The organism is Micromonospora globosa (assembly GCF_000717585.1).
Lineage (GTDB): Bacteria > Actinomycetota > Actinomycetes > Mycobacteriales > Micromonosporaceae > Micromonospora > Micromonospora aurantiaca.
This window is the reverse complement of the sequence record NZ_JNZR01000021.1, coordinates 1-57,420: the sequence shown is the minus strand read 5'-3', so window position 1 is coordinate 57,420 and position 57,420 is coordinate 1. Positions and strand designations below refer to the sequence as shown.

Below are 57,420 nucleotides of genomic sequence, written 5' to 3'. Positions count from 1 at the left end.
GCGCTTCACGCCGGACCGGGTCGGGTACTCGACCTGGAGGTCGTCGCCGAAGAACGCGGCGTAGTCGCGCAGCGCGCTGATCAGCAGGAAGTTCGTCGGCATCCAGATCGGGCCGCGCCAGTTGGAGTTGCCGCCGAACAGGCCGCTGGTCGACTCGGCCGGCTCGTAGCCGACGCTGAACTCCTGCCCGCCGAGCGTGACGGTGAACGGCTTGTCCAGGTGGGCCCGGGACAGCGTGCGCAGCCCGTACTCGGAGAGGAACTCGTCGGTGTCGAGCATCCGGGCCAGCAGCCGTACCACCTGGTCCGGGGCGACCATCGACAGCAGCCGCTGCTGACGGCCGTCGGGCCCGATCCGGCGGGCGCCGATCACCTCGGCGTACTCGGGGCGGTTGGTGAGGAACCAGCGCAGCCGGGCGCCCAGCTCGGGCAGCCGCCGCATGGTCCGGGCGGTGAGCCGGGTGACGGCTGCGAGCGGCAGCAGCCCGACCACCGAGCGCACCTTCAGCGGCACCTTCGTCCCGTCGGCCAGGCGCAGCACGTCGTAGAAGAACGCGTCCTCGGCGTCCCACAGCCCCTGGTGGTACGCCGCCGCGGCGATGTACGCGAAGTGCTCGAAGAACTTGGTGGCGGTGTCCACGTACGCACGGTCGTGCTCGGCCAGCACGATCGCCATGTCGAGCAGGTTGAGCGCGTACATGGCCATCCAGCCGGTGCCGTCGGACTGCTCCAGCACCCCGGCGACCGGCAGCGCGGCCGAGCGGTCGAACGGGCCGACGTTGTCCAGCCCGAGGAAGCCGCCCTCGAAGACGTTGTTGCCGCCGGTGTCCTTGCGGTTGACCCACCAGGTGAAGTTGAGCAGCAGCTTGTGCATCACCCGGGCGAGGAACTCGTGATCCCGGGAGCCGTCGATCTCGAAGACCTTCAGCGCGGCCCAGGCGTGCACCGGCGGGTTCACGTCCCCGAACGCCCACTCGTACGCCGGGATCTGCCCGTTGGGGTGCAGGTACCACTCGCGCAGCAGCAGGAGGATCTGCTCCTTGGCGAAGCCCGGGTCGACCCGGGCGATGGTGACGCAGTGGAAAGCCAGGTCCCAGGCCGCGTACCAGGGGTACTCCCACGGGTCCGGCATGGAGATCACGTCGAAGCTGTTCATGTGCCACCAGGCGCTGTTGCGCCCGTGCCGGCGGCCGGACGGCGGGGGCGCGGAGCCGGGGTCGCCGGCGAGCCAGCGTTCGACGTCGAAGTGGTAGAACTGCTTGCCCCACATGAGCCCGGCGATGGCCTGGCGCGCGACCAGGGCCTCGTCGGCGGTGGCGGCGGCCGGGATGACGCTGTCGAAGAACCGGTTCGCCTCGGCCCGGCGCGCCCAGAGCACGGTGTCGAACCCGTCGCCCAGGTCGGCCGGGGCGGGTGGCGCGGCGGCCGGCGGCGGCGCGGTACGGGTCAGCCGCAGCCGGATCTGCCGCTGCTCGCCCGCCGGTACGTCCAGCACGTAGTGCAGCGCGCCCTTGGTGCCGGTGCGGTCCGGGTTGACGGTGGCCGCGCCGGCCACGACGTGGTCGTTGATGCCGTCCTTCGGGTACGCCGACCGCCCGGGCAGCCCCCACAGCCGCTCGGCGTTGGTCTCGTTGTCGCACAGCAGCGGCACCGGGTCACCGTCGCCCTCCAGCAGGATCTGGCCGAGCACCCAGTGGTCACCGACGAGCCGGGCGCCGCCCCGCGCCCCGGCCTCCTCGCCGGTCAGCTTCGGCATCCGGTCGGTGCCCGGCAGGCCCCACGCCCAGGTGTTGCGGAACCACAGCGTCGGCAGCACGTGCAGCGTCGCGTCCTCGTCGCCCCGGTTCGCCACTGTGACCAGCACGCACATGTCCGTCGGCGACGCCTTGGCGTAGTCGACAGTCACCGCCCAGTACCTGTCGTCGTCGAAGATGCCGGTGTCCACCAGCTCGTACTCGGTGTCGTCCCGGCCGCGCAGCGCGTTCACCGCGACCAGCTCGTCGTACGGGAAGGCGGCCTGCGGGTAGTGGTAGCGCCAGCGCATGAAGGAGTGCGTCGGCGTGCTGTCGAGGTACCACCAGTACTCCTTGACGTCCTCCCCGTGGTTGCCGCCGTCGCCGCCGAGGCCGAACATCCGCTCCTTGAGGATCGGGTCGCGCCCGTTCCACAGCGCGAGCGCGAAGCAGAACGTCTGCCGGTCGTCGCAGACGCCCGCCATGCCGTCCTCGTTCCACCGGTACGCTCGGGACCGCGCGTGGTCGTGGGGGAAGTAGTCCCACGCCGTGCCGTGTTCGCTGTAGTCCTCCCGGACCGTCCCCCACGCCCGCTCGGACAGATAGGGGCCCCATGCGCGCCAGTCCTGCTCCCCGGCGTCGGCCTGGGCGAGCCGGTGCCGCTCGGGGTCGGGGGACGCGGAGGTCGACCGGTCGGTGATCACTGGCACATCTTCGACGCCGCCGGGGTACATCTCCACAGCGGCCATTGTCGCCGTGGCATGTCACACCTCGCTGCCGGTGGAGGAAAGTTGATCGACATCCGTTTCGGGCCGCGGGTCTGCGGCGAGCTGTCCGCCGCCGCCGCGCGGGAATGGCTGGTCACGGACGGGCGCGGCGGGTACGCCATGGGCACCGTCGCCGGACTGCGTACCCGCCGGTATCACGGGCTGCTCGTGGTGGCCGGTGACACGCCGGCGTCCCGCAAGGTGGGACTCGTGAGCCTCGACCCGGCGGTGACACTGCCGTCGGGGCGGCAGGTCCGCCTCGGCGCGCACGAGTGGTCCTCCGGCGTGGTCGACCCGCGCGGCTTCGAGCTGCTGGAGCGCTTCGACCTGGCCGACGGGGTGCCCCGCTGGCGCTGGCGCATCGGCGACGTGGTGATCGAGCGGGAGATCGCCATGACGTACGGCCGTTCCTGCGTGGCGGTGGTGCACCGGCTGATCTCCGGCGGCCCGGTGCGGCTGGACCTGGCCGCGGCCTGCACCTGGCGCGACGCGCACGGCGAGCGGCGCGCCGACGGCCCGGCGCCCCGGCTGGAACCGGCGGCCGGCGGCGCGGTGATCGACGGCGCGTACCGCCTGGCCGGGCCGGACTGGACCCCGGAGGGGCAGTGGTGGCACGGGGTGCGCCACCGGACCGAGGCCGAGCGCGGCCTGCACCCGGACGAGGACCTCTGGTACGCGGGCCGGTTCACCGGCGCGCTCGACGAGCCGGGCGCGACCGTGTCGGTGCTGGCCTGGGCGGACGAGCTGGCCGAGGAGCCGCCACCGGCGACCGCCGTGGTCGAGGCGGCCCGGCGGCGCAGCCGTGCGGTGGTCGCGGCGGCGGAACCCGGCGACGCGGTCGAGGCGACGCTCGCGCTGGCCGCCGACGCGTTCGTGGTACGCACCGCCACCGGCCCCGACGTGGTCGCCGGCTACCCCTGGTTCGGGGCCTGGTCGCGGGACACGATGATCTCCTACGAGGGCCTGTTCCTGTGCACGAACCGGGCCGACGAGGGCCGGGACCTGCTGCGGGCGTACGCGGCCACGCTGAACGAGGGCATGCTGGCGAACACGGCCGACACCGGCCGGGTCGAGTACAACACCGTCGACGCGACGCTGTGGTTCCTGCACGCGGTCCACCGCCACGTCACAGTCACCGGCGACACCGACCTGGGCGACGAGCTGCTGCCCGCGCTGCACGGCGTGGTCGAGGCGCACGTGGCGGGCACCCGGTACGGCATCGGCGTCGACCCGGCCGACGGGCTGCTGGCCCAGGGCGGCCCGCCGGACGTGGCGCTCACCTGGATGGACGCCCGGGTGTACGGGGTGCCGGTGACCCCGCGTACCGGCAAGCCGGTCGAGGTCAACGCGCTGTGGATCAACGGGCTGGCCGGGCTCGCCGAGCTGACCGAGCTGGCCGGACGCGACGCCGCCGGGCTGCACGCCCTGCACCACCGGGCCACCACCGCATTCCGGGAGCGGTTCCCCGCCCCGGCCGGCTGGCTGCACGACGTGGTCGACGCCCCGGCGCCCGCGTACCCGCTCGGCGGGGCCGCGCACCACGACGACGACCTGCTGCGTCCCAACCAGCTGCTCGCCTGGTCCCTTCCGCACGCCCCGCTGGAGCCGGACGAGGCCACGCTACGACGGATCACCGAGGCGCTGTTCACCCCGCTCGGACCGCGCAGCCTCGCCCCGGACTCCCCCGGCTACACCGGACGGCACCGGGGCGGGCCCGCCGAGCGGGACTCCGCGTACCACCAGGGCACCGTCTGGCCGTGGCTGACCGGGCCGCTGCTGGACGCGTACCGCCGGGCCGGGCTGCCCACCGACGACCTGCTGGTGGGGCTCGTGGGCCACCTCGCCGAGGACGGCCTGGGCTCGGTGAGCGAGACAGCCGACGGCGCGGCGCCGCACGCGGCCACCGGATGCCCGTTCCAGGCGTGGTCGGTGGCCGAGCTGCTACGCGCCCGGCGGATGCGCCGGTAACGCGTTACAGACCGGCAACCGGCGCGTCGCCGCCGGTTATCGACCCCTCGGCAGGATGGGCGGCGACCCCACCCGGCACCGCGGCGACGCCGCCGGGGTGGGGACGCCACAACTCAAAGGGGGCCGCGTGTCAGCTGACGCCGAAGTGATCGACATCCAGCCCGCCCGGCGCCTGCGGTTGCTGCTGCTCTCCTGGGAGTATCCGCCGGTGCTCGTCGGTGGCCTCGGCCGCCACGTCCACGCGCTGTCAGTGGCGCTTGCCGCCGCCGGGCACGAGGTCACAGTCGTCACCCGCCACGCCGAGGGCGCTCCCCTGGAGGAGTACGCCGACGGCGTCCGCGTCGTCCGCGCCGCCGAAGATCCGGTCCGGTTCCCGCTCGCCACCGATTCGCTGCTGGCCTGGACGATGGCGTTCAACCACACCCTCACCCGGGCCGCGCTGCGCGCCGCCTCCTCCGGCACCTACGACGTGATCCACGCCCACGACTGGCTGGTCGCGCACACCGCCGTCACGCTGGCCGAGCACCTGGACGTGCCGCTGGTGACCACCATCCACGCCACCGAGGCGGGCCGGCACCAGGGCTGGCTGCCGGAGGAGATGAACCGCACCATCCACGGCGTCGAGCACTGGCTGAGCAACGCCTCCGGCCGGGTGATCGCCTGCTCCGGGTACATGCGTGACCAGGTGGCCCGGCTGTTCGGCGTACCGGCCGGACGCATCGACGTGGTCGCCAACGGCGTCGACGACCGGGCCTGGCGGGCGCGGCCGCACGCGGTCGCCTCCGCCCGGGCACGCTTCGCCGCGGGCGGGCCGCTCGTCGGGTACGCCGGTCGGCTGGTCTACGAGAAGGGCGTGCAGCACCTCGTGCACGCCGTGCCGCACCTGGCGAAGCGGCACCCCGGCCTGCGGGTGGTGATCGCCGGGGACGGGCCGTACCGCGACGAGCTGGTCGACCAGGCGCGGCGGCTGCACGTGGGAGACACGGTCCGGTTCGCCGGTTTCATGGACGCCACCCAGCTTCCCGCGGTGCTCGCCGCCACCGACGCCACGGTGATCCCCAGCCTCTACGAGCCGTTCGGCATGATCGCGCTGGAGGCGGCTGCGGCCGGAGCGCCGCTCGCTGTGGCGCGTACCGGCGGGCTGGCCGAGATCGTCGAGCCCGGCGTCACCGGGGTGACGTTCCCGCACGGCGACCCGGACGCGCTGGCCGGCGCCGTCGACCGGCTGCTCGGCGACGAGGTCTTCGCCCGGCGGGTGGCGCGCAAGGCGCGCAGCATGGTCAGCCGGCGCTACACCTGGTCGGCGATCGCCGCCCGGACCGCCGCCGCCTACGCCACCGCCCGCCGCGACCACGACGCGTTCCAGACCCGCCGGGCCACCGCCCTGCTGGCCGGTGACCGGTCCCCGATCGCCGTCCCCGAGGGGAACCTGCTCGCCGGCGCGGCGAGTTAGGAACAGGACGCGCTGACATGCGATAGGTACCGTCCGATCCGTTGGCTATTGTGGACCACTGACCAGCGGTGAGGAGTGCGGTGCAGGAGGTAGTGATCGCCGGGCGGTACCGCCTGCTCGAACTGGTCGGCCGCGGCGGGATGGGCCAGGTCTGGCGGGCGCGCGACGAGGAGCTGCAACGCGAGGTCGCGGTGAAGCAGGTCGTGCCGCCGAACTGGCTCGCCGAGAACGAGCAGGACGAGCTGCGCGCCCGTACGCTGCGCGAGGCGCGGACGTCCGCGCGGCTCAACCACCCCAACGTGGTGCGGGTCTACGACGTGGTCCGGGTCCAGGGCGAACCCTGGCTGATCATGGAGTACGTCCCGTCGCGCTCGCTCCAGGAGATCATCGAGACCGACGGGCCGCTGCCGCCCGGCCGGGCCGCCGAGATCGGCCTGTCGGTGCTCGCCGCGCTGCGCGCCGCGCACGACGCCGGGGTGCTGCACCGGGACGTGAAGCCCGCGAACGTGCTGCTGGCCCGGGACGGGCGGGTGCTGCTCACCGACTTCGGGCTGGCCGTGTTCCAGGGCGGCGACGGCGCGATGACCCGGCCCGGCCTGGTCCTCGGCTCCCCCCAGTACGTCGCACCGGAGCGGGCCGCCGAGGGTGTGTCGAGCGTCGAGGCGGACATGTGGTCGCTCGGTGCCACGCTGCACGCCGCGGTGGAGGGCCGCTCCCCGTACGCCCGCAGCACCGCGATGGCCACGCTCGCCGCGCTCGCCACCCGGCCGCCCGACCCGGCCCCGCACGCCGGCCCGCTGGCGCCGGTGCTGGCCGGGCTGCTGCGGCGCGATCCGCGTACCCGCCTGGGGCACCGCGAGACGGCCCGCCTGCTCGGCGTCGCCGCGGTGTCGGAGGCCGACGCGGAGGCCGCCGGCTCTGCGGGCCGTACCACCGCTGCGTCGTCCGACCGGCCGGCCGGCGGCCGCGATGCCGACGTCCCGGCGGGTGACGAGCCGGGGTCACCGGGGAACCCGGCGGCTCCGGGCGGCATCTACCCGGACCTGATGCCGCCGGCCGCCGCCGCCCGCGCGTGGAGCCGGGCGGCGAAGCGCAGCGAGTGGGCCCCGCCCGCCGAGGGCGACCGCGCGCCACCATCCGGGGACGCGGCCGGCGCGGCTGGTCCGGCCGGTCCCTCCGGTACAGCCGGGCGCTCCGTCCCGGCCGCCCGCGCGGAGGCAGGGAGGACGTCGTCCCCGGCCGGCGGCTCGGGGGCGGTCGGGCGCGTGGACGCAGGCGGTCCCCCGTCCCCGGGCAGCCGGTCGGATGCGATCAGCCGTCCGGACGCGAACGGCGGCTCGGGTGCGGTCGGCGGCTCGGGTGTCATCGGCGGCCCGGCCGCGGCCGATGGCTCGGGTGCGGCCGATGGCTCGGGTGCGGTCGGCGGCTCGGGTGCGGTCGGCGGCTCGGGTGCGGTCGGTCGCTCGGCGGCGGTGGGCCGGGCGGCGCCACCGGGCCGCGCCCGGACCGGTGACCCGGAGCGGAGCCGGACCGGTGACCCGGAGCGAGGCCGCACGGGTGAGCCGGAGCAGGGCGCCCCGGACGCGACCCCGGACCCGCGCCGGAGCGGGCCGGCCCGCCCGGGTCCGATCAGCCTCGGCCCCACCGTCCTCACCAGCTTCGTCGACCCGGGCAGCCCGGCCGGCCCCGAGTCGGCGCCCCGCGCCGACGCCCTCAGCCCGGTGCACATCGTCGGCCACGGCGCCGCGCCGGTCGCCAAGCCTCCGCCGGTCGCCCACAGCGGACCGGTCGACAGCGGCGCGGTACATCCCGCCCCGCCCCGGCCCGCCGGGGTACCCCGCCCCGCCGATCCCCCGCTCACCTCCGGGGACGGGAACCCGCTGCACCGCTGGGGACTGGTGCTGGGAGCCGTGCTGCTGGCCGTGGTGACGGGTGTGGGCACCGCGCTGGCGATCACCAGTGGTCGCGACGAGACGCCGCAGGCGGGCAGTTCCACCGAGGCCGTCGCCCGCCCCTGGGACCGCCCGCCCGGGCCGGGCGTGCCGCCTCCGCCGTTCCCCTGCGTCCGGCCCGACGTGGCTGGCACGCCGGTCCGCAAGGGGCCGCCACCGGACGACCCGCCGGTGACCGTTCCGACCGGCTGGGTCTGGCCCGCCGACACCGGCGGCTTCCGCATCGCCCTGCCCGCCGGCTGGCTGCAACTGCGCTCCGGCGACACCACCTGCTTCCAGGACCCGGAGACGCGGCGCATCCTGGGCGTCGAGCCGTACCCGGGCGGTGATCCGGTGGGCCGGCTGAAGTCGTCCGAGCGGGATCTGACCTCGGCCGGCCGGCTGCCGCATTACCAGAAGGTCCGGCTGGAGTCCGACGGTCCCGGCGCGGCGTGGGAGTGCCGCTGGACCGCGCCCTACGGGGAACGGATGCGCGCGTTGCGTGTCCTGCCCGGCGAACGGGCCGGCTGGACGCTCGGCTGGACCACCTCCGACGCCGACTGGCCCGCCGCCTCGAAACAGTTCGCCGTCATCCGCGCGAGCCTCGGCACGGTCCGGCCCACCCGTACCGCGGGCTGATGCGGCGGCCGCGGCGCGCCTTCCCCAGTGGACCGTCCGGCTGATGCCCCGCTGTCACACGGGCTGACTACAGTGGCGTAGTTTTCTGGATCAAGATCTTCGGGAAGGGCGAGCCGAGATGATGGGACCGTCCCACGCGCTCTCGGGCGCGGCGGCGTGGCTGACCGGCTCCTGGGCGATGGCCCAGTTCGCGGACTACCACCAGACACCGCTGGCCCTGGCGGTGGGCACCGCGGTCTGCGCCGGTGGGGCGCTCTTCCCCGACCTCGACCTGTCCGGGAAGGTCACCCGCAACCAGGGCGGCGCCACCGTGGCCCGCACGTTCGGTGTGGTCAGCCTCTTCGTCGCCGAGGTGATGGAGAAGATCTCGCTCGGCGTCTACTACGCCACCAAGCTCAGCAAGGATCCCCGCCGCAACAACGGGCACCGCACGCTGACCCACACCATCCCGTTCACCGTGCTCGTCGGCTGGGGCACCACCGCGCTCTGCGCCCACTACGGCAAGTGGGCGGTGGTCGGCATCCTCTTCTTCATGATCGGCCTGGCGCTGCGCGGGCTGTTCGACCAGTGGGCCGAGCGCGCCGGCTGGGTGGTGGTCACGCTGGTGTCCGCCGCCGCGGCCTGGTTCACGTTCGCCAACCTGCCCGGCGACCGGGGCTATCCGATGATCGGGCTCGCCGTCGGCGTGGGCTGTTTCGTGCACATCCTCGGCGACATGATCACCCGGGCCGGGGTGCCGATCCTGTGGCCCATCCCGATCAAACGCCGGATGTGGACGATGATCGGCCTGCCCAACAAGATCGCCCTGCGTACCGGCAGCAAGGCCGAGACGGTGGTGCTGCGCACCGCGATGACGATCCTGGCCGTGCTGGCCGCGGTGGGGCTGGTCGCCCCGTCGGTGCTGCAGCGCTTCGACATCCAGGTGTAGGTCAGCCCGCCTCGGCGCGTACCGGGCGGGCGGTGGCCGTCCGGCGCCGGATCAGGCAGGCGGTCCAGCCCACGCCGCGGGCGGTGAGCGCGTACGCCGCCGTCGGCGGGAGGACCAGCAGCGCGGCGATCCCGGCCACCAGCGGCACCCGGGCGCCGGGCACGTCCGTGGCGACCGCCACCGCGGCTGCGTACCCAGCGGCCAGCACGACCGCGACGAGCCCGGCGAACGCGAGCGCCGGACCGGTCCGCCGCCTGCCCGCCGCCTCACCGAGCGCGACGGCCGGCGCGAACAGCAGCGGCAGCGCGGCCACGCCGAGCAGCGCCGCGATCAGCACCAGCAGCGGCCCGGCCAGCGGGCCACCCGGGTCGGCGCCGGTGACCAGCGCGTACGCCAGCAGACCGAGGTAACCGGCGACCGCCTCCGCGACGACGACGAGCCAGGCCGCCGTGGCTCCGGCGAGATGACGAGCGACAGTGGTGCCCACGTTGTCCCCTCCCCCGTGCGGACGGCGCCCGTCCCATGGGAACGGTAGCGCCCGGGGTGGCAGCAGGAAGGGGCCACCCAGCATCACTCTGGGTAGGGAAGCAGGCATCGTCGATCACCCGGGCGGACGATCGACGACACGCTAATGCGCATTAGTGCCGAGGTTCGCCTACTGTCGCTCGCCCGGTCGGCCCTTGTCAAGATCCCCGCCCGAACAGCTGCCAGAGAGAGTCGAGCGCGGCTACTAATGCGCATTACTCCAGGGAGTTCATCGAACGGAAATCTTCCGGCCACCCCTTGACAGGACGCCGGGACAGCAGAGAGGCTCCATCCCGACCCGATCGCTAATACGCATTAGCGGAAGTGGAAGGACCGACGTGACCCCTCCCCCCAGGCGTGTCACCCAGCGTGACATCGCGCGAATGGCCGGCGTCAGCCAGGCGACCGTGTCGCTGGTGCTCAACAACCGCACCGACGCCGACGTCCGGATCGCGCCGGAGACACGGGACCGGGTGTTGCAGGTCATCGCCGAGACGGGGTACGCCGCCGACCCGGCCGCCCGCCGCCTCGCCTCCGGGTTCAACCGGATCATCGGCGTCTTCACCTACGAGCCGGCCTTCCCCAGCGGCAGCCGGGACTTCTTCCACCCGTTCCTGCTCGGCATCGAGGAGTACGCCGAACGGGTCGGCTGCGACCTGCTGCTGTTCACCAGCGCCCCGGTGGTGGACGGCCGGCGGCGCATCTTCCACCAGGACAACCGGCTGCGGCTGGCCGACGGATGCATCCTGCTCGGCCGGGAGATCGACGGCGCGGAGCTGCTCCGGCTCAACCGCGACGGGTTCCCCTACGTCGCCGTCGGGCGCCGCGACGACGCCGGCGGGCCGGTGCCCTACGTCGGCGCCGACTACGCCAGCGCGGTCCACCGGCTGGCGGAGCGGGCGCTGGACCTGGGGCACCGGCGCCTGACGTACGTGGGCATGGGCACCGCGGCCGAGTCCTCGCACGACCGGCGCAGCGGTTTCCACGCCGGCGCGGCCGGCGCGGAGAGCGCCCGCCAGATCACCGCGACGGCGGAGACCGCCGACGCCACAGTGGACGACCTGCGGGCCGACGGCAGCACCGTCGCCTTCGTGGAGGACTTCGCCACCGCTGTCGCGCTGGAGTCGGCCGCCCGCCGCAAGGGACTGACGGTGCCCGGTGGCCTGTCCGTCGTGACACTCGGCGACCCGACCGTCCCGGTGCCCACCGACATCACGTTCACCGGGTTCCGCATCCCGCGCGAGGAGATGGGCCGCCAGGCCGTCGAGGTGCTGACCGGCGTCATCGACGGCAGCGCCGGCGGCCTCCAGCAACGGCTCCTGCCCTGCGAACTCGTCGAGGGCGACACCCTCGGCGTCCCTGGATCGGCGGCCGACCGGCGCTGACACGCCCGGCCGCGCAACTGGAAGGAAGCAAGTGGTACTAATGCGTGCGGACGTCCTCGTCGTCGGGGGCGGACTGGGCGGTGTCGCCGCGGCGCTGGCCGCGGCCCGTGCCGGCCGGTCCGTCATCCTGACCGAGGAGTTCGACTGGCTCGGCGGGCAGCTCACCAGCCAGGCGGTCCCGCCGGACGAGCACTCCTGGATCGAGCAGTTCGGCGCCACCGCGAGCTACCGGGAGCTGCGCGACGGCATCCGCGACTACTACCGCCGCCACTACCCGCTGACCGAGCGGTCCCGGGCGTGGACCGACCTGAACCCGGGCGCCGGCTGGGTGAGCCGGCTCTGCCACGAGCCCCGCGTCGCGGTCGCCGTCCTGGAGCAGATGCTCGCGCCGTACCGGGGGTCCGGGCGGCTGACGGTGCTGCAGCCGTACCGGCCGGTCGCGGCCGAGACAGACGGCGACCGGGTCACCGGCGTGACGCTCGCCCACCGGGACCGCGACGAGCGGATCGAGGTGGAGGCGCCGTACGTCCTGGACGCCACCGAGACCGGTGAGCTGCTGCCGCTGACCGGCACCGAGTACGTGACCGGGTTCGAGTCGCAGGCGCAGACCGGTGAGCCGAGCGCGCCCGCCGAGGCGCAGCCGCTGAACATGCAGGCGGTGTCCGTCTGCTTCGCGCTGGACCACGTCGACGGCGACCACACCATCGACCGTCCCGCCGGTTACGACTTCTGGCGCGACTACAAGCCGGACTTCTGGGGCGACCGGCTGCTGTCCTGGCGGTCGCCGCACCCGCGCACGCTGGAGATCGTGGAGCGCAGCTTCACGCCGAACCCGGACGACGACCCGCTGGGCGTCAACGCCGACCAGCGGCTCAACCCGGGCGACGGCAACCTGTGGACGTTCCGGCGCATCGCGGCGCGGCGCAACTTCGTCGACGGCGCGTACGGCAGCGACATCACGCTCGTCAACTGGCCGATGATCGACTACTTCGAGGGCCCGGTCATCGACGTGCCGAACGCGTCCTGGCACCTGTCCCAGGCGCGCGAGCTGTCGTACTCCGTCCTGTACTGGCTGCAGACCGAGGCGCCCCGCCCCGACGGCGGCACCGGCTACCCGGGGCTGCGGCTGCGCGGCGACGTGACCGGCAGCCCCGACGGGCTGGCGCAGGCGCCCTACATCCGGGAGTCGCGCCGCATCCGCGCCGAGTACACGGTGGTCGAGCAGGACCTCTCCCTCGCGGTACGCGGCGAGCACGGCGCGGTGAGCTACCCCGACTCGGTCGGCGTCGGCATGTACCGCATCGACCTGCACCCGTCGACCGGCGGCGACAACTACATCGACGTCGGCTCCTGCCCGTTCGAGATCCCGCTCGGCGCGCTCATCCCGCAGCGGATGGAGAACCTGCTGCCGGCCGGCAAGAACATCGGCACCACGCACGTCACCAACGGCAGCTACCGACTGCACCCGGTCGAGTGGAACGTCGGTGAGGTCGCCGGCCTGCTGGCCGACTTCTGCCTTGCGCGGGGCGAGTCCCCGCGCGCGGTCCGCGGCACCCCCCGCCTGCTGGCCGAATTCACGGACCGCATCTCGGCCGCCGGCGTGGAATGCCGCTGGCCGCAGATCGCGGGCTACTGAACCCCCGGTGAGGAGAAGAAAGTGAGATACGGAAGACTGTCCGGCCTGGTCGCGGCGACCATGACCGGTGTGCTCGCCCTGACCGCCTGCGGCGGTGGCGGCGACGCCAAGGACGACGGTCCGGCGAGCCTGCGGATGACCGTCTGGTCGGCGAACGAGGCGCACCTCAAGCTGTTCAACGAGATCGCCGACGAGTACCGCAAGAACAACCCGGACGTCGCGGAGATCAAGTTCGACCCGCTGCCGTTCGAGAACTACACCACGACGCTGACCACGCAGATCGCCGGCGGCAACGCGCCGGACCTCGCGTGGATCTTCGAGAACTCGGCGCCGGACTTCGTCGCCTCCGGCGCGCTGCGCCCGCTCGACGACACGCTGAAGAAGGCCGACGGCTACCAGTACGACGACCTCTCCCCCGCCACGCTGAAGCTCTGGCGAAACGACGGGAAGCTCTTCGCGTACCCGTTCTCGACCTCGCCGTTCGGCGTGTTCGTCAACAACGACATGCTCAAGAAGGCCGGGCAGAAGACCCCGGCCGAGCTGATCGCGGCCGGGCAGTGGAACTGGGACACCGCGCTCGCCGCGGCCGGCGCCACAGCGGCGAAGTCGGGCAAGGCCGGGCTCGTGGTCCGCGACTTCGACTACAAGGGCTGGGACAACCTGGCCACGTTCTGGACCGGCTGGGGCGCCCAGGCGTGGAGCGAGGACGGCCGCAGCTGCGGGTTCAACAGCCCGGAGATGGTCGAGGCGATGACCACGCTGCACAAGGCGATCTTCACCGGCAAGGCGCTGCCCGGTCCGGGCACGACCGCCGACTTCTTCGCCGGTGACGCCGCCATGACCGTCACCCAGATCTCCCGCGCCTCGCTGCTGAAGGAGAACGGCTTCGACTGGGACCTGGTCCCGCTGCCGGCCGGCCCGAAGGGCCCGTACGCGGTGGTCGGCCAGGCCGGCATCGGCGTGATGAAGAAGAGCCCGCACGCCGAGCAGGCCGCCGACTTCCTGGCCTTCTTCACCAACCCCGCCAACTCGGCGAAGCTGGCCCAGTTCTTCCCGCCGCCGCGGCAGTCCCAGCTGACCGCCGAGACGCTGGCCAAGACGAACCCGAAGCTCAAGCCGGAACAGCTGCAGAAGGTCGTCATCGACGGCATCACCAACGGCACTGTCAAGCCCAGCCACTCCGGGCAGGCCGAGCTGAGCCAGCAGGTGCGCGCCGCGCTCGACCCGCTGTGGAAGGCGGACGCGGACGTCAAGGGCGTACTCGACGGCGTCTGCTCCAAGATCCAGCCGCTGCTGGCGAAGTAGGGCCGAGGATCATGACCCAGACGGACACCAGGGTGGGCCCGGCTGCTGCCGGGCCCGCCCCGGGCCGGGCCCGGCCGTTCTGGACCACCCGCCGCCGGGACCAGCTCACCGGATACCTGTTCATCACCCCGCAGCTGCTCGGCAGCGTGGTCTTCGTGATCCTGCCGCTGGTCCTCGTGGTCTGGTACAGCCTGCACGAGTGGAACGTGCTGGCCGGCAGCTTCGACTACATCGGCACCGACAACTACGCCGCGCTGGCCGACGACCCCAACCTGGGCCCGGTGCTGCGGTCGACCGGCCTGTTCTCGGTCGGCCTGGTCGTGTTCAACCTCGGCCTGGCGTTGCTGCTGGCCGTCCTGCTCAACCAGAAGCTGCGCGGGACCATCGTGTTCCGCACCCTGTTCTTCTCCCCCGTGGTGGTCTCGCTGGTCGCGTGGACCATCGTCTGGGGCTTCCTGCTGCAGGACAACGGCGGCATCAACGGCCTGCTCGACACCATCGGCGTCGACGGCCCCAACTGGCTGCGCGGCGAGGGCACGGCGATGCTGTCGGTGATCGTCGTGCAGGTGTTCAAGAACGTCGGCCTGAACATGGTGCTGTTCCTGGCCGCCCTGCAGGGCGTGCCGGCCGAGCTGTACGAGGCCGCCGAGGTCGACGGCGCGAGCCGGATGCGCCAGTTCTGGCGCATCACCGTGCCGCTGATCAGCCCCACGATCATGCTCACGTCGATCATCACGGTGGTCGGCTCGCTGCAGGTCTTCGCGCAGATCGCGGTGCTCACCCAGGGTGGGCCCGGCACCTCGACCACTGTGCTCGTCTACTACCTCTACCAGCAGGCCTTCCAGTTCCATCACTTCGGCTACGGCGCCACGCTGTCGATCCTGCTGTTCGTCATCGTGCTCGCGCTGACAGTGCTGCAGTGGCAGATGCGCAAGAGGTGGGTCTTCCATGAATCGTGACCTGTCCCGGCGGACCAAGCTGGTGCTCTACGGGGTGCTGATGGTCCTGGCCGTCCCGTTCGTGTTCCCCACCTGGTGGATGGTCACCTCGTCGCTGAAGCCGGTGGCGGACATCTTCTCCTTCCCGCCGCAGCTGCTGCCGACCGACCCGCGGCTGGACGCGTACCAGCGGGTGTTCGAACTGCAGCCGTTCGGGCAGCAGTACCTGAACAGCCTCTACATCGCGCTGCTGGTCACCGTCGGCACGCTGGCCGTGGCGTCGCTGGCCGGGTACGCGTTCGCGCGGATCCGGTTCCGGGGACAGAACGTGCTGTTCCTGGTCGTCCTCGCGGGCCTGCTCATCCCGAGCGAGGTGACGATCGTGCCGCTGTTCCAGATGTTCTTCAAGCTCGACCTGATCGACACCCACTGGCCGCTGATCCTCGTGCCGATCTTCGGGGCACCGAGCGTGCTGGCGACGTTCATCATGCGGCAGTTCTTCATCAGCCTCCCCGGTGAGCTGGAGGAGGCGGCGCGGGTCGACGGGCTGGGACGCTTCGCCACGTTCTGGAAGATCGCGCTGCCGCTGTCCCGGCCCGCGCTCGGCGCGGTGGCCATCTTCACGTTCCTGCACAGCTGGAACCTGTACCTGGAACCGATCGTGTTCCTCTCCTCGCCGGACAAGTTCACCCTGCCGCAGGCGCTCACCCAGTTCGTCGACGCGTACGGCGGTCCGATGTGGGACGTCCAGCTCGCGGCGGCGTCGATGACCGCGCTGCCGGTGCTGGCGGTGTTCGTCATCGCGCAGAAGCAGTTCGTCGAGGGCCTCGCGCACACCGGTCTGAAGGGATGACCGGTCCGGTCGTCGGGATCGACATCGGCGGCACCAAGACCGCCGCCGCCCTGGTCGGTCCCGGTGCGCGGGTGCTCGGCCGCCGCGAGGCGCCCACCCCCGCGCGCGGCGGGCCGGCCGCGGTGCTGGACACCGCCGCCGGCCTGGCCGCGGACCTGCTCGCCGCCGCCGGCCCCGGGCCGGTCGGGGTGGGCACCGCGGGCACCGTGGACCCGGCGACCGGCGTCATCCGGTACGCGACCGACAGCCTGCCCGGATGGGCCGGCACCCCGGTCGCGGACGAGCTGGCCGCGCGGCTGGGCCGGCCGGTGCGCGTCACCAACGACGTCGCCGCGGCGGCGCTCGGCGAGTGCTGGGCCGGCGCCGGACAGGGCCGGGGGCACGTGCTGCTGGCCGCCGTCGGCACCGGCCTGGGCGGCGCGATCGTCAACGACGGGCGGGTCGAGGGCGGCGCCCGGGGCGCGGCCGGCCAGCTCGGGCACCTGCCGGCACCGGGCGCACAGCGGCTGCGCTGCGGCTGCGGCCGGTACGGGCACCTGGAGGCGATCGCCTCCGGCACCGGCCTGGCCGCCGCGTACGCGCTCGCCGGCGGTGACCCGGTCACCGGCCGGGAGGTGGCGCGGCGCGCGGCGGCCGGTGACGCGACAGCCCGGCAGGTCGTCGACCGGGCCGGCGCCGCGCTCGGCGCGGCCCTGGCCGGGCTCGTCGCCCTGCTCGACCCGGACGCGGTGGTGGTCGCGGGCGGCGCCGCCGCCACAGTGCTTCCCGCCGCGACGGCCGCCTACCGGGCGGAGCTACCAGGCGGCTGGGCGCACGTGCCGCTGCTTTCCGCGGCGCTGGGCGCCGACGCGGTGGTGGTCGGCGCCGCCCGGCTCGCCACCGCACCGATCCACCACGACGGAGGAACAAGCACGTGAGTGTCCTGGACGAACTGGCCGGCGGGCTGGTCGTGTCCTGTCAGCCCCTGCCCGACGACCCGGACGACCCGATGCGCGACCCGTACGTCCAGGCCCGCGTGGCGGCCGCCGTGGTGCGCGGCGGCGCGGTGGCGGTCCGGGTCAACGGTCCCGACGACGTGCGGGCGGTACGCGCCGCCGTCGACGTGCCGGTGATCGGGTTGTACAAGCACGGCACGCAGGGCGTGTTCATCACCCCGACCGCCGGGCACGCGCTGGAGGCGGTGCGGGCCGGGTCGCACGTCGTCGCGGTGGACGCCACCGACCGCCGCCGGCCCGACGGGCGGACCTTCGCCGACACCGTCCGCGCGGTGCACGAGCAGAGCGACGCGCTGGTCCTGGCCGACGTCGCCACTGTGGCCGAGGGTGTCGCCGCCGTCGAGGCCGGCGCGGACGCGGTCGCCACCACGCTGTCCGGCTACACGCCGGCCGGCCCACCGATCGACGGGCCCGACCTCGGGCTCGTGGCGCGACTCGCCGCGCTGCTGCCCGTACCGGTGATCGCCGAAGGGCGCTACCGGACCACGGAGCAGATCAGCCGGGCCTTCGAGGCGGGCGCCCACGCGGTGGTGATGGGCAACGCCGTCACCTCACCGCTGTGGATCACCCGCCGGCTGGTTCCGGCCACCCCCCGGGCGGCGAGCGCGCCGGAGAAAAGGGAGCATCGATGAAGAGAAGAACCCTTCTTGCGGCCACCGGCGCGGCCGGCCTGGCCACAGTCGCCCTCGGCGGCCCCGCGTTCGCCCGGCCCGCCGGCCGGCGGCCGAGCGTGGCGCTGGTGCCGCTGGACGACCGGCCGGTCAACACGTACTGCGCGGAGATGACCGGTGCGAGCGCCGACGCCGAGGTGCTGCTGCCGCCGCGGAACCTGCTGGGCCGTTTCTTCACCCCCGGTGACGGCGCCGGCATCGCCCGCTGGCTCGACAGCGTCGACGGCGTCGACGGGTACGTGATCTCGGTGAGCATGCTGGCGTACGGCGGGCTGATCGCCTCGCGTACCGCCGCACCGGCCCTGGCCGACGCGTTGCGCAACCTGGAGGCGATCCGGCGGCTGCGCGCACGCCGGTCCGACGCGGTGATCGAGGTGCACGACACGATCCAGCGGCTCGCCATCACCAGCACCGGCACCGACCTGGACAACTACCGTGACCTGCTGGTCCAGTGGGCCAAGCTGTACGACCAGGTGGTCAACCTGGGCCAGGAGTCGCTGCGCGGCCAGCTCGACGCCGTGCGGGCGCGCATCCCGGACGCCGTGGTCGAGGACTACCTGGCCGCGCGGGCACGCAACCACCAGGTCAACCGGCTGATGGTGGAGTGGGTCGCGGACGGGACGATCAGCCACCTGGTGCTCTCCGAGGACGACACCGCGCCGGTCGGCCTGGCCCGCGCCGAGCGGGTCGAGCTGGAGGCGCTGGTGGCGCGGCTCGGCGTCGGCGACCGGGTGGAGATCTTCCCCGGCGCCGACGAGGTCAACGCGCTGCTCGTCGCGCGGGTCGTCGCCGCCGGCGCCGCGCCCACCTACCGGGTGGAGTACGCCGGGGTGTCCGGCCAGGGCTGGACCGCCGCGCTGGAGGGCATCCCGTTCGCGGAGAACATCCGCCGGCACGTCACCTCGGTGGGCGGCCGGGTGGTGACCGGCGACGCGGACATCGTCCTCGCGGTGAACACCCCCTCGGCGGCGGCCGGACAGCGGGCCGCCGACCTGGACGCGTTCGTCGGCCGCATCGGTGAGCTGCTGGCCGCCGGCACCCAAGTGATCGTGGTGGACCCGCTGATCGTCAACAAGGGCGACCACGACCTGGTGTCCCGGATGGAGGCCCGCCTGGACCTGCCGGCGCTGCTGTCGTACTCGGGGTGGAACACCGGCGGCAACGCGCTCGGGCTGGCGCTCGCGCACGGCACCGCGCGGTGGGCGTACCTGCGCTCGTCCGGCAGCGGCTTCGGCGTGCCGGAGCTGCGCGGGCCGGCCCAGGCGCACGCCGAGTACCTGCTCTACCGGTTCGTCAAGGACGACCCGTGGAAGAACGTGGTGCAGGTCGAGGCGTACGCGCACGCCCGCGCGCAGGGCTGGGACCCGCTGGCGCTGACCGCCGAGCAGAAGCGCTACTTCGACGGCTGGGTACGTGACCGGCTGGTGCCGCTGACCGAGCGGTACTTCGCCGACCACTTCGCCGGGCGCAAGCTGGTGCTCGGGGTACGCGGACGCAGGACGTTCACCGCGACGCTGGACCGGGTCACCGCGGTGCGGGTCGAGCTGCCGTGGGACCGGCTGTTCGAGGTCACGCTGGAGCCGAGCCTGCGACTGCGCTGATCGGTGCGGGTGCGGTCCCCCGGGGCCGCACCCGCCTCAGCGGGGCGTCAGGAGGCAGAACTCGGTGCCGTCCGGGTCGGCCAGCACCACGTCGTCGGCGGTGTGCCGGCCCGTACCGGCCCGGGTCGCGCCGAGCGCCAGCAGCCGGTCGATCTCCGCGTCCCGGTCGCCGTCCGCGATCAGATCCAGGTGTACGCGGTCCCGCCCGCCGCTGGGCATCAGCGGCGGGCCGCTCCAGGTGACCTTCGCGCCCCCGCGCGGCGACTGGATCGCTGTCTCCTCGTCCTGGTCCCAGACCAGCGGCCAGCCCAGCGCCTCGCTCCAGAAGAGGCCTGCCGCCCGGGTGCCGTCGCAGTTGACAGCGCCGACCGGGCCGCAGCCGGCGAGGAAGTTGTTGCCCGCCTCGATGACGCAGAACTCGTTGCCCTCCGGGTCGGCGAGCACCACCTGGTCGTCGTCCGGCCCCTGGCCGATGTCGATGTGCTGCCCGCCCAGCGTCAGCGCCCGGTCGACGGTGTCCCGCTGGGCCTGCGGCGAGGCGCTGGTCAGGTCGAAGTGGATCCGGTTCTGCACTGTCTTCGGCGCAGTGCTGGGCAGGAACCGGATGCGGAAGTCGCTGTGGGCGTCGCCGCCCAGCGCCACGCCTTCGCGCGGGTCGTCGAGGATCTCCCGGCCGAGCACCCCGGACCAGAACCGCGCGAGCCGCCGTGGGTCGCCCGCGTCGAGGCTGACCGCGTAGAGGTGAACCGCCATCCGCCCGTCTCCGATCCGCCGCCGTCGTCGGCGGCAGGTCAGGAGCGTAGGCCGGGCGGCCCGGCCGCGCAGCCGGATTTCCCCCGCTGTCGCGTTACTTCGCCGGGAGGGTGCGCGCGAAGCGGACGCCCCTGCCGACCCAGCGGGTCAGGTCCGGGTCGCGCTCGCAGGCATCGGGCGACACGGTGACCCAGCCCCGCATCTCCCGGCCCCGCATGACTGTCGCCTCGGCGCCGGGCTCGGCCAGCGCGCGCTCGGCCTCGGCCGGGTCGACCCGGACCATCAGGCCGCCCGCGCCGCGCACGACCACCGCCATGTTGCCGCGCAGCATCATCGCCAGGCCGCCGAACATGCGCCGCTCGGTGATGCCGGGCTCGTGCCCGAGGGCTTCCCGTACCCGGTTCGCCAGGTCCTCGTCGTAGGCCATGACGGCATCGTGGCATCCGGGTCCGACAGCGGGCGCGCCTCAGGCGCCCACGCGCTGTTCGGGGATGGACAGGCCGTACAGCGCCATCAGCTCCGGGCTGTCGATCCGGCTGCCGTCGGCCACCGCGTCGCAGGCGATGTCGACGATCTGGTCCTTGTGCGCCAGCAGGTACGGCCGCGCCCCCACGTCCGCGCTGGCCAGCGTGGCGATGCCGGACCAGTGCCGGCGGCCGAACAGCATCGGGTAGCCGCGCAGCCCGTCGTAGGTGGCGCAGACCAACACGTCCGGGTACGGCAGCGCGGTCACCCGGCGGACCGCCGCCGCGGTGAGCCCGGGCATGTCCACAGGCACCACGACGACCGCCTCGATGTCGTCGTCGGTGAGCGCGGCGAGCCCGGCCCGGATCGAGGAGCCCACCCCGGTGCCCCAGGCACGGTTGACCACCACAGTGGCGCCGCTCAGGTCGGTGGTCTGCCGCACCTGCTCGGCCGCCGCGCCCAGGACGACCACGACCTGTGCGCAGCCCGCCTCGGCCATCGTGTCGATCATCTGGCTGACCAGCGGCTTCTCGCCCTGGTGCAGCAGCGCTTCGGGTCCGCCGATGCGGCGGCCGCCACCGGCGGCGATGATCATTGCAGCGATCCGGTTCAGCGGTGCCCCCTCGATCAGGGGACGGACCGGGCACAGCCGCCCGGTCCGTCCCGTCGTACGCACACCGGGCCCAACGAGCGCGGCCGGGGGCGGGTAGCGGGGCAAAACGGAAAATTGCGTGACTATGCCGCGTCCGCGTAGCAGTCCACTGTCGACAGGTCGAGCGGGAACCGGACCGGGGTGTCGCCGAACAGCAGGCGGGTGGCCCGCACGCCGGCAGCGGTGACCGCCTCGGCGACGGTTGCCGCCTGCCCGGCCGGGCAGTGCACCATCACCTCGTCGTGCTGGAAGAAGACCAGCTCCGCCTCCGTGCCGGCCAGCTCGGTGCGCAACGTGGCCAGCAGCGTCGAGGCCCACTCGGCAGCAGTGGCCTGGATGACGAAGTTGCGGGTGAAGCGCCCCCGCGAGCGGGCCGCCCGAGCCGACGGGCTGTGCGGATCGGCCCCGCCGTCAGGCATCGCCTCCTCCCCCTCGGCGAACCCCGCCGACCCGGGCGGGCAGGTACGCCCCAGCCAGGACCGGACCAGCCCGCCCGCCTCACCGGTGCGCGCCGCCGCCTCGACGTAGCCGAACGCGGTCGGATAGTTCTTCCGCAGCACCGCCAGGGCCGGCACCGCCGCCCCGCCGGTCTGCCCGTACATCGCCCCGAGCAGGGCCACCTTGGCCTTCGCCCGGTCACCGGCGAACGCGTCCCGGGCCAGCGCCGCGTACAGGTCACCGGCGCCGCCCGCCGCCGCCAGCCGCTCGTCCTCGGAAACCGCCGCGAGCACACGCGGTTCGAGCTGACCCGCGTCGGCCACCACGAACGTCCAGCCCGGGTCCGCCACCACTGCCTGCCGGATCACCTTCGGGATCTGCAACGCCCCACCGCCCCGGGTCGCCCACCGGCCGGAGACCACGCCGCCCGGTACGTACTCCGGGTGGAACCGGCCGCCGGAGACCCAGGCGTCGCGCCAGGCCCAGCCGTGCGCCGTCCAGATCCGGTACAGCTCCTTGTATTCGAGGACCAGCGGCGCCGCCGGGTGCTCCACCCCGCGCAGCACCCAGGCGCGCGTGTTCGGCAGATCCACGCCCACGCGGGCGAACGCCCGCAACAGCTCCGCGGGCGAGTCGGCGTGCACCTGGCGTACGCCGAACGCGTCAGCGATCCGGGCCTGCAACTCGGCCAGCCGGCGCGGCGGCCCACCGACCGGGGACGGCTCGCCGAGCAGGTCGGCCAGGATGGCGTCGTGCACATCGGCGCGCCAGGGCAGCCCGGCCGCACCCATCTCGGCCGCCACCAGCGCGCCCGCCGACTCGGCGGCCACCAGCAGCCGGAACCGGCCGGGATGGGTGGTCGCGGCGATCCGGGCGAGCTGGTCTGCGTACACCCGGGTCAACGCCGTGATGCCCGGACCGGGCGGGCCGGACGGCGGCTCGAAGAGCGCGGCCTGGGCGTGGCCGGGCGGCTCGGGCGGGCGGGGCGCCGGGTCCGGCGGGACCGGCGCGCCGGTGACCCGGGCCCAGGCGGCTGGTAGCGCGCGGGGCTCGCCCCACCGGCCCGCGTGCCCGAGCAGCAGCGCCTCGGTCAGCTCGACGTCGTGGCAGCGGTCGAGCCGCACCCCGGCGCGCAGCAGCGCGGGGTAGACGCCCGCCCAGGCGGCCCAGACCCAGCGGGGGTGCCCGGCGGCCTCCCGGGCGGCCACGGCGGCGGCCAGGTCGGTGACCTCCTCGGCCGGGCCGGTCGGGGTGCCGTCGGCGTGCAGCGGTTGCAGCACGCCGCCGCCCCGCTCGTCCGCCACCACCGCCACCAGCACGGACGCATTCTGCCCCCTCCCCCTGACACGCTCCGCGTGTAAGGAAGGGCCCCCTCTTAACGCCTGCGGTAGAGGAAGGGCCCCTTGTTAACGCTGCGCGTTAACAAGGGGCCCTTCCTTACACCCCGGAGGGTTATTTGCTGACGCCGGCGGTGAGGCCGGACTGCACCTGGCGCTGGAAGACGATGTACACGATCAGCACCGGAAGCATCGCCATGGTGACACCGGCGAAGAGTCCGCTCCAGTCGGACTTGTAGCCCTGGTTGACCGACAGCTCGATCAGACCCTGGGCGATCACCTGGTTCTTCGGCTCGCCGGACACCGACTGCATGAGCAGCGTCGGCAGGTACCACTGGTTCCACTGGCCGAGCACGTTGAAGATGCCGATGCTGATCAGGCCCGGCTTGGCCATCGGCAGCATCACGCTGAAGAACGTGCGGGTGTGCGAGGCCCCGTCGACCTGGGCCGCCTCGGCGATCGAGTCGGGCAGCGTCCGGAAGAACGAGTGCATGAAGAAGATCGTGAACGACAGCGACCAGGCCACGTAGACCAGGATCAGCATGAGGTGCTTGTTCGGGCCGAGCAGCGGGAGGCTCACCCCGGTGTTGTAGACGCCCTTGAACAGCGGCACAGCGGCCAGGTAGATCGGCAGCGTCAGCCCGGACAGGAACATCCAGTAGATCAGCCGGTTGCCGCGGAACTCGTAGCGCGCCAGGGCGTACGCGGCCATCGAGCCCAGCAGCATCGTCAGCGTCACGCTGAACACGAGCACGAGCAGCGTGTTCAGGAAGAAGCTGTCGATCCCGGCGGTCCAGGCGCGGGCGAAGTTGTCCCACTGCAACGCGTCGGGGATCAGCGACAGCGGCTCGCGGATCACCTCGGAGTCGGTCTTGAGCGCCGACATCACCACCCACAGCAGCGGGTAGACCACCATGATCGCCCAGACCGCGAGGAACAGGTGCGAGAAGCCGTTGAAGATCCGGCCGCCGAAGCCGTTGCCGACGTCCTTCGCGCGCCGGTCCGCCGGCGGCCGGTCCGGCGGCGCCGTGTCGGACCGGGCCGGGCCGGAGGTGTGGGTCACAGTGCTCATCGTCCAGACCTCCTCAGTACTCGATCCGCTCACGGCGGGTGATCCTCAGCTGGAGCGCGGCCAGCAGGATGGTGAAGATGGCCAGCGCGACGGCGATCGCGCAGGCGTAACCGAACTGGCCCTTCTGGAACGCGTTGAACTGGATCACCGAGGCGAAGATCTCGCTGGCGTGGTTCGGCCCGCCCTGGCTCGGCGTCATGACGAAGACCAGCGCGTACATGTCCAGCGCGATGAAGCCCAGGTAGACCCAGGCGACCGAGATGCTGTCCCGCAGCAGCGGCAGGGTCACCCGGAAGAACGTGTGGAACCGGCCCGCGCCGTCGAGGATCGCGGCCTCGTAGATGTCCTTCGGGATGGACTGCATCGCGGCGGAGAACAGCACCATGTAGAAGCCGGCGCCGCTCCACACCGCGATGAACAGCAGCCACCAGAGCACCGCCGGCACACCGAGGAACGGCTCCGGGTCGGCGGTGAAGGCGATCGGGTTGTCCGCGTCGACCAGCCCGATCTTGATGAGCAGGCCGTTGATCAGGCCCTGCCCGTCGGTTCGGTAGATCTGCTGCCACATGACGGCGATGACCACCAGCGACAGCACCTGCGGGAAGAAGAAAATGACCTTGTAGAGCCCGGAGCCGAACACCCCGCGGATGCCGGCCCTGTCCTCGCGTCCGCCCACGTTGAGCAGGAACGCGAGGAACAGGGCCAGCGCGATCGTGAACAGCGGCACGGTGACCAGGAAGAACACGTTGTGCCAGAACGCCTTCCGGATCAGCTCGTCGGAGAACAGCCGGACGTAGTTGTCCAGCCCGACGAAGCGCTGGGAATCGGAGTACCCGCCCCAGTCGGTCAGCGAGTAACCCGCCGCCTGGGCGAACGGCCACACCACGTAGAACAGGTACAGCGCGACGGGCAGGGCCAGGAAGCCCGTGACGAAACGCGCGACTCCGTGCCGCATTGGACTCACTTCCTCGCGGTGATCAGGCGGTGCGGGTCTGCTTCTTGATCGACGAGTCCTTGGCGACCTTGTCGGCGGCCGCCTGCATCTTGTCGACGAACTGCTGCGCGGTCAGGCGGCCGGCCATCAGCTCCTCGGAGAGGTTCTGGCTCTCCTTGTCCAGGTCGGCGTAGAAGTCCGGGAACTTCACCGAGATCAGGTCCGAGCTGCCGTTCTTCATCAGCGAGTTCGCCGACGCCAGCGCGGTGTCCTGGACGTTGTCGCCGGAGCCCTTGGTGGAGGCCAGCGACTTGGTCAGCTCGGCGAACTTCGCCGAACCGGCCTTGGAGAGGATGGCCCGCAGGAACTCCTTCGCGGCCTCCTTGTTCGGCGCCTTGCTCGGCACCACGAAGCCCTCGCCGGAGGAGGCGAAGACGTCCTTGGCGGCCTTGTCCCCGCTCTTGCTCCAGTAGTCGGAGATGGTCATCTCGAAGCCCGGCGGGATGGTCGCGGCCATCTCGTTCTTCAGCCAGGTGCCGACCTGGATGAAGGCCGCCTTGCCGTCCAGGAACGCCTGCTGCGACTGGGTGTGGTCGAGCTTGCCCGGCAGCAGCAGCTTGTCCTTGACCAGCTTCTCCCACGGCTCCAGCGCCGCGACGATGCCGTCGGCCTTCCAGGCGCCGTCCTTCAGGTTGTCGATGTCGACGACGGCCTGCTTGCCGACCGCCTTCCAGATGCTGGCGAACAGCGCCCAGCGCGGGTAGTAGCCGTGCACCGCGTCGTGCACGTACGGCGCCATGCCCTTGGCCTTGATCTTCGGCGCGAGCGCGAAGAACTCGTCCCAGGTGGTCGGCGCCGTCCAGCCCTCCTTCTTGAACAGCGCGGCGTTGTACCAGTTGCCCCACACCGTGTACGCGACGTTCACGACGTAGAACTTGCCGTTCTGCGTACCGTCGGCGACAGTGCCCGGCAGCAGGCTGTCGGCCACAGTCCCCTCGCTGTCCCAGGCCGGCGCGGTGAGCAGGTCGTCCAGCGGCTCGATCGCGCCCTCGTTGATCAGCGTGCTGCGGTCCATCATGTCGGCGCCCGAGTTCATCACCAGATCGCTCGGCTGCGTCGCCATCTTGGGCTGCTCTTCGGTCTTGATCTTCTGGGTCGAAGACATGTTGACCGTGATGTTCGGGTGCTTGGCGTTGAAGATGACCTTGTCTTCCTTGGCCCACTGGTCACCCAGGCCACCGTTGAAGACGACCACCTTGACCGCGCTGCCGTCCTTGACGCCGAACGGGTTGTCCTTGCTCTTGGCCGCGCCGCCGCCGTCGGACTTGCTCGGCTCGCTGCCGGCGCACGCGCTCAGCAGACCCGCCGCCGGTACGGCCAGCAGACCGGCCGCCGCGGCGCGCCGCAGCAGGGTCCGACGGCTGACGTCGCCGAACTTCTCGGGGGAAACCGACATCTTGTCTCTCCTTGTGGGTCGGGTCAGGCGGTCCGCCGGAGACGCCCGGCGTACCGCGACTCGAGGGCGAGGTTGTGCTCGTCCCCACCGGGGACGTTGGCGGAGAGGTAGACAGGGGGTACCTCTCCGGCCTGGTGGAACCGTCGTACGACCTCGGCGGTCAGCAGCTGCGCCAGCAGCGCCGCGGTGACCGACGAGACCGCACAGACCGCGCCGCCGCCCTCGAGCGGCAGCAGTGCGTCGCCGTACGGCGCGCCGTTGTCCAGCACGACGTCGGCGAGGTCGGCGAGCCGGTGCCCGGAGGGGTGCCGAGGAGCTACCCGGGCGGTGTGCTCGACCGAGGTGACAGCGATCAACGGATGGCCGCCGCGCTTGACCAGCGTCGCCAGCTCGACCACCGAGCCGTTGATGCCGGACTGCGAGGCGACCACGAACACGTCCCCCGGCTGCGGCGCCGCCAGGGCGTAGAGCTGGTGCGCCACGGCCGGGTCGCGTTCCAGCTTCGGGTCGGCGAGCACGTCGCGGGGCGCGTCGCCGTGCAACACGAGGTCGTGCAGGGAGAGCCGGTTGGCGGGGACCAGGCCACCGGCCCGGGCGACCAGCTCGGCGGCGAACGCCTCCGAGTGGCCGGCGCCGAACGCCTGGAGCACGCATCCTGCGCGCAGCCCGGAGGCGATCAGGTCGGCCGCGCGATCCACCGCCACGGCCTGGCTGTCCACCAGCCGGTCGAGCACCGGGCGGACCGCGTCGGCGTACCGCTGGGCACTGATCATGAGAGGGCCCCCTTCGCGGCCTTGTGCCCGTCGACGGCCTGGGCGGTACGCCGGAAGGCCGCGTGGGCGCGGTCGTGGGTGCGCTGCGCCACCGCGATGTAGAGCAGGTCGAGCACGACGAGCTGCGGGTGCCGGGCGGAGAGCGCGTCCGGCCGGAACGTGGTGGCCTGGCTCGCGGTCACCAGCACGATGTCGGCCAGCTCGGCCAGCGGCGAGCGGGGGAAGCCGGTCAGCGCGACTGTGGTGGCCCCGCGACTGCCGGCCTCGGCGAGCAGCTCGATCGTCTCCCGGGTCTGCCCGGTGTGCGAGATGCCGAGCGCCACGTCCCCGGCGCCCAGCAGCGCGGCACTGGCGAGTCCCTCGTGCACGTCGCTCCAGGCCCACGCGGCGACGCCGATGCGGTGCAGGCTGAACTGCATCTCCTCGCCGACGAGCGCGCTGCCGCTGGCCCCGAAGATGTTCACCCGGCTGGCCCCGGCGATGGCGACCGCCGCGCGTTCCACCTCGGCCAGGTCGAGCAGCGCGGCGGTGTCGTGCATGGCCCGCGTGTCGGCGGCCATGATCTGGTCGAGCACCCGGGACAGCGGGTCGCCGGGCTGGATCTCCCGTCCGATGTCGACGGTCCAGCCGGCCGAGCGGGCCCGCCCGGTCTCGGCGGCGATGCCGAGCCGCAGGTCGGCGTATCCCTCGAAGCCCATCGCCCGGCAGAACCGGGTGATGGTCGCCGGTGACGTGCCGCTACGCTCGGCCAGCTCGACGATGGTGGCCCGGGCCGCCGCCTCCGGGTCGCTGAGCACGTGCTCGGCGACCCGGCGCAGCGCCCCGGTCAACTCCCCCGTACCGGCCCGGACCCTGGCCAGCACCCCGTCGGCGCCCAGCCGGTCGGCCGGACCGGCATCGACCACCGCGGTCGCCGCGGAAGTCTCCACCTCGTGCTCGACCATCGGCGGAAGCCTTTCGGAAAAGAGTGTTAACTGTTAGTGGTAAAAGTTCTTACTGAAGGGCCCTCCGTGTCAAGGGCGTGGGCGAAGTTTTCAAACTGTTACCTGGCGCACCGGCGCGATCTTGCGCCCGGCGACGCGGCCGACCAGCATGAGGACCATGTCGGACACCGTCGTGCTCGGCCTCGATGTCGGGGGCACGTCCACCCGCGCGACCGCGCTGAGCCTCGACGGCACGCGTCTGGGCGCCGGCCGGGCCGGCGGCGGCAACCCCACCAGCCACGGCGCCGAGCGGGCCGCCGCCGAACTGCTCGCCGCCCTGCGCGCGGCGCTCGCCGACATCGACCCCCATCGGGTACGCGCCGGCGTCATCGGCCTCGCCGGAGCCGGCCGCCTCCTGGCCGACCCGCGCGGCCGGGACGCGTTCGACCACGCGTGGGCCGAGGCGGGGCTGCGATGCCCGTACACCGTGCACGGCGACGCGCTCGTCGCCTACGCCTCCGGCACCGCCGCCCCGGACGGCACGGTGCTCGTCGCCGGCACCGGCGCCATCGCCGCCCACGTACGCGACCTGCGGCTGGACCGCACCGCCGACGGCCACGGCTGGCTGCTCGGCGACGCGGGTTCCGGGTTCTGGCTCGGCCGCGAGGCGGTCCGGCGGCTGCTGACCGACCTGGACCGCGCGGAGACCCCCGGTGAGCTGGGACGCCGGGTGCTGGCCGAGCTGACCGGCACGACCGCTGTGGACGCTCAGCCGCGTGCGACGGCCGGAGCCGTGGTGCAGGCGGTGACCCGGCGGCCGCCTGTGGAACTGGCCCGGCTCGCGCCGCTCGTGGTGTCGTCGGCACGGGACGGGGAACCGGCAGCCGCCGCGCTGATCGCCGAGGCCGCGGCGCTGCTGGCCGAGAGCGTGTCCCGCATCCGCCCGCCCGGCGCCACCGAACCGGTGGTGCTCGGCGGCGGGCTGCTCACCGGTGACACCCCGCTGGCCGGCGCGGTACGCGTGGAACTGGCAGGCCGCTGGCCGGACGCGCCGCTGCACGCCGCCGGGGACGGTGCGGCAGCCGCGGCCTGGCTCGCCGCCCGCGACCTGCCCGAGGTGACCGACCCGGCGGCACTGCACACCCGCCTGGTGCCCCCGCCCACCTGACCCGCCCTGCTGGCCGCCCCGCCGCGCTGGCCTTGCCGCGCTGGCCGCCGCCCTGCCGCGCTGGCCGCCGCGCTGCGGCGGCCGCTGTTGGGTGGAACGCCATGGGTGTCAAAACGGCGGTTTGACACCCATGACGTTCCACTCGCGGCTTCCGGCAGTTCTCGGCGTGAGCCGGGGCGCTCCGGCTGATCAGTATCGGTCCTGCGAACCCGGCTGATTCGGGTGCCAGCCCTGCGGCGCGGGCTGACCCGGGTGCCCCTGCGGCGCGGGGCCGTACTGCGTGGGCTGACCAGGGTGGCCCTGGGGCGCGCTGCCCTGAGGCGCGGGCGGATTCGGGTACCAGCCCTGCGGGGCGGGCTGACCCGGGTGCCCCTGCGGCGCGGCGCCGTACGGTGCGGGCTGACCCGGGGCGTGCTGGCCCTGGGCGGGCGGGAACGCCGGGCCGGGCTGACCGTGCCCCGCCCCCGGGTACATGCCGGGCTGCTGCTGCCCACCCGGGTACTGCGGCGCGCCCGCGAACTGCTGCTGCCCGCCCGGGTGCTGCTGACCACCCGGGAACGACGGTCCGCCCGGGTACTGCTGGCCGCCCGCGAACTGCGGTCCGCCCGCGAACTGCTGCGCCGCGGCCTGCTCGCGCGCTTCCTTGCGTGCCTTCACCGCGCGCACGATCAGCAGGATCGGCAACACGAAGACGTAGAAGAAGATCCGGTAGCTGTCGCCGTCGAAGAGGAACAGCAGATAGAAGCCGTACCCGAAGAAGGCCAGGCCGATCACCACGTTGAGGATCCGGGAGCCGGTCCCCTGTTCCTTGACCGCCACACCGACGGCGATCATCGCGATGCCACCGAGCAGCAGCAACAGCGTGTAGAGGAGGAAGAACATGAGATTCCTGTCGATAGATGAGCGTGCCGGCCCACCCTAGGTCAGCTCGATCTTCCCCACTGTCCCGTTGCCTGTGGCAACCACCTCACTTGAGCTGCCCGGCGGTCAGTCCGGACTGGACCTGACGCTGGAACGCCACGTACACCACGAGCACCGGCAGCACCGCGATGGTCAGGCCGGCGAACAACTGGGCGTAGTCACCGGCGTAGCCCTGGCTCACCGCGAGCGAACTCAGCCCCTGGGCGAGCATCCGGTCCTGGCCGTCGCCGGGCAGGAGCACCTGCGGCAGCAGGAACTGGTTCCAGTGGCTGAGGAAGTTGAAGATCCCGACACTAATCAGTCCCGGTCTCGCCATCGGCAGCATCACCCGGAAGAACAGCCGGAAGTGCCCACACCCGTCGATCAGCGCGGCCTCCGCCACCGACGTCGGCAGCGTCCGGAAGAACGCGGTCAGGAAGAACACGGTGAACGGCAGCGAGTACGCGGTGTAGACCAGGATCAGGCCCGGCCAGGTGCCGAGCAGACCGACGCTGCGGACCACGAAGAACAGCGGCACCAGCGCCAGGAAGACCGGGAACATCATGCCGCCGACGAACAGGTAGTAGACGACCTGCCGGCCGCGGAACTCGTACCGCGCGAAGACGTACGCGGCGGTGGCGCCGAGCAGCATGGTCAGGCTCAGCGAGCCGGCCACCACGACCAGGCTGTTGAAGAAGAACCGGCCGATGTGGGCGCTGGTCCAGGCGCGCGACCAGTTGTCGAACCGCAGCGCCTCGGGCAGCCCCCACGGCTCGGCGATGATCTCGCCGTTGCTCTTCAGCGAGCTGAGCACCATCCAGGCCAGCGGCAGGACGGTCATCGCCGCCCAGAGCAGCAGGAAGCCGTGCGAGAAGACGTTCGCCACGCCCAGCTCGCGGCGCGGCGGCCGGTCGGCGGATCGGCCCGCGCCGGCCGGGTGGGTCGCGTCGTCCGGGCGGGTCGTGCCGGCGGTCGTGGCGCCGGTCGCCGCACCGGGGTCCACTGTGGTCACGAGTACTCGATCCGATCACGCCGGGCGGTGCGCAGCGCCAGCACCGCCACCGAGAGGGTCAGGAAGAACATCGCCACGCCGATCGCCGAGGCGTACCCGAACTTGTTCTCGCTGCCGAACGACGTGTCGTACATCCGCAGCCCGATCACGTCGGAGGAGAAGTTCGGCCCGCCGTTGGTCATGAGCTGGACCAGGATGAAGCCGTCCAGCGCGGCGATGGCGAGGTAGATCCAGGCCACCTGGATGGTGTCCCAGAGCAGCGGAATGGTGATCTTCCGCAGCATCGTGGTGCGGGACGCGCCGTCGAGCAGCACCGCCTCGTAGATGTCACGCGGGATGGCCTGCATGGCGGCGCCGAAGAGCACCACGTAGAAGCCGACGTTGCTCCACACCATCACCGCCAGCACGCACCAGAACGCGAAGCGCGGGTCGCCGAGCCAGGCCGGGGTGGCCAGCCCGACGGCGCGCAGGGCGCCGTTGAGCAGGCCACTCGTCGGACTGTAGATCTCCTTCCAGAGCAGCGCGATGATCACCACCGAGAGCACCTGGGGGAAGAAGTAGACGAGCCGGTAGACCGAGGTGCCGCGCACCCCGGTCACACCGGCCCGGCCCTTGCGGCCGCCCATGGTGAGCATGCTGGCGAAGAACAGGCCCAGCCCGATCGTCACCACCGGCACCACGGCGAGCAGGATCGCGTTGTTCTTCAACGCGTTCCACACGTACCCGTCGTGCAGCAGCGTGCGGAAGTTCGCCATGCCGACCGGGTCGGCCTGCGCGGAGTAGCCCATCCAGTCGGTGGTGGAGATCTGAAAAGCCTGGAGGTACGGCGACAGCACGAAGATGCCGTACAACGCCAGTGGTGGCAGCAGGAACGTGAGGATCAGGGGGAGGCGGCCCTGTCGCATCACGCGGACCGCTTGTACTTCTTGACCGAGTTGTCCTGGGCGATCGAGTCGGCGCCCTTCTGGCACTGGTCGAGGAACTCGGCCGGGGAGATCCGGCCGCTGAAGAACTCGCCGCAGGCCGCGTCGACCAGGTTGCGCTCCAGCTTGCGGTAGTAGTTGTTGTAGACCCAGTTGAAGCCGTTGGACCCGGACGCGTCGAGCGCCTTGACCACGGTGCTGAGCCCGTACGGCAGGTCGATGCCCTCGGTGGCGCCGGCGACCACGGGCAGGCTGGCGACCTTCTTGGTGAAGTCCTGGGCGCCCTTGCGGGACAGCATGGTGCGGAAGTACTCCAGGCCGCCGGCGACGTTGCGCGCCTTCGCCGGCACCATGAACGGCTCGCCCGCGGTGCCGCGGATCGCCTCGTACGGCAGCTTGTCGCCGCTGCCCAGGCTCGGCGTGGGCGCGACCGTCATGTTGAAGCCGGCCGGCGTGACGTCCTTCTGCTCGCTCTCCAGCCAGGAGCCGCAGGAGATGAACGCGGCCTTGCCCTGGCACCACGCGGTCTGCGACTGCTTGTGGTCCAGGCCCGGGGATCCGTCGAGGATGAACTTGTCCTTGACGATCTGGTGCCAGGCGTCGGCGGCGGTCTTCATGGCGTCCGACTTCCAGGCGTTGGGCTCCAGGTTGTCGATCGCCAGCGCCACGGACGGGCCGCCGAGCTTGATCGCGGTGGAGATCAGCGGCCAGCTCATGTAGCGGGGGTGCACACCGGCGTACGTCCAGGGGGCGATGCCCGCGGCCTTGATCCGGCGGCAGAGCGCGATGTGGTCGTCCCAGGTCTTGGCGTCCTCCCAGCCGCGGTCGGCGAACAGCTTGGTGGAGTGCCAGATGCCGTACACCGTGTAGGTGTAGTTGAGCACCAGGAACCGGCCGTCGTAGGAGCCGACCTCGACGGTGCCGGGCAGCAGCGTGTCCTTGACCGTCTTGCCGGGCGTGTCGAGGCTCGGCGCGGCGAGCAGCTCGCCCAGGTCGGCGAGCGCGTTCTGGGAGACCAGGCCGTTGAAGTCGATCTGGCCGGCGCCGGAGTTGTTGACCACGTCCGGCGGGCTGCCGTCGACGAAGCGGGGCTGGAGCGTCTTGCTGATCTCCGCGGTGGCCGAGTGCTTGATCTCCGCCTTCGGGTAGCGCTCCTTGTACATGGCCTCGTGGGCCTTGGCGTAGTCCTCCCCGAACCCGCCGTTGAAGATCACCACCTCCAGCGGGGCGTCCTCGGCCACGCCGAGCGGGTTCTGCTCGCTCTTGGTGCCCTTGTACGCGCCCTTGTCGCCCTCGTCGCCCCCACCCGACGTGGCGCAGCCGGCGAGCAGCCCGGCGGCGGGGGTGGCCAGCAGACCGGCGGCGGCGCTGCGCCGTAGGATCTCACGCCTGTTCATCGCATCTCCTCGGTCCGGGTACGCGCGGTGAGCACCCTGTCGCTTGTCTTCACAAGACGCATTTCCAATGAAGAATTTCTACGACAGTGCGACGGGGACCACAAGACCTCTCGACCGATCCGTTATCCGTACCGGTCGGGCCCGGCTGGCCTAGCCTGAGCCCATGCGCCGCCTGCGGCAGCTCGCGCAACGCACGCCGCCGGGGCGGGAGCGCTACATCGACCTGCTCCGGGCGCTGGCCATCACCATGGTCGTGCTCGGCCACTGGGGTGTCACAGCCATCGGGTACGACAACGGCCGCCCCGCCGGCCACTCCGCGCTGGCCGACCTGCGCTGGGCCTGGCCGCTGACCTGGGTGGCCCAGGTGATGCCGGTGTTCTTCCTGGTCGGCGGCTACGCCAACGCCGCCTCGCTGGCCGCCCGCCGGCGCCGGGGCGGGTCGGCAGCCGGGTGGCTGGTGGACCGCAGCGCCCGGCTGGTCCGCCCCACCACCGTGTTGCTGCTGGTCCTGTCAGCGGGCGCGGGGATCGCCACGCTGCGCGGCGCCGACGCGGGGCAGGTGCGCACAGTGGTCTGGTTCGCCACCATCCCGCTGTGGTTCCTGGTCGCCTACGTCGCGGTGGTGGCGCTGACCCCGCCGATGTACGCGCTGCACCGCCGGTTCGGGCTCGCCGTGCCGACGGCGCTCGTGGTGCTGGTCGCGCTCGGCGACCTCGGCCGGCTCCTCGGCCCGGCCGCGCTCGCCGACGGCAACTACCTGTTCGGCTGGCTGGCCGTCCATCAGGTCGGTTTCGCCTGGTACGACGCCGCCCGGGCGGACGCCCGCCGCACCGGCGACGCGGCCGGCGCCGATGCGGCCGATGCTGGTGAAGCCGGACCTCGGGGCCTGTTCCGCCGCGGGCTGCCGCTGTCCGGCCGGGCCGGCGCGGTCCTGCTGGGCGGCGGCCTGGTCGCGCTGGTGCTGCTCACGGTGGCCGGGCCGTACCCGGTGGCGATGCTCCACGTGCCGGGTGAGCGACTGGACAACGCGGCACCGCCGAGCCTGGCGCTGATGGCCGCGGCCGCCGCCCAGCTCGGCCTCATCCTGCTGCTGCGACGCCCGGCCGGGCGCTGGCTGCGCCGGTCCGGCCCCTGGCAGGCGGTGCTCGCGGTCAACGCCGTGGTGCTCACGCTGTTCCTCTGGCACCTGACCGCCGCGGTGCTGCTCGTCGGCCTGCTGGACGCGCTCGGCGTGCTGCCTGCCTCCCCGGTCGGTTCGGCGGCCTGGTGGGCGTGGCGCGTACCGTGGCTGCTCGCGCTGGCCGCGGTGCTGGCCGTGCTGGTCGCCGTCTTCGGTCCGGTCGAGGCCCGCACCCGCCGCCCGGCCGCCACCGGGCCGGCCGGGGCAGGTGGCCGGCGGCTGCGCGCCGGTCTGGCCGTCGCCGGGTACGCGGGCGTGCTGGTCGGCCTGCTGCTCAACAGCCTCGCGCCCAAGACGGCGCCGGAGCCGCTGGGCCTGCCCGCCCCGGCGCTGGTGGCGTACCTGGCCGGGGCGGGTCTGCTGCGGCTGCTCAGGTCCGGACGGGCGGGACCGCGCCGGCCGGGTTGACGCTCACGCCTCGATCGAGGCGCGGATCGCGTCGACCATGATCGCCAGACCCTCCCGGGCCTCGTCCTCGGTGAGCGTCAGCGGCGGGCCCATCCGGATCACGTTGCCGTAGAGGCCGCCCTTGCCCACGAGCAGGCCGCCGGCCCGGCACGCCTCGAAGACGCGGGTGGTCAGCTCCGCGTCCGGCTCCACGGTGCCCGGGTGGACGAACTCGACGGCGAGCATCAGGCCCTTGCCGCGTACCTCGGCGATCTGGTCCAGCCCGGCGGTGGCGGCGCGCAGGCCGTCGCCCAGGATCGCGCCGACGCGGGCGGCGTTGCCCTGCAGGTCGTGGTCGAGCAGGTAGTCGAGCACCGCGTTGCCGGCGGCGGTGGAGACCGGGTTGCCGCCGAACGTGGAGAAGCTGATCGCCGGCACCGACTCCAGCACCTCGGCCCGGCCGACCACCCCGGCGAGCGCGAACCCGTTGCCGATGCCCTTGGCGAAGGTGAGCAGGTCCGGCGTCACGCCGTGCGCCTGGTAGCCCCAGAAGTGCTCGCCGGTACGCCCCCACCCGGTCTGCACCTCGTCGCTGATCAGCAGGATGCCGTGCTCGTCGAGCACCTTCTTCCAGGCGGCGAAGAGCCCGTCCGGTCCGTGCACGAAGCCACCGACACCCTGCACCGGCTCGGCGATCAGGCAGGCCACGTCGCCCGCGGTCTGGGTGGCGAGCACCTCGCGCAGGTCCTCGACCGCCGCGTCGACCCGGTCGGCGGCGTCGAGCCGGGCCAGCAGCCCGCGCAGCCGTTCACCGGAGTGCAGCCAGGCCACCTGCAACGGGTTGAGGGCGCTGGCCGACCAGCCGCGGTTGCCGGTGACGCCCATCGTCGCGTACGACCGGCCGTGGTAGCTGTTGCGCACCGCGAGGATCTGGTGCGAGCGCCGGTGGTTCGTGGCGACCAGCAGCGCGGCCTCGTTCGCCTCGGTGCCGGAGTTGGTGAAGAACACGCGGGCGTCCGGGATGCCGGAGAGCCGGGCGATCTTCTCGGCCAGCTCGACCTGCTGCCGGATCAGGTAGAGCGTCGAGGTGTGCACGAGCCCGGTCCGCAGCTGTCGCTCGACCGCCTCCCGGATCTCCGGGATGTCGTGGCCGACCATCGTGGTCAGCACCCCGCCGAAGAAGTCCAGATAGGTCCGGCCGGCCGCGTCGGTGACCCGGCGGCCGGAAGCGGCGACGAGTTCCAGCGGTTCGGCGTAGTAGAGCGGCATCCAGGAGGGGAGCACGGCCCGGTGCCGGGCCAGCAGGTCGTCGGAGGTCATCGGCGCACCCTTCAGCGGAGGTGGATCCCCGCACGCTCCCACCGCGACCGGGGCAGAAACAACTGTCCCGGGCGGTAGCATCCGCCGGGTGCGGACGGATCAGGTGACGCTGCCGGGCGGCGCGGCGGGCACGACGCGGGCGCAACTCCTGGCCGGGGTCCGGTCCTGGGTGGAGTCGGCGCCGGTGCGGCGTCTGGTGGCGCACTTCGGCGGTGACTGGCCCTGCGGCGACCTGGCGGCGGTGCTGGCCGGGCTGGACGCGTTCTCCGCCCGCCGCTGGGACTTCCGGCAGGGACGGGAACGCCCGGACGCCCGGGAGCCGGCGTTCGACCCGGCCACCGCCGGACTGGTGCTGAGCACCGCCGCCGCGCTGGGCCTGGTCCGCGCCGTCGCGCCGGCCCGATCCGGGTACGCGCACCTGCTGGTGCTCGGCGGGCTGGCGCACGCCTGCCTGCGGCGTACCGCGTACGCGGCGAGGCTGGCCCGGACGGCGGCCGAGGTGACCGGCGAGGTGGCCGTGCTCGGCAGCTACCGGCCGCTGTCAGCGGCCGAGTCCTGCACGCTCGACGCCGCCGGCCTGTCCGGCTGCGACACCGAGGTGGACGTCCTCGACGCCGGGGTGCGGCTGGCGTTCGGGGTGGACGAGCCGGACGACGAGCGCGGCGAGCCGGCCGATCATCCGCATCGGGCCTGGTCCTCGCGCACCTACCGGCCGGCCGGGCTGCCCCCGGTACGGGTGCTCGCCGCGCCGTCGAGCGAACCGGACCGCCGTCGCGCGCACACCGCCGACACGCAGCGGTTCTGGGCCGAGCATGTGCGGCTGCGCGCGGACGACCCGGTGCTGATGGTGACCGCCCCGATCTACGTGCCGTTCCAGCACTGCGACGCGCTGCGGACGCTCGCCGTGCCGTACGGGTGCGGCATCGAGACGGTCGGGGTGGACCCGGCCGCGCGTGCCGCGGTGGCCGTACCGGAGCCGACCCTGACTCCGGGCCGCTACCTCCAGGAGATCCGGTCGGCGCTGCGGTCGATGCGCGCGCTGCACGCGACGCTGACGGCCGGCTGAACCGGCGTGCGGGCCGGCGCCCGGCGAATCGCCGCGCACCGGCCCGAGAGCCGGGTGTCAGTTGACGTAGACCGCCGGGCTGCCGGTCTTGCTGGTGTCCTTCACCGGCGAGTACGACGCGGTGAAGTACGCGGTGCCGAAGCACAGCGACGGGCCGGAGAACTTGGTCAGGGGCTGGTTGGTGAAGCTGATCGAGTTGGTGGCGTTGGACGCCGTGCCGGTCAGCGAGTTCGTGCTGGTGCGGTAGACGCAGGTGATCGTGCCGAGCAGCGAGTTGAGCACGACTGTGCTCTGGATCGGCGCCGCCGTCGTCCCGGAGATCTTGACCACGCCGGCGCTGGTCACCGAGGTGGTGTACGGCAGGTTGTTGACCGTGACGCTCTGCACGCCGGTGGTGCCGAAGACGTTCGTCGTGCAGCTGGTGAACGACTGCGCGGTGAGGCTCTCGGTCGCGGTTCCGGGTGCGGTCGGGTTGGTCAGCACCTTGGCGCTGAAGCTGGACGCGGCGCACTTGATGCCGGTGGTGCCGCTGGTCGAGGAGTAGAACGTGGCGTTGGTGCCGCTGCGCAGGCTGGCCTGGATGACGTCGCCCACCGACACGGCGGTGCCGGCGACGGTCGGGTAGGTCAGCACGGCGCTGGCGAGCGAGGTGGAGGGTGCGGCGGTGGCGGGGGCGGCGCCGACCAGACCGGTCAGCAGCGCCAGGGCGGCGAGGCCCGCGCCGATGCGTCCGTACCTGGGCATGGTTGTTCCTTCCGGCGGTGGGACAGGAAACGGTGCCGGCGGCGTCCGGCATGGACGGAGCCGGTGGGTGCGGCGGCCGGGATCGGGCCGCCGCAGGTGGTGGTGCGCCGCTGCGGCCTCAGCGGGCCGGGCGGCGTGGCGCAGTGCGGCGACGCCGCGTCACCTGGATCTCTCCGGCCTTGGGGGGACGGGTGCGCGCGGCGATAATGGCAGCCATCCGGCCCTCCTTCGACGCGTTCGGGTGACCGACGAGAAGAGATCACCAGCGGTGACGAGGCGTAAACTGAGCGTGTCGAAAGTTATAAACCTCGGAGGGTCGTAAAGTCAACGCATCAAGAAAGGTCGATGAGTGACAGTCCCGAGCCCGCCGTCGCCGGCGCCCGTACCCCTGCCGGGTGCCCGCCACGGCCGCGACCCGGACCGCGCCATCAAGCGCGGCCCGCGACGCGTGCCGGCCGAGGAGGTGGCGGCGACCCAGCGCGACCGCCTCTTCGACGGGCTGGTCCGGGAGGTCGCCACCCGGGGGTACGACAACGCCCGGGTCAGCGACATCTGCCACGCCGCCGGGGTCACCCGGCCCGCGTTCTACGCGCTGTTCAGCGGCAAGCAGGACGCGTTCCTGGCCGCGTACCGGCACGGCATCGCGGTGGTGTCGCACCTGATGGAGGACGCCTACCGCGACGCCGGCCCGGACTGGCCGGAGGCCGCCCGGGCGGCGCTGCGCACGCTGCTCGACGTGCTGGCGAGCGTGCCCGCCTTCGCCCGGATGGCGCTGGTCGAGGTGGACGCGGCCGGCCCCGACGCACGCCGGGAGCGCGACGCGCTGCTGAGCAGCTTCCGCCGGTTCTTCGCCGACGCCGGGCCGGATCCGGCCGGCGTGGACCGGGACGCACTGTTGTCCATTGTGGTCGGCGGCATCCACGCCACCATCCGTGAGCGGGTGGCGCAGGGGCGGGCCGAGGAGCTGCCGCTACTGCTGCCGGCGCTCACGTACGCGGCCACCGCGCCGTTCCTCGGCCCGCGGGAGGCGGGCCGTGTCGCCCGGGCGGCCCGGGCGGACGACGGCCCGGCCGCGACCGCGCCCTGCGCGCCCGGCCAGCCCTGAGCGGTGGAAAACCGCAGCGGTTTTTCACTTTGGCCGCTTTTGGCAAATGCCGCCCAACGATCTACTACAGGCAGTTGACCGCCCCTTTACTCAGCGGTAACTTCGGCCTGCGCCTCTCGGCGCGCACATCCTGCGAAGCCATTCACATCGTCGCGGATGAATTGATCTCGAAAGGGGCCGGCATGTCGGAGCAGATCGAGCAGATCGAGACCGATCAACCGAGGAGCGGCGTACGCTGGCGCCGGTTCGCTGTCACGTTCGGCGCCGTGGCGGCCGGCGCAGCCGGCATGGTGGTGCTGACCGCGCAGGGTGTGCTCGGCGCGCAGTTCGCCATCTCGGGCATGCCGTTCACCGTCACCGCCGACAAACTGGAGGGCACCGGGTTCGAGCAGTTCGCCACGCTCGACCAGATGATCCCGGACAGCCCCAACCAGGGCGACACCGGCGGGCAGGTGCTCGTGATCGTCTCGGCGATCGACAAGGCCGAGCTGACCAATCTCTGCCAGAGCATCAACCTGGGCGGGACCAACCTGCGGATCACCGCCGGCAATTCCGGCAAGCCGGTGACCGCCCGCACGCTCGTGGTCGACGGCGACGAGATCGCCGGTAACGCCTCCTTCAAGAACATCGACGTCGGGCAGGACGCCAGCACCGTCGACAAGGTCCCCGGGGTCAAGGGCAACCCGGGCGTGTTCGCCCAGCAGGCCGACACCGTGACCATCACCAACCTGCGGCAGAACAACTACGCCACCACCGCCGCCGTCTTCACGCTGCCCAACCTGCGCATGGGCTTCAGCTCCGAAGGGTGCTGACGTGACCGCAGGACAGCACTCGGCGCCCGCCGCCGGCGTCCGTACACGCTGGCGGCGCTGGCGCCGGGCGCGGCCGTTCACCGCCGGGCTGCTCATCGCGCTCGGCGGCGCGGAGATGCTCGTGACGCTGCGCGCGCCGCTCGGGGTGCTGCTGCACGTCGGGCCGCAAGGGCTGGCCGCGTACCTGGTCCCCCTGGTCCTGGTGATCTGCGGCGTGTTGCTGATCACCACGCCGCAGCAACGCGTCTTCTACGCGGTGCTCTCCCTCGTGCTCGGGCTGGTCTCCTGGCTCACCTCGAACCTGGGCGGGTTCCTGATCGGCATGCTGCTGGCGCTCGTCGGCGGCGCGCTCGCGTTCGCGTGGACGCCGGTCAAGCGCCGGGCGACCGACGTCGGCCCGGCGGCCGCGCAAACCGAGGTCGCGCCGGCACCGCGCGAGCCGGTCGACAGCTCGGCGCCCACCGAGTCCCTCGACGCGATCCTGTCGGCCGAGCCGGGGCCGCCGCGGCACACGCGGGCGGAGCGCGGCTGACTCAGCGGGCGGTGTCGGCGACCGCCTGCGCGAACACCTCGGATCGGTGCTCGAAGTTGCGGAACCGGCCGTAGCTCGGCGCCGCCGGGGACAACAGCACCACCCCGCCGGCCGGGGTGAGCTTGCGGGACAGCCCGACGGCGGCGACCAGGTCGTCGGCCAGTTCGGTACGCACCGACGGCAGCCCGGACAGCGCCTCCACGATGCGGGGGCCGCTGTCCGGCACGCCGATCACTGTGATCTCCCGGCCGGCCAGGTGCGCACGCAGCGGGCTGTAGTCCAGCCCTCGGTCGGCCCCGCCGACGATCACGGTCAGCGGCCGTCCCTCGTACGCGTCGATCGCGTGCATGGCCGCGTACGGGCTGGTGGCGAGCGTGTCGTCGACGAACGTGAGCCCCGACGGATCGGCGATCTCGGTGAGCCGGTGCGCCAGGCCCTGGAACTCGGCGACCGCCACGGCGAGGCTGTCCTTGCGCGCCACCACGTCCACGCCGAGCGCGTCCAGCACCGCCAGCGCGACGCAGAGGTTGCCCTCGTTGTGCCGCCCGACCAGCGGCAGCACCGCGCGCGGGAACAACGGCGTGTCCCGCAGGTGGAACCACTGCGTGCCGTCCGGCCCCGTGGCGACGTGCGTGGTGTCCGGCGAGCCGGCGCGTACCGCCGCACGGTCGCCCAGCTCCGCCGCCAGCCGCGGGTCGGCGCCGTTGACCACCACGGCGTGCGGGCCGTGCGCGATCAGGTTCAGCTTGTCCCGGTAGTACTCCCGCTCACCGCCGTGCGCGTCCAGATGCTCCGGGAACAGCGCGGTCACCACCGCCACCCGCGGCGAGTCGGTCAGGTCGGAGCACTGGTAGCTGGACAGCTCCAGCACGTACAGCTCCGCCTCGGGCAGGTCCAGCAGCGGCACCCCGATGTTGCCGCCGAACACGTTCGGCCGGTCCATCGCGGTGAGCAGGTGACTGATCAGGCTGGACGTGGTGCTCTTGCCCTTGCTGCCGGTCACCCCGACGGTCCGGTCCGCGTGGTCGGCCATCCACAGCGCGCTGCCCTGCGTGACGGGCACTGACCGGCGGCGCAGCTCCACCATCCACGGGTGGGTGTTCGGCACACCCGGCGAGCGGACCACCACGTCGGCGGCTGCGAGGCGTTCGAATCCCTCCTCGCCGGTGACGAGCGGCGCGGCGGCGGCCAGCGGACCGTCCCAGGGCAGCGTGAGGAAGTTGGCGCTGTCGTCGACGACGACCAGGCCGGCCGGCCCGTGCGCGGCGATCGCGGTCACCGCGGCCCGGCCCTCGCGGCCGGCGCCCCAGACGGCGACATGACGTCCGCGCAGATCAGACAGGCGCACGGGCTCTCCTCGGACTCGGTCGACGGCGGGCAGGGTCCGGCCCAGCCGGACACGGACGGACGAACCAGGGCCTAGTATGGCGTGTGCCCAACGAGCAGCTGCGGCGGATGGACGCCTTCACCTTCCCGTCCTACTCGATCGACTTCGCCACCGGTGAGGTCCTGTTCGACTACGCCCTGACCGGTCCCGACGGCGAGCAGCGGTTCACCGAGGTGATCACGCTTCCGCTGCCGGCCGAGCCGGTCTCCGACGCCACAGCGGCCACCCTGGCCCGGGTGCTGGAGCTGCTGCACGTGGTCGCCGGCGTCAGCTACTACAAGGCCGCCGCGCCGCCCCGGCTGGTGCTGCCCGCACCGCTGGGCTCCGCCGCCGTCGCGCTGGTCACCGCCGTCTACACCAAGGGCCTCGCCGAGTACGCGTACCGCAACGAGCTGCCGCACGTGCTGGAACTGCGTCCCGAGGTGCCGTCGGGCACCGTGGACCCGGCGGTGCCGGTGGACAACTCCGACCGTCGTCCGCTGTCGGCGGTGGGCGGCGGCAAGGACTCCATCGTCACGCTGGAGGCGCTGCGCCGCGCCGGCCTCGACCCGGTGCCGTTCTCGGTCAACCCGAACCACGTGATCGTGTCGGTGAACGAGGCGTCCGACCTGGTGCCGCTGGCCGCCCGGCGGCGGCTCGACCCGGTGCTGTTCGAGCTGAACGCGGCAGGCGCGCGCAACGGGCACATCCCGGTCACCGCGATCAACTCACTGATCGCCGTGGCCACCGCCGTCCTGCACGGGCTCGGCCCGGTGGTGATGTCGAACGAGCGTTCCGCGTCCGACCCGAACCTGATCTGGAACGGCCACGAGATCAACCACCAGTGGTCGAAGGGCGTCGAGGCGGAAGGGCTGCTGCGCGCGGCGCTGGCCGAGCACGCCGGGCTCACCGAGCCGTACTTCTCGTTGCTGCGCTCCCTGTCCGAGCTGCACATCGCCCGGCTGTTCGCCGAGATCGACCGGTACGACGCGGTGGTGACCAGCTGCAACGCGGCGTTCAAGCTGCGCGACGCGAGCGAGCGCTGGTGCCGCGACTGCCCGAAGTGCCGGTTCGTGTTCCTGGCCATGGCGCCGTTCATGCCCCGGGAGCGGCTGACCGGCATCTTCGGCGGTGACCTGCTGGCCGACGAATCCCAGATCCCCGGCTACCGGGAGCTGCTCGGCATCGACGGGCACAAGCCGTTCGAGTGCGTGGGTGAGGTGGAGGAGTCGGTGGTCGCGCTGAGCCTGCTCGCCCAGCAGGACCAGTGGCGCGACGTCCCGGTGGTGCGCGCTCTGGTGGCGGCACTGCCCGACACCGCCTGGCAGGCGGCGGCCACCTCCGACGTGTTCACCCCCGGCGGCGACAACTACGTCCCCGCCCTCTACGCCAAGACCCTGACCGCCCTGACCTGACCGCCCACACGTCATCGATCTTGGAGTTGTGGCACCGCGCAGACCTCGCTTCAGGGGCATTACGGGCGCCACAACTCCAAGATCGGCGAGTCGGCCCAGACCTCATGATCAGCGGGGCAGGCGGGGGTGCGGGCCGACCCCGGACCGGGTCAGGGGGTGCGGATGGCGTCCAGGGCGAGCAGGGCCACGTGCAGGGACAGGCACCTGTCCACCGAGTCGAGGTCGGCGTCGAGGATGCGGCCGATGCGGGCCAGCCGTTCGTAGAACGCCGGCCGGGACAGGTGCGCGGCGGCCGCGCCGGCCGACTTGTTGCGCCCCTGCTCCAGGTACGCCCGCAGCGTGCCGAGCAACTGCTCCCGCGGGTGCTGGGCGTCGTAGGCGAGCAGCGGCCCGAGTTCACGCTCGACGAACGTCTGCAACCGGGGCTCGTCACGCAACAGGTGCAGCAGCCCGGCCAGCCCCACGTGCGGCAGCCGGTAGCAGGGCAGGTCACGGGGATCCCGCCGCGCCGCCTCCGCCACCTGCCGCGCCTCGATCAGTGACCGGCGTGCCTCGCGCAGGCTGCCCACACCGGACCCGGCCGCCACCACGATCGCGGCTCGGGGCGGCGCGTCGACCGGCCGCGCGCTCCCCGATGTCACGGCCCGTCCGGCGGGACGGTCAGGCGACTCCGACGGGCGGGACGCCGGGCGGGCGGCGGGGGCGGCGTCGAGGCGTACCCGGCGCAACGCCGCGGCGAACGCGGACAGTGCCTTCTCCTCGGCGGCCGGGTCGGGGAGCGCCAGCAGCGCGCCCACGGCCTGGTCGTCGAGCGGGCTGGTCAGCGCGGTGAGCTTGGCGTCCCGGACGGCCTGGCTGACCGCCTCGGCGAGGTCGCGCAGCCGGGCCGGGCCGGCTTCCGGGTCCTCGGCGTCGGTGTCGCGGCGTCCGCCGCGCCGGGCGGCGGCGGACTCGTCGTCGGGGGCGCCCGCGTCACCGGACGGCTCCTCGGCGCGGTGCCGGACCACGACGCCGACCAGGTGGCGGCGGTCCAGGACGACGCCGAGCGCCTTGGCGCGCAGCGCCACCTCGTCCACCGGACGGGTGTGGTCGATCAGGGCGGTCAGCAGCGTACGGTGGATCTGCCGTTCCAGGCCCTCGGCGTCGCGGCGGATCAGCCGGCCCAGCGCCAGCGTGGAGGCGGCCCGTTCGATCAGGATGGTCAGCCGGGTCGGCGGGGTGGACTCGGTCGCCGGCCAGCGCAGCAGCAGCCGTCCCCAGTCCTGTCCCCGCGCGCCCACTGTGGTGACGAGCCAGCCGCTGTCCGGGTCGTACGCGGTGCGCCCGGGTGGGCGGATCTGCCGCGAGTGCCGCTCCCAGCCGTCCAGCAGCAGTTGGGCGTTCTCCCCCGCCGGGTCGTACGCGAGCACCTGCCGGGACAGGTTCTCCAGCACCATCGGGCAGCCGGCCAGCTCGGCGGCCTGCCGCAGCACCTCGGCCGGTTCGGCGCCCTCCACCGACAGTTCGGTGAACCGCTGGTGGATCTCCTCGGTGGCGCGCAGCTCGGTGAGCTGGGCGTCCACGATCAGCGCGTGCACCGCCTCGGTGATCCGGACGAACGGGGTGCCCCGGCGCAGCTCGATCAGGGGCAGGCCACGTCGTTCGGCGGCGGCGGCCATCACGCGTGGCACTCCGCTGACGTAGCGGCGGCCCAGTTCGACCACCAGCCCGGAGACGCCGACGTCGGCCAGCGCGCCGATGAACTCGCGGAGGCCGGCGTCGTCGCCGGGAAGGCCGATCCCGGTGGTGAGGACCAGTTCCCCGCCGCCGAGCAGGGTGGCGATGTCGGGCACCTCGGCGATGTGCACCCAGCGCACCGACCGGTCCAGCCCGGCGTTCCCCGCGACCAGGCGCGGCGCGCCGTGGCGCACGGGCACCAGGTCCAGCACCTCACGCACGGTAGGGAACACGGGCGACACGCTACCCTGCGTCACCACCGTTGCCGAAAGCCACACCGCCCGCCGGCCCGCGGGGAGGCGGGACCGGCGGGCGGTCAGGTGAGACGAGCCGCGGACCGCTGCCCGGTGGGGCGACGGTCCGCGGACGGCGGCGATCAGTCGACGCCGAACTCCATCGCGGCCCGGTCGAGCGCCTCGTCCTCGGCGGTGGGCACGCCCCGGGAGGCGATGGCCTCCGCGCCGCCCTGCGGCATGGCGCCGATCAGCCCGGTCGAGGCCGCCTGGGCGGCGCCGACGATCCGCTGCGGGGTGCCGCCGCCGACCATGCCGACGGAGGCGTACTGCTCCAGCTTGGCCCGGGAGTCGGCGATGTCGAGGTTGCGCATGGTGAGCTGGCCGATCCGGTCGGCCGGGCCGAACGCCGAGTCCTGGGTGCGCTCCATCGACAGCTTGTCCGGGTGGTAGCTGAACGCCGGGCCGGTGGTGTCCAGGATGGAGTAGTCCTCGCCCCGGCGCAGCCGCAGCGTGACCTCGCCGGTGACCGCCGTGCCGACCCAGCGCTGCAACGACTCGCGCAGCATCAGCGCCTGCGGGTCCAGCCAGCGGCCCTCGTACATGAGGCGGCCGAGGCGGCGGCCCTCGTTGTGGTAGTTCGCGAGCGTGTCCTCGTTGTGGATGGCGTTGACGAGCCGCTCGTACGCGGCGTGCAGCAGCGCCATGCCGGGGGCCTCGTAGATGCCGCGGCTCTTGGCCTCGATGATCCGGTTCTCGATCTGGTCGGACATGCCCAGGCCGTGCCGGCCGCCGATGGCGTTGGCCTCCAGCACCAGGTCGACGGCGCTGCCGAACTCCTTGCCGTTGATCGTCACCGGGCGGCCCTGGTCGAAGCCGATGGTGACGTCCTCGGCCGGGATCTCCACGGACGGATCCCAGAACTTCACGCCCATGATCGGCTCGACCGTCTCGATGCCGGTGTCCAGGTGTTCGAGGGTCTTGGCCTCGTGGGTGGCGCCCCAGATGTTGGCGTCGGTGGAGTACGCCTTCTCGGTGCTGTCCCGGTAGGGCAGGCCGCGCTCCAGCAGCCACTCCGACATCTCGGTGCGGCCGCCCAGCTCGGTGACGAAGTCGGTGTCCAGCCACGGCTTGTAGATCCGTAGCTGCGGGTTCGCCAGCAGGCCGTACCGGTAGAACCGCTCGATGTCGTTGCCCTTGAACGTCGAGCCGTCGCCCCAGATCTGCACGTCGTCGGCGATCATCGCGCGGACCAGCAGCGTGCCGGTCACGGCCCGGCCCAGCGGCGTGGTGTTGAAGTAGGCCCGCCCGCCGGAGCGGATGTGGAAGGCGCCGCAGGTCAGCGCCGCCAGCCCTTCCTCGACCAGGGCGGCGCGGCAGTCGACGAGGCGGGCGACCTCGGCGCCGTAGCTGAGCGCGCGGCCGGGCACCGAGGCGATGTCGGGCTCGTCGTACTGGCCGATGTCAGCGGTGTAGGCGCAGGGGACGGCGCCCTTGTCGCGCATCCACGCGACGGCTACCGAGGTGTCGAGGCCGCCGGAGAAGGCGATGCCGACACGTTCGCCGATGGGCAGGGAGGTGAGAACCTTGGACACAAGGAAGATTATGCACGCCATCGCATGGTCATGCAAGCCGGTCGGGAGCGCGGGTCGTCAGAGCGCGTCGTCCCGCCCCAGCTCCCAGAACGCCACCGCCGCGGCGGCCGCCACGTTCAGCGAGTCCACACCGCGCCGCATCGGGATCACCACCCGCACGTCGCTGGCGGCCTGCGCCGCCGCGGTCAGCCCCGGCCCCTCCGCCCCGAGCAGCAACGCCGCCCGCTCGCGCTGCGCCGGGGTCAGCCGCTGCATCGGTACGGCATCAGGCGCCGGTGTCATCGCGAGCACTGTGAACCCGGCCGCCCGGACCTGGTCCAGCCCGCCGGGCCAGCTGTCGAGCTTGGCGTACGGCACCGCGAACACCTCGCCCATGCTGACCCGTACGCTGCGCCGGTAGAGCGGGTCGGCGCAGGTCGGGGACAGCAGCACCGCGTCGACGCCGAGCGCGGCGGCGCCCCGGAAGATCGCGCCCAGGTTCGTGTGGTTGTTGACGTCCTCCAGGATCACCACCCGCCGGGCGGCGGCGAGCACCTCGTCGGCGGAGCGCAGCGGCTTGCGGTGGAACGACGCGAGCACGCCCCGGTGCACGTGGAAACCGGTGGCGCGCTGGAGCACGTCCGGCGTCGCCGCGTACACCGGCGCGTCACCGGTGTCCAGGTCGGCGAGCTGGTCCACCCGCTTGGCGTCGACCAGGTACGACCGGGCCGGGTAGCCGGCCCGCAGCGCCCGCCGCAGCACCAGCTCCCCCTCGGCGATGAACAGCCCGTGCGGCGGTTCCCAGCGGGTACGCAGCTCCACGTCGGTGAGCGCGCGGTAGTCGGCGATCCGGTCGTCGTCGGGGTCGGTGATCTCGTGGACGGGCACCAGGCGATTCTGCCCGGCCCGCCCGGCCGCTCCGGCGCGGGCCGGGTTTCCGTCGTCCCGGGCGGGGAACGGAGCCGGAAGGCCGACGGTGACGGAGGGACCACGATGGGCGCGGATCACGACGGCAACCTCCCCCGCGACGCCACCGTCGCCGACTACCTGGTGGCCCGGCTCGCCGAGTGGGGCGTGCACCGCTACTACGGCTACCCGGGCGACGGGATCAACGGCATGACCTCGGCGTTGCAGCGGGCCGAGGGGCGGGCCCGGTTCATCCAGGTCCGGCACGAGGAGACGGCCGGTTTCGCGGCCGGCGCGCACGTCAAGTACGCCGGCGGCCCGCTCGGCTGCGTGGTGGTGACCAGCGGCCCCGGCGCGATCCACGCCCTCAACGGCCTCTACGACGCGAAGCTCGACCACCAGCCGGTGGTGGCGCTGCTCGGGCACACCGCGCTGCCCGCCGAGGGCGGCGGCTACTACCAGGAGGTGGACCTGCTCTCCCTCTACAAGGACGTGGCCTCGGCGTTCCTGGCCCAGCTCGACGACCCGTCGCAGGCCCGGCACCTGGTCGACCGGGCCTGCCGCACGGCGCTGGCCCGGCGTACCGTGACCGCCCTGGTCCTGCCCTCCGACGTGCAGGACCTGCCGGCGGTGCCGCACCCGCCGCACGCCCACGGCTACTACCACACCAGCGCGGTGCCGAGCAGCGAGCCGACGGTGCCGCCGGAGGCCGACGTGCGCCGCGCCGCCGAGGTGCTGCGCGGCGGCGAGCGGGTGGCGATGCTGGTCGGGCAGGGCGCGCTGGGCGCCGAGGACGAGGTACGCCGGATCGCCGACCGGCTCGGCGCCGGGGTCGCCACCGCGCTGCTCGGCTTCACCGCCGTCGACCACCGGCAGCCCTGGGTGACGGGCGCGATCGGCCTGCTCGGCAGCCGCCCGAGCTGGCAGCTCATGCGCGAGTGCGACAGGCTGCTGATCGTCGGCAGCCAGATGCCGTACTCGGAGTTCTACCCGCCGGAGGGCCAGGCCCGGGCGGTGCAGATCGACATCGACGGCACCCGGATGGGGTTGCGTTACCCGACCGAGGTGAACCTGACCGGTGACGCCGGGCCAACGCTGCGCGCCCTGCTCAAGGAGCTGGGCTCGGGTCCGGGCCCGACCGCCTGGCGGGCCACCCTCGCCGACGCCACCGGCAAGTGGCGGGCCTCGCAACGCGAGGTCGCCGCCCAGCCGGCCGACCCGGTCAACCCGCAGTCGCTGTTCACCTCGCTCGACGACGCGCTGCCAGGCGACGCCATGCTCGCCGTGGACTGCGGCACCGCCACCGCCTGGTACGCCCGGCACGTGCGGGTCCGCCCCGGCATGCTGGCCAGCCTCTCCGGCACGCTGCTCTCAATGGGCGGCGGCATGCCGTACGCGCTGGCGGCGAAGTTCGCCCACCCGGACCGGCCGGTGATCGCGCTGCTCGGCGACGGCGCGATGCAGATGAACGGCGTCAACGAGCTGATCACGGTGGCGAGGTACTGGCGGGAGTGGGCCGACCCCCGGTTCGTGGTGCTGGTGCTCAACAACCGGGATCTGGCCTTCGTCAGCTGGGAGCAGCGGTCCGGCGAGGGCACGCCGATGTTCCCGGACAGCCAGGACCTGCCGGACGTCGCGTACCACAGGTGGGCCGAGGTGCTGGGCCTCGGCGGTGAGCTGGTCGACTCCCCCGACCGGGTGGACGGCCTGTGGCAGCGGGTGCTCGACGCGGACCGCCCGGTGGTGGTGAACGCCGTGGTGGACCCGGCCGAGCTGATGCTGCCGCCGCACTTCACCGTCGAGCAGGCCCGCAAGACCGCCGCCGCGGTGCTGCGCGGGGACAGCGACCGGGCCGGCATCATGCGGCGCGGCGTGCCGGCCGCGCTCGCCACGTACCGGCCCCGCCGCCGGGGCCGCTGAGGCGTCAGGCCCGCGCGTAGCGCAGCAGCACCGACCGTCCGTCGAACCGGCGCGTCTCGACCAGCCGCAGGCTCTGCCGGGCCAGGCCGGGCAGCACCTGCCGTCCGCCGCCGAGCACCACCGGGTGCACGATCACCTCGTAGGTGTCGACGAGCCCGAGCGCGGCCAAGGCCGTCGCCGCGCCGGTGCCGCCGGTGACCAGCAGGTCGCCGGGGAACCGCTCACGGACCTCGGCGAACTCCTTCGCCAGGTCGCCGCCGCCGACCACCACGGCGCCGTGGGAGGCCTCGGCGAGCGTGCGGGAGACCACGATCTTCGGGGTACGCCGCCAGATCGGCGCGAACGCCAGGTCGTGCGGGTGGTCGGAGATCGACTCGACCTGCGGCCAGTAGGAGGACATCATCTCCCACACCCGCCGCCCGTAGACGAAGGCGTCGGCCCGCTCGGCCAGCCCGATCGAGTACGCGGACAGTTCCTCCCCCATCTCCGGCCAGTCGAACTCGCCGTTCGGGCCCTCGATGAAGCCGTCGACCGACGTGTGCACCCCGTAGACGACGTTGCCCATGCGCTGCTCCTCCGCGTATCGGCGCGTCCCGGTCGGACACGCTCACCGGTGGGTCGGAGCCGCCCGGCCGGATCCGACACGTGCCGTGGAGAGTTGTCCGGGTGCGTTAGCGTCCGGGCCCATGGGCCGCCCCGTGATGATCGCGCTGATCGGCGTCGACGGCTCCGGCAAGACCACCCAGGCCAGGGCTTTGGCGGCGCGGCTGCGCGAGCAGGGCGTCCGGGCTCGGTACTTCGAGAACGCCGGTGGGCGGCCGCTGTGGAACCGGCTGGCGCGGGCGCTCGGCCGCACCGACGGGATGGCGCTGTTCGGCCGTACCGTCTATCCGGCGCTGGAGGCGACGGTGCGCGCGGCGGCGATGGCCCGGACCGTCGCGGTGGCCCGCCTGACCGGACGGGTGGCGGTGCTGGACCGGTGGACCTGGTGCCAGGACGTGATCATGGCGGCCCGCGGCGACCGGGGACGGCGCGCGGTGCGCGCCGTCTACGCGGTCTTCCCGCGCCCGGCGGTGGTGTGCTTCCTGGCCACCTCGCCCGGGGTGGCGCAGCGGCGGGTGGCCGCGCGGGGCATCGACACCGAGGAGCTGGCGCACCTGTGCGCGCTGGACGCCGCCTACCGGGCACTGCCGGAGTTCGGCTCGTTCGTCACGCTCGGCGGCGACGGCACCCCGGACGAGGTGGCCGCCGCCCTCGACGCGGTCGTGGACGCGGCCGTCGACGCGGTTGCGGGTCCGGCGCCGCGGCGCGGCGTTAAGAAGGGGCCCTTCCTCTACCGGAGGCGTTAAGAAGGGGCCCTTCCTTACCCGCGGCCGCGCAGCCAGCGCAGCACGTCGGAGGGCAGCTCGCTGTCCTGGCGCTGCTCGCGGCGGTCCGGCTCGGTCCGGCGGGGCGGCTGTGGGCGCTGCGGGTCGCCGACCAGCGCCCGGCTCGGCGCGGTGAAGTCGGCCACCGGCTTGCCGGCGAGCGCCGTCTTGATGGTCCGGGCCACCGCGTCGATCACCTTGGCCTGCACGGCGGAGCCGACCAGGTCGGTGACGTCGTCCGGGTTGGCGGCGATGCCTGCCACCGCGACCTGCGGGGTGTAGCCGACGAACGTCTCGGTGGCGTTGCGCTCCGAGCTGCCGGTCTTGCCGGCCACCGGGCGGCCGACGATCCGGTCGACGGCGGTGGCGGTGCCGCCGTTGCACTGGTCGAACGCGGACTGCTGGCCGACCGGGCAGCGGGCCGCGTCGGTGGCGGCGCGGGCCACGTCCGGTTCGAGCACCCGCTTGCAGGACGGCTGCGCCACGTCGACGGCGCCGCCGTCCGGCGCGGTCACCGAGACCACCGGCAGCGGCGTGCAGTACGTGCCCTCGGCGGCCACCGTGGCGTACGCGTTCGCCAGGTCCAGCGGGGTGGTGGCGGCGACGCCGAGCGTGAACGCGCCCCAGTTGGCGGCGTTGTCGCGGGCGAACGCGGCGTCGGAGTCGGCCCGGAAGGTGATGCCGAGGCGCTGGGCCATCTCCACCACCTTGTCCTCGCCGACCTGCTCGGCCAGCCAGACGAAGTACGTGTTGACGGAGCGGCCGAAGCCGTCCCACATCATCCGGTAGCCGTCCATCCACTGCGGGTTGGCGTTCGCCGGGCACCACGTGCCGTCGCAGTTGCCCTCGTCGTCCGAGGCGTACCGGGTGGGCAGCCTGCTGGGGGCGTCGAAGCCGGTGGACAGCGGCTTGCCGGCCTCCAGCGCGGCCAGCATGGTGAACATCTTGAACGTCGAGCCGGCCTGGTAGCCGTCGACGCTGGCGCCGCCGGAGATCAGCGGGTTGACCGTGTTCGGGTGGTTGGCCTGCCCGTCCGGGTTGGCGTCGAGGCTGTAGTGCCGGTTCACCGCCATGGCGAGCACCCGGCCGGTGCCGGGCTCGACCGCCGCGATCGGCAGCGCCCGCTTGTTGCCGTACCCGTAGACCTTGGTGGCCTGCTCCTGCGCGGTCTGCTGGATCTCCGGGTCGAGCGTGGTGACGACGCGGTAACCGCCCCGGCGCAGTGCCTGCTCCCGCTCCTCGGGCGTGCTGCCGAAGGCCGGCTGGGTGAGCCACCAGCGGCGCAGGTAGTCGCAGAAGAAGCCCCAGTCGTCGTGCCCCTGGGCGGTGGCGGTGCAGCCGTTGGGCTGGGCGGTGGGGCGCAGCGTCAGCGCCTCGGTCTTCGCCGCGGCGGCCTGCTGCGCGGTGATCGCGCCGGTCTCGGCCATCGCGTCGAGCACGTACCCGCGCCGGGCCAGCGCCTGGTCCTTGTCGCCGTCGATCGGGCTGTACGCGTCGGGCGACTGGACCAGGCCGGCGAGCAGCGCCGCCTCGCCCAGCGTCAGGTCGGCCGGGGCCTTGCCGAAGTAGCGCTGGCTCGCGGCGGCGACGCCGTACGCGCCGGAGCCGAAGTACGCGATGTTGAGGTAGCGGTTGAGGATCTCGTCCTTTGAGAGCGACTGCTCCAGCGCGTTCGCGTACCGGATCTCCTGGAGCTTGCGCCCGACGGTCTGCTCGGTGGCGGCCTGCCGCTCCTCGGGGGTGCGGTTCGGGTCGGTCTTGAGCACGTTGCGGACGTACTGCATGGTCAGCGTGGACCCGCCCTGCTCGGTGCCGCCGCCCTTGACGTTCGCCACCAGCGCGCGGGCGATGCCGCGCAGGTCAGCGCCGCCGTGCGAGTAGAACCGCCGGTCCTCGGCCGCGATGATCGCCTGCCGCATCACCGGGGCGATCTCGTCCAGCGACACGTCGGTGCGGTTCACGTCGTAGAACGTGGTGATCAGGGTGGTGCCGTCGTTGGCGTAGAGGTAGGAGCGCTGCGGCTGCACGGGGGTGCGCAGCGCGTCGGGCAGGTCCGCGTACGCGCCGAGCGCGGCCCGCGCGGCGAACCCGCCGAGCAGGCCGCCGGGAAGCGCGGCGAGCGCGAGGACGAGCCCGGCGAGCAGGCCGGCCAGCAGCACGGTGAACAGCCGCGACAGCGGCGACCTGGGAGACGGCATGGACTCCAGGATTGCCACGAAAGCCGCCTACCGGCCACCTCGCCAGGCAACTGTCAGTTACCTCACGGCAACCGTTCAGCTCCCGGCGGCCGGACGAACCGGTCATCCGGCGCCGAGTGGGCCCTTCGGTGACGTCGGCGGCACCGGTGCGGCGGCGACGCTGGCGGCTGCGGCGTCCCGGGCGATGGTCTCGGGCACCAGGCGGCCGCTGCGGTAGCCGATGCCGATGCCGGCGACCAGCACGAAGATCGCGCCGAACGTCTGGAGCGAGCCGATCAGCGCGCCGCCCAGGCCGAGCAGCGGGGCGGCGATCATCAGCATGGTCCCGTCGCCGTAGGAGAACATCCCGGACCGGGCGACCGACCAGCCGGTCAGGAACCAGCCCACGCTGTAGAGGGTGGCGCCGAACAGCACGATGCCGCGCGCGGTCACGCCGAACACCGGCGTCTGCTCGGCCAGCCCGGCGAACGGCAGCATCAGCACCATCCCGCCGATGCTCGCCAGCAGCCCGGCCAGCGCGACGCGGCGGCAGCGGGTGGCGGCGAGCAGGCCGGTGAGCGCGAGCAGGGCGAGCAGCCCCAGCCACACCGAGGCGACCCAGCCGACCAGGTAGAGCGGCCGGCCGTCGGCCGGATACGGGTCGTTGCCCACACCGCCGTCGCTGGCCATCGCCACCAGGCCGTAGAGGACCGCGTACGCCGGGAGCAGCCAGACCGCCGCGCGGGCGAACCGGCGGATCGACCAGGCCCAGGTCGCGTCGGTCGCAGGCGCTCCCGGGCCGGGTTCGGAGACGAACGGCAGGACCCCGAAACCCCCTCCGGTACGCCGGGAGCCGATCGGACCGGCGGGGTCGTGCGCGCCGGGGACCGGGGTACGGGAGAACAGCCGGTTCGCCGGGTCCTTCATGCCTCACCTCGTTCGCGCCACGGGCGGCCCGGGACGCGCAAACGGCGCTCCGGCCCTGCTCACCACCCGTCCTGAAACCGATGGTGGCAGTCGCCGGAGCGCCGTATGAGGGATTCTCGGATTTGCCGGTCAGCCCCGCTCGCGCTGGTCCGCCGGGTCGTTCACCAGGCTGGCCGGGGACACCGGCTCCGGCGCGGGCAGACCCTTCGGGTTGTTGCCGCCGGTGGCCTGCGCCTCCGCCACGCGTACCTCGTCGTGGATCTCCTGGGCCGCGACGGCCGCGGCCTGGGCGGCCTCGGCGGCCTCCCGCTCGACCTCGCCGGCGCTCTTGGCGGCCTCCGGCGACGGCACGTCGCCGGCCATGTTCGCGAGCCCGCCCAGCGCGCCGCCCATGCCCTCCAGGGCCTTGGTCAGCTCGGTCGGGACGATCCAGACCTTGTTGGCGGTGCCGTTGGCGATCTGCGGCAGCGCCTGGAGGTACTGGTAGGCGAGCACCTTCTGGCTCGGGTTGGCGGTGTGGATCGCGTCGAAGACGGTACGGATCGCCTTGGCCTGGCCCTCCGCCTGGAGGATCCGGGCCTGCCGGTCACCGTCGGCACGCAGCACCGCGGCCTGCTTCTCACCCTCGGCGGTGAGGATCTGCGACTGCTTGTGCCCCTCGGCGTTGAGGATCGCGGCACGGCGGTCCCGCTCGGCGCGCATCTGCTTCTCCATCGAGTCGCGGATGCTCGGCGGCGGCTCGATCGCCTTGATCTCGACCCGGGTCACCTTGATGCCCCAGCGGCCGGTGGTCTCGTCCAGCACGCCGGACAGGTGCCGGTTGATCTCCTCGCGGCTGGTCAGCGCGCGCTCCAGGTCGAGCGAGCCGATCACGTTACGCAGCGTGGTGACGGTGAGCTGCTCGATGGCCTGGAGGAAGTTGGAGATCTCGTAGGTGGCGCGAACCGAGTCGACCACCTTGAAGTAGAGGACCGTGTCGATCGAGACGACCAGGTTGTCGGAGGTGATCACCGGCTGGGGCGGGAAGCTGACCACCTGCTCGCGCATGTCGACCTTGGTACGCACCGCGTCGACGAACGGCACCAGCAGGTTGAGGCCCGGGTTCAGCGTGCGCTTGTACCGGCCCAGCCGCTCCACCACGTCCTGACGCTGCTGCGGCACGATCCGCACCGCCTTGAACAGCGTCACCACACCGATCAACGCCACCGCGATCATCAGGATCGCCAGAAACTCCATACCGTTCACCTTTTCGCTTCGGGCAGCTCACCCGGGGTGGAAATGTCGTCCTGCCATACCAGGGCGGTAGCGCCCCGGACCTTGATCACCTGCACCCGCTCACCCTCGGCGTACGTGCGCGTCGCGTCGTACGAGCGGGCCGTCCACAGCTCACCATCGATCTTGACCATGCCCCGGTCGGCGTCGACCGGCTCCAGGACCACAGCGGTGGCCCCCTCCAGCGCCTCGACCCCGAACGGCTGCTCCCCGGTCTCCAGCGTCGGCCGGGCGTGCCGCCGGACCACCGGACGGACCACCGCCACCGACAGCGCCGACACCGCCGCGAAGACCACCGCCTGGAGCGCCACCGGCGCACCGAGCGCCGCGGCGCCGGCGGCGGCGAACGCCCCGACCCCGAACATGATCAGGAAGAGCGTCGTCGTGAAGATCTCGGCGACCGCTAATACCACACCCAGAACGATCCAGAACACGGCGTCCACGAGAACAATCCTGACACGTCAACGCACGTGTCATCGAACTGTCATGATCGCTAGGCTCGGCACGGCGTACCGCGGCACCCGCCGACGAGGAGGACGACATGCCCCTGCTGCCCGAGACCGCGCGTCAGGTGGACCTGCTGGTCGCCCGGGCCCAGGCCGAGGGGCGCGGTCCCTCGCTCGCCCTCGGCGTGGTCCGCGACGGCCGGCTGGCGCACCTCGCGGTCGCCGGTGAGACGCCCCGCCCGGACGGCGACCTCCAGTACCGGGTCGGCTCGATCACCAAGACCATGACCGCGGTGCTGGTGATGCAGCAGCGCGACGCCGGCCGGGTGGCGCTCGACGACCCGCTCGACGCCCACCTGCCCGGCACCCCGGTCGGCACGGTGACGGTGCGCCACCTGCTCGGGCACGTCAGCGGCCTGCAACGCGAGCCGGACGGCGACTGGTGGGAACGCGCCGAGGGCACGGACCTGGACACGCTGCTGGCCGGGCTGACGCCGGACAAGATCGCCCATCCGCCGCACTTCGTCTACCACTACTCGAACCTGGCGTACGGGCTGCTCGGCGCCGTGCTGGAACGGATCACCGGCACCCCGTGGGCGGACCTGCTGACCGAGCGGCTGCTGACACCGCTGGGCATGCGCCGCACCACGTACCACCCCACCGAGCCGTACGCCCCCGGTTACGTCGTGCACCCGTGGCACGAGACGCTGCGGGAGGAGCCGCGTACCGACACCGGGGCGATGGCCCCGGCCGGGCAGCTCTGGTCGACGGTCGAGGACCTGGGCCGCTGGGCGGCGTTCCTGGCCGACCCGGACCCGGCGGTGCTCTCCCCCGCCACGCTCACCGAGATGTGCGCCCCAGTGGTGATCAACGACCTGGACTCGTGGACCGGCGGCCACGGCCTCGGTGTCGAGCTCTACCGGGCCGGCGACCGGGTGTACGTCGGGCACGGCGGCTCCATGCCCGGGTACGTCGCCGGCCTGGCCGTGCACCGGCCCACCCGCACCGCCGTGGTCAACTTCGCCAACGCGTACGGGCTTCGCGGCCACCACATCGGCGCGCTCGGCCGGGAGGCGCTCACGCTGGTGCTGGACGCCGAACCGGCCGCGCCCGCCCCCTGGCGCCCGGCCGGCCCGCCCGCCGCCGACGTGGCCGCGCTGACCGGCCGCTGGTGGTGGATGGGTGGCGAGTACGAGTTCCGCGTCGACGCCGCCGGCGACCTGGTCGGCGGTCTGGTGGGCAAGCCGGTGCTCCGCTTCACCCCGGAGGGACCGGACCGGTGGCGGGGCCGCTCCGGCTCCCAGGACGGCGAGATCCTCACCGTCATCCGAGACGGTTCCGGCACCCCGGTAGCCCTGGACATAGCCACATTCGTCCTGACCCGCACCCCCGACGAACTCCCCTGACAGCCCCACCCGCCCCGCC

At 72.9% G+C, this 57,420-nt stretch carries 48 protein-coding genes (1 of these 48 only partly in view); 22 read left to right on the top strand and 26 right to left on the bottom strand.

Translation table 11 applies throughout. The annotated features are described in order from the left end of the window. On the bottom strand, positions 1-2,481 hold the 5' portion of the coding sequence (locus tag IF06_RS0119820) for an MGH1-like glycoside hydrolase domain-containing protein (protein WP_030272745.1). 240 nt of this gene lie to the left of the window's left edge; 2,481 of the gene's 2,721 nt are visible here — the first part of the coding sequence; its start codon is at positions 2,479-2,481; the stop codon falls past the left edge of the window. 42 nt (positions 2,482-2,523) lie between these two features. On the opposite strand from IF06_RS0119820, the gene IF06_RS0119815 reads away from it, so the two are divergent. The 4 genes from IF06_RS0119815 to IF06_RS0119800 all read left to right on the top strand — a co-directional run bounded on the left by IF06_RS0119815 (position 2,524) and on the right by IF06_RS0119800 (position 9,418). After that, positions 2,524-4,467: an amylo-alpha-1,6-glucosidase gene (locus IF06_RS0119815; protein WP_013287319.1), complete on the top strand. Its 1,944-nt coding sequence runs from the start codon at positions 2,524-2,526 to the stop codon at positions 4,465-4,467. Positions 4,468-4,594: 127 nt separating this feature from the next. After that, positions 4,595-5,920 carry a glycosyltransferase family 4 protein gene (locus tag IF06_RS0119810; protein WP_232236721.1) on the top strand — a complete coding sequence of 442 codons (1,326 nt, stop codon included), beginning with the start codon at positions 4,595-4,597 and terminating at the stop codon, positions 5,918-5,920. 80 nt (positions 5,921-6,000) lie between these two features. Next, positions 6,001-8,490, top strand: coding sequence for a serine/threonine protein kinase (locus IF06_RS0119805; protein ID WP_013287321.1), 2,490 nt, complete (start codon positions 6,001-6,003; stop codon positions 8,488-8,490). Positions 8,491-8,608: 118 nt separating this feature from the next. Beyond that, positions 8,609-9,418, top strand: a complete 810-nt coding sequence (locus IF06_RS0119800; protein WP_013287322.1) for a metal-dependent hydrolase — start codon at positions 8,609-8,611, stop codon at positions 9,416-9,418. Between the two features lies 1 nt (position 9,419). Here IF06_RS0119800 and IF06_RS0119795 read toward each other — a convergent pair whose 3' ends face one another. Beyond that, positions 9,420-9,905, bottom strand: a complete 486-nt coding sequence (locus IF06_RS0119795) for a hypothetical protein (protein ID WP_013287323.1) — start codon at positions 9,903-9,905, stop codon at positions 9,420-9,422. A 376-nt stretch (positions 9,906-10,281) separates the two neighbouring features. Here IF06_RS0119795 and IF06_RS0119790 point away from each other — a divergent pair, with 376 nt between their 5' ends. The 8 genes from IF06_RS0119790 to IF06_RS0119755 are packed head-to-tail and all read left to right on the top strand — an operon-like array spanning position 10,282 to position 19,327. Next, complete coding sequence (locus IF06_RS0119790) at positions 10,282-11,328, top strand: LacI family DNA-binding transcriptional regulator (RefSeq protein ID WP_013287324.1); 1,047 nt, start codon at positions 10,282-10,284, stop codon at positions 11,326-11,328. Positions 11,329-11,368: 40 nt separating this feature from the next. Then, positions 11,369-12,964, top strand: a complete 1,596-nt coding sequence (locus IF06_RS0119785; protein WP_030272743.1) for an FAD-dependent oxidoreductase — start codon at positions 11,369-11,371, stop codon at positions 12,962-12,964. Between the two features lie 21 nt (positions 12,965-12,985). After that, the gene (locus IF06_RS0119780; protein WP_013287326.1) at positions 12,986-14,269 is read left to right on the top strand and encodes an ABC transporter substrate-binding protein; all 1,284 of its coding nucleotides are present in this window, start codon (positions 12,986-12,988) and stop codon (positions 14,267-14,269) included. Between the two features lie 11 nt (positions 14,270-14,280). Next, positions 14,281-15,228 (top strand): carbohydrate ABC transporter permease, encoded by a 948-nt coding sequence (locus IF06_RS0119775; protein WP_013287327.1) that lies wholly within the window; start codon positions 14,281-14,283, stop codon positions 15,226-15,228. Beyond that, positions 15,218-16,060: a carbohydrate ABC transporter permease gene (locus IF06_RS0119770; protein WP_013287328.1), complete on the top strand. Its 843-nt coding sequence runs from the start codon at positions 15,218-15,220 to the stop codon at positions 16,058-16,060. The genes IF06_RS0119775 and IF06_RS0119770 overlap by 11 nt, the downstream gene beginning before the upstream one ends. Continuing rightward, on the top strand, positions 16,057-16,977 hold the full coding sequence (locus IF06_RS0119765; protein ID WP_013287329.1) for an ROK family protein: 921 nt from the start codon (positions 16,057-16,059) through the stop codon (positions 16,975-16,977). Before IF06_RS0119770 ends, IF06_RS0119765 begins: the two co-directional genes overlap by 4 nt. Then, positions 16,974-17,687 carry an N-acetylmannosamine-6-phosphate 2-epimerase gene (locus IF06_RS0119760; protein WP_013287330.1) on the top strand — a complete coding sequence of 238 codons (714 nt, stop codon included), beginning with the start codon at positions 16,974-16,976 and terminating at the stop codon, positions 17,685-17,687. The genes IF06_RS0119765 and IF06_RS0119760 overlap by 4 nt, the downstream gene beginning before the upstream one ends. Continuing rightward, entirely contained in the window at positions 17,684-19,327 is a 1,644-nt protein-coding gene (locus IF06_RS0119755) for a DUF4127 family protein (protein ID WP_030272741.1), read from the top strand. Before IF06_RS0119760 ends, IF06_RS0119755 begins: the two co-directional genes overlap by 4 nt. Positions 19,328-19,363: 36 nt before the next feature. On the opposite strand, the gene IF06_RS0119750 is transcribed toward IF06_RS0119755, so the two are convergent. The 9 genes from IF06_RS0119750 to IF06_RS0119710 form a co-directional block, all read right to left on the bottom strand. Beyond that, entirely contained in the window at positions 19,364-20,080 is a 717-nt protein-coding gene (locus IF06_RS0119750) for a VOC family protein (RefSeq protein WP_030272739.1), read from the bottom strand. A gap of 94 nt (positions 20,081-20,174) precedes the next feature. Further along, a complete protein-coding gene (locus tag IF06_RS0119745) occupies positions 20,175-20,507 on the bottom strand; it encodes a TfoX/Sxy family protein (protein WP_013287333.1) in 333 nt (110 codons plus the stop codon). Positions 20,508-20,546: 39 nt separating this feature from the next. Further along, positions 20,547-21,140 (bottom strand): nucleotidyltransferase family protein, encoded by a 594-nt coding sequence (locus tag IF06_RS0119740; protein ID WP_013287334.1) that lies wholly within the window; start codon positions 21,138-21,140, stop codon positions 20,547-20,549. A 140-nt stretch (positions 21,141-21,280) separates the two neighbouring features. Next, positions 21,281-22,954: a bifunctional 3'-5' exonuclease/DNA polymerase gene (locus IF06_RS0119735; RefSeq protein WP_030272737.1), complete on the bottom strand. Its 1,674-nt coding sequence runs from the start codon at positions 22,952-22,954 to the stop codon at positions 21,281-21,283. A 133-nt stretch (positions 22,955-23,087) separates the two neighbouring features. Beyond that, the gene (locus IF06_RS0119730; RefSeq protein WP_030272735.1) at positions 23,088-24,044 is read right to left on the bottom strand and encodes a carbohydrate ABC transporter permease; all 957 of its coding nucleotides are present in this window, start codon (positions 24,042-24,044) and stop codon (positions 23,088-23,090) included. 13 nt (positions 24,045-24,057) lie between these two features. Further along, positions 24,058-24,999 carry a carbohydrate ABC transporter permease gene (locus IF06_RS0119725; RefSeq protein ID WP_013287337.1) on the bottom strand — a complete coding sequence of 314 codons (942 nt, stop codon included), beginning with the start codon at positions 24,997-24,999 and terminating at the stop codon, positions 24,058-24,060. A 22-nt stretch (positions 25,000-25,021) separates the two neighbouring features. Continuing rightward, complete coding sequence (gene ngcE / locus IF06_RS0119720; protein WP_013287338.1) at positions 25,022-26,434, bottom strand: N-acetylglucosamine/diacetylchitobiose ABC transporter substrate-binding protein; 1,413 nt, start codon at positions 26,432-26,434, stop codon at positions 25,022-25,024. Between the two features lie 23 nt (positions 26,435-26,457). Continuing rightward, positions 26,458-27,207, bottom strand: a complete 750-nt coding sequence (locus IF06_RS0119715; protein WP_013287339.1) for an SIS domain-containing protein — start codon at positions 27,205-27,207, stop codon at positions 26,458-26,460. Further along, positions 27,204-28,151 (bottom strand): MurR/RpiR family transcriptional regulator, encoded by a 948-nt coding sequence (locus IF06_RS0119710; protein WP_013287340.1) that lies wholly within the window; start codon positions 28,149-28,151, stop codon positions 27,204-27,206. The genes IF06_RS0119715 and IF06_RS0119710 overlap by 4 nt, the downstream gene beginning before the upstream one ends. A gap of 157 nt (positions 28,152-28,308) precedes the next feature. On the opposite strand from IF06_RS0119710, the gene IF06_RS0119705 reads away from it, so the two are divergent. Continuing rightward, the gene (locus IF06_RS0119705; protein WP_030272733.1) at positions 28,309-29,298 is read left to right on the top strand and encodes an N-acetylglucosamine kinase; all 990 of its coding nucleotides are present in this window, start codon (positions 28,309-28,311) and stop codon (positions 29,296-29,298) included. 189 nt (positions 29,299-29,487) lie between these two features. Here the strand turns inward: IF06_RS0119705 and IF06_RS0119700 are convergent, their stop codons facing one another. From IF06_RS0119700 to ngcE (IF06_RS0119685), 4 genes are all read right to left on the bottom strand, one after another. After that, positions 29,488-30,180, bottom strand: coding sequence for a hypothetical protein (locus IF06_RS0119700; protein WP_030272731.1), 693 nt, complete (start codon positions 30,178-30,180; stop codon positions 29,488-29,490). Positions 30,181-30,265: 85 nt separating this feature from the next. After that, positions 30,266-31,210, bottom strand: coding sequence for a carbohydrate ABC transporter permease (locus tag IF06_RS0119695; RefSeq protein ID WP_013287343.1), 945 nt, complete (start codon positions 31,208-31,210; stop codon positions 30,266-30,268). Beyond that, positions 31,207-32,115 carry a carbohydrate ABC transporter permease gene (locus tag IF06_RS0119690; RefSeq protein WP_013287344.1) on the bottom strand — a complete coding sequence of 303 codons (909 nt, stop codon included), beginning with the start codon at positions 32,113-32,115 and terminating at the stop codon, positions 31,207-31,209. The genes IF06_RS0119695 and IF06_RS0119690 overlap by 4 nt, the downstream gene beginning before the upstream one ends. Continuing rightward, entirely contained in the window at positions 32,115-33,530 is a 1,416-nt protein-coding gene (gene ngcE / locus IF06_RS0119685) for an N-acetylglucosamine/diacetylchitobiose ABC transporter substrate-binding protein (RefSeq protein WP_013287345.1), read from the bottom strand. The genes IF06_RS0119690 and ngcE (IF06_RS0119685) overlap by 1 nt, the downstream gene beginning before the upstream one ends. A gap of 163 nt (positions 33,531-33,693) precedes the next feature. On the opposite strand from ngcE (IF06_RS0119685), the gene IF06_RS0119680 reads away from it, so the two are divergent. Continuing rightward, entirely contained in the window at positions 33,694-35,118 is a 1,425-nt protein-coding gene (locus IF06_RS0119680) for an acyltransferase family protein (protein ID WP_030272729.1), read from the top strand. Positions 35,119-35,121: 3 nt separating this feature from the next. Here the strand turns inward: IF06_RS0119680 and IF06_RS0119675 are convergent, their stop codons facing one another. Then, positions 35,122-36,417, bottom strand: a complete 1,296-nt coding sequence (locus IF06_RS0119675) for an aspartate aminotransferase family protein (protein WP_030272727.1) — start codon at positions 36,415-36,417, stop codon at positions 35,122-35,124. Positions 36,418-36,520: 103 nt separating this feature from the next. On the opposite strand from IF06_RS0119675, the gene IF06_RS0119670 reads away from it, so the two are divergent. After that, positions 36,521-37,483 (top strand): hypothetical protein, encoded by a 963-nt coding sequence (locus IF06_RS0119670; RefSeq protein WP_030272726.1) that lies wholly within the window; start codon positions 36,521-36,523, stop codon positions 37,481-37,483. A 57-nt stretch (positions 37,484-37,540) separates the two neighbouring features. Here IF06_RS0119670 and IF06_RS0119665 read toward each other — a convergent pair whose 3' ends face one another. Next, positions 37,541-38,227, bottom strand: a complete 687-nt coding sequence (locus IF06_RS0119665; protein ID WP_030272723.1) for a hypothetical protein — start codon at positions 38,225-38,227, stop codon at positions 37,541-37,543. Positions 38,228-38,576: 349 nt separating this feature from the next. Here IF06_RS0119665 and IF06_RS0119660 point away from each other — a divergent pair, with 349 nt between their 5' ends. The 3 genes from IF06_RS0119660 to IF06_RS0119650 all read left to right on the top strand — a co-directional run bounded on the left by IF06_RS0119660 (position 38,577) and on the right by IF06_RS0119650 (position 40,676). Continuing rightward, complete coding sequence (locus IF06_RS0119660; protein ID WP_013287350.1) at positions 38,577-39,332, top strand: TetR/AcrR family transcriptional regulator; 756 nt, start codon at positions 38,577-38,579, stop codon at positions 39,330-39,332. A 182-nt stretch (positions 39,333-39,514) separates the two neighbouring features. Further along, positions 39,515-40,144, top strand: coding sequence for a DUF6230 family protein (locus IF06_RS0119655; RefSeq protein WP_013287351.1), 630 nt, complete (start codon positions 39,515-39,517; stop codon positions 40,142-40,144). A gap of 1 nt (position 40,145) precedes the next feature. Further along, complete coding sequence (locus IF06_RS0119650) at positions 40,146-40,676, top strand: DUF6114 domain-containing protein (RefSeq protein ID WP_030272721.1); 531 nt, start codon at positions 40,146-40,148, stop codon at positions 40,674-40,676. Position 40,677: 1 nt separating this feature from the next. Here the strand turns inward: IF06_RS0119650 and murD are convergent, their stop codons facing one another. Next, positions 40,678-42,024 (bottom strand): UDP-N-acetylmuramoyl-L-alanine--D-glutamate ligase, encoded by a 1,347-nt coding sequence (murD, locus tag IF06_RS0119645; RefSeq protein ID WP_013475954.1) that lies wholly within the window; start codon positions 42,022-42,024, stop codon positions 40,678-40,680. 83 nt (positions 42,025-42,107) lie between these two features. Between murD and IF06_RS0119640 the strand changes: the two genes are divergently transcribed. After that, entirely contained in the window at positions 42,108-43,457 is a 1,350-nt protein-coding gene (locus IF06_RS0119640; RefSeq protein WP_030272719.1) for a hypothetical protein, read from the top strand. A 149-nt stretch (positions 43,458-43,606) separates the two neighbouring features. Here the strand turns inward: IF06_RS0119640 and IF06_RS0119635 are convergent, their stop codons facing one another. The 3 genes from IF06_RS0119635 to IF06_RS0119625 form a co-directional block, all read right to left on the bottom strand. After that, entirely contained in the window at positions 43,607-45,415 is a 1,809-nt protein-coding gene (locus tag IF06_RS0119635) for a PucR family transcriptional regulator (protein WP_030272717.1), read from the bottom strand. A gap of 134 nt (positions 45,416-45,549) precedes the next feature. Beyond that, on the bottom strand, positions 45,550-47,001 hold the full coding sequence (gene argG, locus IF06_RS0119630) for an argininosuccinate synthase (protein WP_013475951.1): 1,452 nt from the start codon (positions 46,999-47,001) through the stop codon (positions 45,550-45,552). 57 nt (positions 47,002-47,058) lie between these two features. After that, positions 47,059-47,871, bottom strand: coding sequence for a TrmH family RNA methyltransferase (locus IF06_RS0119625; RefSeq protein ID WP_221488565.1), 813 nt, complete (start codon positions 47,869-47,871; stop codon positions 47,059-47,061). Between the two features lie 102 nt (positions 47,872-47,973). Between IF06_RS0119625 and IF06_RS0119620 the strand changes: the two genes are divergently transcribed. Continuing rightward, on the top strand, positions 47,974-49,806 hold the full coding sequence (locus tag IF06_RS0119620) for a thiamine pyrophosphate-requiring protein (RefSeq protein WP_030272715.1): 1,833 nt from the start codon (positions 47,974-47,976) through the stop codon (positions 49,804-49,806). 4 nt (positions 49,807-49,810) lie between these two features. On the opposite strand, the gene IF06_RS0119615 is transcribed toward IF06_RS0119620, so the two are convergent. Further along, positions 49,811-50,371 (bottom strand): dihydrofolate reductase family protein, encoded by a 561-nt coding sequence (locus tag IF06_RS0119615; RefSeq protein WP_030272713.1) that lies wholly within the window; start codon positions 50,369-50,371, stop codon positions 49,811-49,813. A gap of 121 nt (positions 50,372-50,492) precedes the next feature. On the opposite strand from IF06_RS0119615, the gene IF06_RS0119610 reads away from it, so the two are divergent. Next, positions 50,493-51,155 carry a dTMP kinase gene (locus IF06_RS0119610; protein ID WP_030272711.1) on the top strand — a complete coding sequence of 221 codons (663 nt, stop codon included), beginning with the start codon at positions 50,493-50,495 and terminating at the stop codon, positions 51,153-51,155. Between the two features lie 14 nt (positions 51,156-51,169). On the opposite strand, the gene IF06_RS0119605 is transcribed toward IF06_RS0119610, so the two are convergent. The 4 genes from IF06_RS0119605 to IF06_RS0119590 all read right to left on the bottom strand — a co-directional run bounded on the left by IF06_RS0119605 (position 51,170) and on the right by IF06_RS0119590 (position 55,992). Further along, positions 51,170-53,371, bottom strand: coding sequence for a transglycosylase domain-containing protein (locus tag IF06_RS0119605; RefSeq protein ID WP_030272709.1), 2,202 nt, complete (start codon positions 53,369-53,371; stop codon positions 51,170-51,172). Between the two features lie 102 nt (positions 53,372-53,473). Next, complete coding sequence (locus IF06_RS0119600) at positions 53,474-54,277, bottom strand: hypothetical protein (RefSeq protein ID WP_013475946.1); 804 nt, start codon at positions 54,275-54,277, stop codon at positions 53,474-53,476. A gap of 129 nt (positions 54,278-54,406) precedes the next feature. Further along, positions 54,407-55,513 (bottom strand): SPFH domain-containing protein, encoded by a 1,107-nt coding sequence (locus IF06_RS0119595; protein WP_013287363.1) that lies wholly within the window; start codon positions 55,511-55,513, stop codon positions 54,407-54,409. 5 nt (positions 55,514-55,518) lie between these two features. Beyond that, positions 55,519-55,992 (bottom strand): NfeD family protein, encoded by a 474-nt coding sequence (locus tag IF06_RS0119590; protein ID WP_013287364.1) that lies wholly within the window; start codon positions 55,990-55,992, stop codon positions 55,519-55,521. A 98-nt stretch (positions 55,993-56,090) separates the two neighbouring features. Between IF06_RS0119590 and IF06_RS0119585 the strand changes: the two genes are divergently transcribed. Next, a complete protein-coding gene (locus IF06_RS0119585) occupies positions 56,091-57,401 on the top strand; it encodes a serine hydrolase domain-containing protein (protein WP_030272704.1) in 1,311 nt (436 codons plus the stop codon). The last annotated feature ends 19 nt before the right edge of the window (positions 57,402-57,420 follow it).

What these genes read in the sequence shown, in the direction of transcription:
- IF06_RS0119800 (WP_013287322.1), top strand. Translation starts at nt 8,609, where the DNA reads ATGATGGGACCGTCCCACGCGCTCTCGGGCGCGGCGGCGTGGCTGACC.
- IF06_RS0119785 (WP_030272743.1), top strand. Translation starts at nt 11,369, where the DNA reads ATGCGTGCGGACGTCCTCGTCGTCGGGGGCGGACTGGGCGGTGTCGCC.
- IF06_RS0119775 (WP_013287327.1), top strand. Translation starts at nt 14,281, where the DNA reads ATGACCCAGACGGACACCAGGGTGGGCCCGGCTGCTGCCGGGCCCGCC.
- IF06_RS0119770 (WP_013287328.1), top strand. Translation starts at nt 15,218, where the DNA reads ATGAATCGTGACCTGTCCCGGCGGACCAAGCTGGTGCTCTACGGGGTG.
- IF06_RS0119765 (WP_013287329.1), top strand. Translation starts at nt 16,057, where the DNA reads ATGACCGGTCCGGTCGTCGGGATCGACATCGGCGGCACCAAGACCGCC.
- IF06_RS0119755 (WP_030272741.1), top strand. Translation starts at nt 17,684, where the DNA reads ATGAAGAGAAGAACCCTTCTTGCGGCCACCGGCGCGGCCGGCCTGGCC.
- IF06_RS0119750 (WP_030272739.1), bottom strand. Translation starts at nt 20,080, where the DNA reads ATGGCGGTTCACCTCTACGCGGTCAGCCTCGACGCGGGCGACCCACGG.
- IF06_RS0119745 (WP_013287333.1), bottom strand. Translation starts at nt 20,507, where the DNA reads ATGGCCTACGACGAGGACCTGGCGAACCGGGTACGGGAAGCCCTCGGG.
- IF06_RS0119740 (WP_013287334.1), bottom strand. Translation starts at nt 21,140, where the DNA reads ATGATCATCGCCGCCGGTGGCGGCCGCCGCATCGGCGGACCCGAAGCG.
- IF06_RS0119730 (WP_030272735.1), bottom strand. Translation starts at nt 24,044, where the DNA reads ATGAGCACTGTGACCCACACCTCCGGCCCGGCCCGGTCCGACACGGCG.
- IF06_RS0119725 (WP_013287337.1), bottom strand. Translation starts at nt 24,999, where the DNA reads ATGCGGCACGGAGTCGCGCGTTTCGTCACGGGCTTCCTGGCCCTGCCC.
- ngcE (WP_013287338.1), bottom strand. Translation starts at nt 26,434, where the DNA reads ATGTCGGTTTCCCCCGAGAAGTTCGGCGACGTCAGCCGTCGGACCCTG.
- IF06_RS0119715 (WP_013287339.1), bottom strand. Translation starts at nt 27,207, where the DNA reads ATGATCAGTGCCCAGCGGTACGCCGACGCGGTCCGCCCGGTGCTCGAC.
- IF06_RS0119710 (WP_013287340.1), bottom strand. Translation starts at nt 28,151, where the DNA reads ATGGTCGAGCACGAGGTGGAGACTTCCGCGGCGACCGCGGTGGTCGAT.
- IF06_RS0119705 (WP_030272733.1), top strand. Translation starts at nt 28,309, where the DNA reads ATGTCGGACACCGTCGTGCTCGGCCTCGATGTCGGGGGCACGTCCACC.
- IF06_RS0119700 (WP_030272731.1), bottom strand. Translation starts at nt 30,180, where the DNA reads ATGTTCTTCCTCCTCTACACGCTGTTGCTGCTGCTCGGTGGCATCGCG.
- IF06_RS0119690 (WP_013287344.1), bottom strand. Translation starts at nt 32,115, where the DNA reads ATGCGACAGGGCCGCCTCCCCCTGATCCTCACGTTCCTGCTGCCACCA.
- ngcE (WP_013287345.1), bottom strand. Translation starts at nt 33,530, where the DNA reads ATGAACAGGCGTGAGATCCTACGGCGCAGCGCCGCCGCCGGTCTGCTG.
- IF06_RS0119680 (WP_030272729.1), top strand. Translation starts at nt 33,694, where the DNA reads ATGCGCCGCCTGCGGCAGCTCGCGCAACGCACGCCGCCGGGGCGGGAG.
- IF06_RS0119675 (WP_030272727.1), bottom strand. Translation starts at nt 36,417, where the DNA reads ATGACCTCCGACGACCTGCTGGCCCGGCACCGGGCCGTGCTCCCCTCC.
- IF06_RS0119665 (WP_030272723.1), bottom strand. Translation starts at nt 38,227, where the DNA reads ATGCCCAGGTACGGACGCATCGGCGCGGGCCTCGCCGCCCTGGCGCTG.
- IF06_RS0119655 (WP_013287351.1), top strand. Translation starts at nt 39,515, where the DNA reads ATGTCGGAGCAGATCGAGCAGATCGAGACCGATCAACCGAGGAGCGGC.
- IF06_RS0119620 (WP_030272715.1), top strand. Translation starts at nt 47,974, where the DNA reads ATGGGCGCGGATCACGACGGCAACCTCCCCCGCGACGCCACCGTCGCC.
- IF06_RS0119615 (WP_030272713.1), bottom strand. Translation starts at nt 50,371, where the DNA reads ATGGGCAACGTCGTCTACGGGGTGCACACGTCGGTCGACGGCTTCATC.
- IF06_RS0119610 (WP_030272711.1), top strand. Translation starts at nt 50,493, where the DNA reads ATGGGCCGCCCCGTGATGATCGCGCTGATCGGCGTCGACGGCTCCGGC.
- IF06_RS0119605 (WP_030272709.1), bottom strand. Translation starts at nt 53,371, where the DNA reads ATGCCGTCTCCCAGGTCGCCGCTGTCGCGGCTGTTCACCGTGCTGCTG.
- IF06_RS0119600 (WP_013475946.1), bottom strand. Translation starts at nt 54,277, where the DNA reads ATGAAGGACCCGGCGAACCGGCTGTTCTCCCGTACCCCGGTCCCCGGC.
- IF06_RS0119595 (WP_013287363.1), bottom strand. Translation starts at nt 55,513, where the DNA reads ATGGAGTTTCTGGCGATCCTGATGATCGCGGTGGCGTTGATCGGTGTG.
- IF06_RS0119585 (WP_030272704.1), top strand. Translation starts at nt 56,091, where the DNA reads ATGCCCCTGCTGCCCGAGACCGCGCGTCAGGTGGACCTGCTGGTCGCC.